Here is a 57,427-nt window from a genome sequence, read left to right on the forward strand (position 1 = left end):
CCTCGGGCGCGCTGCGGGCGATGGCCGACAGGAACACCCCGTTCCAGCCGGTCGCGCAGGCCCCGAGGGCGATCATCGTCGGGACCAGGACGACGACCGGGAGGATCGGCTGCCACCATAGCGCCAGCGACAGGGCCGCCCCGCCGAAGCCGAGTGCGGAGAGAACCCGGAATATCCCGACCTTGTCGGCGGCCAGACCCCACCCGACGCGTCCAATCGCGCCCGCGACCTGCAGGACCGCGCCCGCCAGACCGGCCTGCGGAACGCTCCACCCGATCTCGACCAGCGACACCACCGCGAATGCCGTGACGGTCAGCTGCATGGCCGAGTAGAGACAGCCGAGCGCGGCCAGGGTCCGCAAAGCCGGATCCACGAAGATCCGGCGCTGTTCGGTGAGCATGCGGGCGAGCACCCCCGATCCGCGGACGCGCTTGCGCCCGAGATCGGGGGTTCGGCCCATCGGCAGGAGAAGCAGGGCCAGGGGGAGAGCCATCAGGGACAGGAGGGCGGGGGCCCAGCCCCCGGTCATCTCGGCGACGATTGGAAGGCCCGCGCTGGCCAGCATCGCACCCAGCGGCACCCCGGCCTGCTTGAGCGAGAAGACGAGGCTGCGGTTGCGCGCGGTCACGACGCCCTGAAGGATCTCCGACGAGGCGGGATTGTTGATCCCGTATGCGAGGCCGAGGAGGACGGAGCCCACCACCATCGCCACCGGCACCGCGCTGACCAGAAGCGCAAGACCCGCAAGGATCAGGGCGAGCTCGGCCGAGATGATCCGCCCCGCGCTCCACCGCGCCGTAAGGCTTCCCGCCCCGAGGGAGGCGAAGAGCCCGGCGAAGTAGATGAAGCTGACCTGATATCCGATCCAGTGCGCCCCGACGCCGAGTGTCTGCGACGCGTCGGGTGCCAGCGCGGTCAGGCCGAGGATCGACGAGGTCGCGGCGATCTGCACCAGCAACATCCGGATAAGGACGTTCCACGTGCGCGGGCGGGCGACCCCGCCGGCTGGCATTGCCGCGTCTGGAAAATTATGTTCGGACAAGAGGGGGTCCTTCAGAGGTTTGCCCGTCGAACTAGACTTTATGTACGGACAACCTTCAAGGGAGGACGGTCGAGTGACCCGCCAGGCCGACAGATCGGTGCCGCTTTACCTGCAGATCGCGCACAAGCTCGAGCGGCGCATTCACGACGGAACCTATCCGGTCGGATCCCTGCTGCCCACGGAAAGCGATCTCTGCTCCGCGTTCGAGGTCTCGCGGCACACCATCCGGCAAGCGATCGAGCAGCTCAAGCGAACCGGCGTGCTGTCGGCGCGCAAGGGCGTCGGGACGCGTGTCGAGTCGCGTGGCGCGGATTGGCGCAACCGGTTCCGGAGCCATTACCGGCACGATCTTTTCGATTTCTCGCAGGAATCCGAGCTGCGCATCGACCGGTCGGGCGATGTCGTCCTGAGCGCGGCGCAGGCCCGGGAAATGGGCACGAGCAGCGGGAAGTCGTTCTTCTATGCCGCAGGGCCGAGATATTTCGCGGGGGAATCGGAGCCGTTCTGCTGGAACGAGGTGTTCCTCGACGAAAGCGTCGCCGAGATCCTCCGCGGGATTGACGTGTTGCGACAGGCGCTGTTCGAGATGGTCGAACGCTATACCGGCGAGCGGATCGCCTCGATCCAGCAGGACATCATGCCCGTCACGATTGACGAGGAGAAATGCCGCCTGCTGGGCGTCGAGCCGGGCGCGCTGGCCCTGCGAATGACGCGGAGATATCTGTCTTCGGGCGGGCGGCTTCTGGAATATGCGGTACAGACATTGCCGGCCGACCGATTCAGGTACCGCACCATCCTGTCGTCCGGACAACCGGATCGGAGCGATGCCGATGGGTCGTGACCTGCCGAAAGACACGGCAGAGAGGTGATCCGGCCGCTCAAAAGCAGGGCAAGCCTTCCGCATCGACGTATGTTCGGACAATAATCGGAAACACATCTTTTCAAGCGCCGACACGCCGGGGTCACATGTCCGTACAAACCATGCGACAGGGAGTACAGACATGGAAATGGGTGTGTTCATTCCGATCGGGAACAACGGCTGGCTGATCTCCGAGACCGCTCCGCAATACATGCCGAGCTTCGATCTGAACCGGAAGGTGGTTCAAAAGGCGGAGGGATACGGGCTCGAATTCGCGCTGTCGATGATCAAGCTGCGGGGCTTCGGCGGAAAGACCGAGTTCTGGGACCACAACCTCGAAAGCTTCACCTTGATGGCCGGTCTGGCCGCCGTCACGTCGCGCATCAAGCTTTTCGCCTCGACCGCGATCCTGACCCTGCCGCCGGCGCTGGTGGCGCGGATGGTGGCCACGATGGACAGCATCGCGCCCGGACGCTGCGGCGTCAACATCGTGACGGGGTGGGCCAAGAACGAATATACCCAGATGGATGTCTGGCCCGGTGACGAATATTTCGGCTACCGCTACCAGTACGCGAACGAATACGTGCAGGTGATGCGCGAATTGTGGGAAACCGGCAGCTCGGACTTCAAGGGCGAGCATTTCTCGATGGAGGATTGCAAGCTGAGCCCCCGGCCGACGGCTGCGAAGGTTGTGGCGGCCGGTCAATCGGCCAAGGGCCTGAAGTTCGCCGCCGAGCAGGCGGATTACAACTTCGTCATGGGCATCGGCATCAACACCCCGATGGCCGTGGCAGAGGGCGTCGGAAACCTGATGAGCGCCGCGCAGGAGGCCGGGCGGGACGTGGGGGCCTATGTCCTCTTCATGATCATCGCGGACGACACCGACGAGAAGGCGATGGCCCGATGGGAGGAATTGCGGTCCGGCGTCGATGCGGATGCATTGGCCTGGATGGCCGATCAGGGGTCGAAGGATACGACCGCCGACGACACCTCGACCGCGAGGCACATCAACCTTCCCGAGGGTGCGGTGAACTTCAACATGGGAACGCTGGTCGGATCGCACGAGAGCGTCGCGAGGATGCTCGAGGAGGTTGCGGGCATCGACGGTGTGAAGGGCATCATGATGACCTTCGACGATTTCCTGGTCGGACTCGATACGTTCGGACAAAAGATCCAGCCCCTGATGACCTGCCGCCAGGGCGCTCTGACCGCGGCGGCCTGACATGCCGGACGACGGACGCGACGGTGCCGCGACAGCACCGGCGCAGGGGATCGAGGCACTGCTCGCGGGGTACCGGAGCGGCGAGACCGACCCGGAACGGACGCTGGCGGCGATCCACGAGGCGGCCGGTATCGCGCCCGCGGGCGAAGCCGTGATCGATCTCCTGCCCTCCTCCGCTGCGGCCGCCGCCGACAGCGCCCGGCGTTGGCGGGAGGGGAGGGCGCGTCCCCTCGAAGGGGTGCCGTTCGGCGTCAAGGGCATCATCGACGTGGAGGGCGGGCTCGTGACCTGCGGCTCGTACCTGACGGGGGACCAGCCTGCGAAAGCCGATGCGCCGGTCGTCGCGAGATTGCGCGATGCCGGCGCGATCCCGGTCGCGATGCTTGCCACGACGGAATATGCAGCCGGATCGCCGTTCACGCCCCGGCACGGACCGGTTACGAACCCCTGGGACGCTGAGCGTTGGACCGGCGGATCCTCGACCGGGTCCGGGGCGGCCGTGGCCCGGCGGCTTCTTCCCCTCGCGCTCGGGACGGATACGGGCGGATCGATCCGCGTGCCGTCCTGCTGGTGCGGGATCACCGGCCTGAAGCCCACGCGGGGTCGCGTGCCGACGGATGGGGTGGCCGAGTTGAGTGCGACGCTCGATCATGTCGGCCCGATGGGGCTGTCCGCGCGCGATCTCGACCTCGCGATGGGGGCCCTTTGCGGGATGACGCCTGTACGGCCCCGATCGCTGCGGATCGGCGTTCTCGACGGCTGGTTCGAGGATATGGTGGACGACGCGGTGCTGGCCGCGCGGGATGCGGCGATCGCGACGTTCCGCGCGGCCGGCGCGGAGATCGAGAGGGTGTCGACCGGGGACCTTCTGGGCGAAATGGCCGACATCCACGATGCCGGTTGGACCATCCTGATGGCTGAACTGGCCGAGATCCAATCCGCGAACGCGCCGCACCGAGAGCGGCAGGACGAGGGCCTTCGCGCACGCATCGCGCGCGGGGAGGCGATTGTGACCGCCGACTACATCAAGGCGCTGAAGCTGCGGGCCACGGTGATCGAGCGGGCGGCCGCCCGGTGGGGGGTGAACCTGATGCTGACGCCGGGGCTCGGCGGGGAGGCGGGGTGCCTCGATACCCTCACGATCGATGTGAACGGCCGTCAGGAAGGCTTCGACATGATCTCGCGCAATACGATGATCTGGGACCTGACCGGGTTCCCGGCTCTGATGCTGCCGGCGGGTTTCGGACGGACGAACCTGCCCGTGGGGATCCAGATCGTCGGGCTGCCGGGTGAGGATGCGCTGTGTCTGGCGGCCGGTCGGATGTATCAGAACGCAACCAGGCATCATCTGTGTCGGCCATGAGGGATCCCGCGCGCCTGTCCGCCGGCGAGGTCGTCGCCGCGATCCGGAGCGGAGAGCTGACGGCGGTGGAAGTGACGCAGGCATGCCTGGCGCGCATCGCGGAACGGGACGGGGACGTCCGGGCGTGGCTGTCGCTCAACCCCGATGCCGAGGCGGAGGCCGCGAGGATCGGACCGGGTGATCCACGCCCCCTCGCGGGGCTTCCCGTTGGCATCAAGGACGTCTTCGATACGGTCGGCTTGCCGACGACGCATAACTCGCCGCTCTTTGCAGGGAACAGGCCGTCCTGCGATGCGGCGGCGGTCGCGCAGCTGAGGGCGGCTGGGGCTGTCGTCATCGGCAAGACGGATACGACGGAATTCGCGGCGGCCGGGCGGAACGCCGGAACATCGCATCCGATGGACCGGAGCCGGACACCGGGCGGGTCATCGGCGGGATCGGCGGCGGCGGTCGCGGATTGCCACGTGCCGCTGGCGCTTTCCACGCAGACCGGAGGATCCACGATCAGGCCCGCGAGCTTCTGCGGTATCGTCGGCATGAAGCCAAGCTACGGGCTTATCTCGACCGAGGGAATGAAGCGGTACGCGCCCAGTTTCGACACGGTGGGATTTCACGTACGCGATCCGCGCGACCTGGCGCTTTTGGCACGGGTCTTCGATCTGGGGGCCGCGTCGTCCCCTCCATCGCAGTTGAAGCTGGGGCTGTGCCTTACGCCTTACGCGGACAAGATCCTTGCCGAGATGGTTGCGGCGATGGAAACCATTGCCGAGCGGATCGCCGATATCGCGCGCTGCGTGACATTCGACTTGCCTGAGGGGGCGGAGGACCTGGATGAGCTGCATCGAACGGTGATGTTCGCCGAAGGCGCGGCGAGCTTTCTTCCGCTGGCGGGGCGGGCCGAGCTCCATTCCGACTTCCGAGAGCGTATCGCCTCGCGAACGTCCGAATCGGTTCGGGGGGTCTTCGGGGCCCGCGATCGTTTGACGGATCTGACGCGCAACTGCGAAACCATGATGGACGTCGAGGGCATCGATGCCATTCTCGCCCCCGCCGCACCGGGTCATGCGCCGGAGGGTCGGGGGCCGGGAGATCCGATCCTCAATTCTCTCTGGACGGCGATGCAGATGCCCTGCGTGGCGCTTCCGGTCGGCACGGCAGGCCTGCCGCTCGGGATACAGCTGATCGGTCGGCGCGGAACCGATGCGGATCTGATTGGCGCTGCGACGGCGATCGCACCGGCGCTGATCGGGGAACGTCACGCCGCCGCCTGACCCGTCCGATGCAAGCGCGCAGCCGATGTTTCGTTGATCACGGCGACGTCCGAAGTCTGGCCTTGAGGACTGGCAGATCGTTCTCGGCCACGTTGTCGGGATGCGTGAACCGTCCCGCGTCGGCGCAGGCGTATGCCGGTCACATCGGCCAGGTCTGCGCGAATGTCCTGCCGGAGGGCATCCAGAGAGGGCCGAGTTGATTGCGCGAGGAGTGGTGCGCGGAGGTGGACCGGGGGAACGGTCCTCGCTCGAAAAATTAACTCCGGTCGAGCCAGAATGTCATTTCGTCGCACCCTTCGTCGGGCCTGCGGAACGCGCAACTGCCCGCGAATTACGTATTGGACAGGAAAGATTATCCGCCCCGGCGAAGATAGACGCATTTTGAAAGATGAATTGAGGGTAAGATACGTCGTCTTACCAGTTCGCATGTAATACGATCATCCTCCGCCGGGGGCCTTGAACGAAGGAAACTCCGCAATGCTGAGAGATCAGAGTGCATTCGGTCCGATGGACTTCCTCACCGGCCGCGGCGAGATGGCCGGGCGGATCAGGGCTTTCGACTGGAGCAATCATCCCTTCGGCCCGCCCGAGACTTGGCCGCAATCGCTGCGCTCGGCGCTTTCGATCTGCCTCAACTCCGCCTTCCCGACGGCGATCTACTGGGGACCCGAGCTTCGGCTGCTCTATAACGACGCCTGGGCACCAGTGCCCGGGCCTCGGCATCCCGCCTCGCTCGGGGCCCGCGCGAAGGACGTCTGGAGCGACATCTGGCACATCATCCAGCCGCAGTTCGACAGGCTCATCCACGAGGGGGAGGGCCTCTTTCTGGAAGGCCAGATGCTTCCCATGCGACGGACCGGTTTCGAGGAGGAGACGTACTGGACTTACAGTTTGACGCCACTCCGGGCGGAGGACGGTGCGATCGCCGGCATCTTCAATTCCGGAAGCGAGATGACCGAGACCGTTCTGCAGAAACGAAACGCGGAATTCCTGATCACGCTGAACCGGGAGCTTAGGGTCTGCGAGACCGCCGATGACGCGCTTCATCTGGCGGTCACCCGGGTCGGCGAGCTTCTGGGGGCGGCCCGCGTGGGCATCCGGAAACACGCATCGCTGAACGGAAAGCCCGCCTTCGCGCTGACCTACGAATGGCGGGCCGATGGCGTCGCAGCGTCCGATCACCTGCTCGATCTGGCCTGTTCGATGCCCGAGAAGAGCGACGATCTGATGTCGGGACGTATCCTCAGCATGTCGCTGTCCGACCCCGGATTGCAGCCTGCCGGCCGGAGGTTCCTGGAAAAGGCGGGGGTGGCCAGCCTGCTGGCCATTCCATGGATCGAGGACCGCAAGGCCGTGTCGGTCATCTTCATCCACCATTGCGAAGAGCGGAGCTACAGCCCGCTCGACATCTCGGCCGCGGAGCGGGTGCTCGAGACCACGATGGGGTGGATCGAGCGTGAGCGCCACCGCGACCGGGAGCGGGTCATGGCGGCCGAGATCGACCACCGGGCGCGGAACCTGCTCGCCGTCATCCAGTCCATCACCCGCATCACAAAGGGGACCGACGCGGACGACGTGAAAGCGAAGCTCAGCGACCGCTTCGCCGCATTGTCGCGTGTGCATTCCCTGCTGGGGAGCAAGCGCTGGATCGACGTCGACTTCCGCGATCTGCTGGAGGACGAACTTGCCCCTTTGGGAACCGACATCTACGACCGCGTCAGCATCGAGGGCCCCCATGTGCCTCTTCCGGCGGCGGATGCGCAGCTGATCGCGATGATGCTGCACGAGCTGACGACGAATGCGCTTAAATACGGAAGCCTGCGGTGCGATAAAGGTCATCTGTCGGTGACATGGTCCATCGACGCGGAGCGCAACATGGCATTGCAGTGGATCGAGAGCGGCCTGCCGACGAATGTCGGATCCGGGGCCGACGATCACGAGGAGGGCTTCGGGTCGCTTCTCCTGTCCAACGTCGTCAGGAACCAGTTCAACGGAGAGGTCGAGAGAACGTGGCGGGAGGACGGTCTCGGCTACCGCTTCCAGCTTTCGCTGGATCGCGGGGCGTCCGGTCCGGTCCGGGATATGCCCGCCGACGCGCGGAAGACGGGCTCCGAACCTGCGGCCCCGTCCGTGATGGTTGTCGAGGACGACGGCATCATCGCCCTCGATCTGGCGGACATGCTGGAAAGCGAGGGCTACCACGTTCTGGGTCAGTTCGGCACAGTCGACACCGCGCTGGCAGCGCTCGGGAAATACGAGCCGGATATCGTGTTGCTCGATGCCGACCTGCGGGGTCGAAGCTCGGCCCCCGTGGCCGAAGTGCTGTCCGTCCGGTCCATTCCCTTCGTCGTGGTGAGCGGCCACGGCGATGCCTTCCCCGAGGACGATCCCCGATCCGGCGCACCGCGGCTCGAGAAACCCATATCACCTGCGGACCTGATTTCGACAGTACGCCGGGCGATCGGGTAAGCCCTCCCGATCAGGCGCGGTCCGGTTCGATCAGGGCGGGCGCTGACAATCGAAGGGACGAGCCCGTGCCGAACCCGGCGCGGACGGCCCACCGCTGACGATGGTGGCTGCTGATCCGCATTGTCGGAGATCCCCGCGCTTGCGGCAGGTCACCGAACCTTGCCGCGGAACAGGGAATACGAGCGGGCGCGTCGAGCAGTCGTGCTTCAGACGAACGAGATCCCGGCCAGCACGTCGTCGATGGAGTGCCACCCGACCAGTTCGATCGAGCCTCCCGATCCGCTCGAGAGGATGAGGTTGCCGGACTCGCCGAGAGCCGAGTAGGGGTTCCAGTCCTCGGGATCCGAACGCTCTCCCCATTGGTCGATCCCGAGTTCGAGCAGATCGCCGTCGACCGGATCGAAATCCGGGACGACGTCGTCTCCCGGTATTACGGACCCGGTGAAGACGAATGTATCGGCCCCCGCACCGCCATGGATCGTATCGTCGCCCGCACCGCCGGACAGTCGGTCCGATCCGCTTCCGCCGAACAGGAGGTCCGCGCCCCCGTCGCCCGAAAGCGTATCATCGCCTGCACCGCCGAACACCTCGTCCCGGCCCCAACCGGCCTGGACGAGATCGTCATCGGCGCCCGCGCCGATGCGGTCGTGGCCGGCTCCGCCCGAAATATGGTCGGACCCGCTCCCGCCCCAGATTTCGTCGTGACCGTCCGATCCGTCCAACCGGTCATCGCCAGTTCCGCCCCCGAGAATATCATGGCCAACTCCGCCTTCCAGACCGTCGTCCCCGGCGGCACCCCAGAGCGAATCCTGACCTTCTCCGCCGTAGAGCCCGTCGTCGCCGCGCCAACCGCCGATCAGATCGTCTCCCTCTCCGCCGTCGAGCACGTCGTTCCCGCCCGCGCCGAAAAGGGAATCGTGCCCGACCCCTCCGACGATCAGATCGTGGCCCCAGCCCCCGCCCAAGAGGTCGTTGCCGTCTTCGCCATGCAGGACGTCATGCAGATCGCCGCCGAAGATCCTGTCGCCGCCCACGCCCCCGAAGATCGTGTCCTGGCCCCATCCTCCCATCAGGAGGTCGTCGCCGCGATAGCCACCGACGAGATCGTCACCGGCCCCGGCCCGGATCGCGTCGCGAAGGGACGTTCCGGTGATCTGCGACGATTTACTGCCCCAATCCTGATCGACCCGCAGGGCGTTGTCGTCGAAGGACCATAGCAGAAGGTCGGGGCCACCGGGCGCTTGGCGATAGGGTTCGTTCCGACCGAAGACGTATTGCAGTGCATCGACGTCGAGCGGTCCCAGCGCCGGGCCGTCGTAATAGCTGTCATCGTAGGACATGACCGTGTTCGCCCGGATATCGAGATCGGGTCTCAGCTGCACCCATTCGTCGAAGGGATGCTGAAGCCCGACGGCATGGCCGATCTCGTGAAGGAACAGATCGAATGAGCTCACATTGCGGTCGATCATGATGTCGCCGCCGTAACCGGCATCCCAGGCGTAGTCGCGTTCGAGGGCTCGTGCCGGATAGTAGGCGGTCCCGGCATAATCCGCGAGATCGGGCACCGTCGAAAAGTCGTAGCTTCCGAACTGGATGTCGCCCTGACCGGCTCCCACCTCGACGAAGGTCACGCCGCTGACCGCGGCAATCGTGTCGAAGGCGTCCCAGGCCGAAATCTTCTGCATGACCGAGAGCGGCGAGAAGGAATCGACGAAGTTTCGATCCGCGATCTCGAAGAGATAACTCTCCGGTTTCGTCTCGAAGGAATAGGTGACGACCGTCGGGACGCCGGGCGTCGAGGTCCAGTAATCGCCGGACAGGAGGGCCGTATAATCAGCGACGAATGGCATGAGAAAGCTCCGCAGGCGGTCCAATGAATATCTCAGAACGTCCACCGTCCTTATCATTCATCCTGCTGGCTCACCAAGGATACTCTCAGCGGTTGTCCGTCGCCTTGTTCGGTCGCCCGTCTGAACGATGAGCCATGCGGTCGAAGGAACGGGGCAGGGTGCGTCACGACGATCCAGATGACGGGCCGAGAGCGACCGGTTGCTGCAAACTGCAGTGTGGGGTTGTCGAGCGGAGTCGGCGGTCCTTGGCGCATTCCAGCTCGACGCACCGGGTGCGGGCCGGGGTCATGTCTTTGACCGCCAGGCAGAGCCCGATCGCGTCGCCGCGGGGACGGTCCCGTGCTGATGTCATACGGTGCGATCGAGGCGATGGCCTCATCCCGCCGGACCGCTGCAAGAGGTGCCTGCCGAGCGCGCAACCGCAGACAGAACGAATGACGAGGTGTCGGAGGCCGGGACGGGGCCTGTCGCTCGCTGATCTGCCGATCTTCGACTGCGGAAACCTGCCGAACCATCTGCCGCGACGAGGCCGTTCGGCTTGCGCCGCCTTTCCCTATCGTGTTCATGTTATGTCCCCGCGCGGACCCTTCCCGTCCGCCAGTCGACGGACCGCCAGGAATGATCCGACTCCTCTTTTTCGTCGTGAAAGGTCTCTGGTGGATCGTGAGCGGCGTGCTGCGGATCATCGTTCGCGCGTTTGCGGGACGCGGACGGTCGCGGCGGGGGCGTGCGGCACCGGGACGCGTCGTCGTGGGGCGGGCCCGCGTGATCGACGGTGACACGCTCGATATTTCGGGGGTGCGCATCCGCCTGGCGGGGATCGATGCGCCGGAGATCTCGCACCGTCAGGGGCGGCGGGCCAAGCGCGTGCTGGCCCGCCTTTGCCGGAGAAAGACGATCACCGCGCGCTTCCTGCCGGGAAAGACCTATGGTCGGCGCGTGGCGACCTGTTACCTGCCCGATGGCCGTGACCTGAGCGCGGTGATGGTCCGACGGGGCATGGCGCTTGATTGGGAGAGCTATTCGGGAGGCACCTACCGGTCGTTCGAGCCCTGGTTCGCCCGCGTTTTCCTGTGGCGCGTCGCGCTCAAGCAGGGACGGCGCACGCGCGGCAAGTGATCCGCGCGCCCGCCATCCGGTCCGGCCGCCGCATCCGGCGACCGGGATACGCTCAGTCGGACTGGATCTCGGCGAAGTCCGACTTCCGGATCAGGCCGTGGATGCCCTTGGTCTTGTCGACGACCTGGCTGACCTCGAAATCCGTCGCCGCGCTCAGATAGGCCAGAGCGGTCGCGCGATCCATGTCGTACTGCGCGGTGAGCAGCCCGATGGCCTGGCGCACCGCCTCCTTCATCGCTTCGTCGAGATCTTCGTCGAGGCCGACCGGAATCCAGTATTCCTCGGTCTCTCCGATCGGGTTCGTCAGCCCGCCGGTGACGGGGATGTCGTCGCTGTCGGCCTTGAGCAGCGTGATGCGGAAGGTGGGGCGCATGGAATGTTCCAGCGCGGTCAGCGCGACCTCGCCGTCGCCCTGCGCGGCATGCGGGTCGCCGGTGTAGAACATCGCCCCCTCGACGTTGACGGGGTAATAGACCGTGGACCCGGCACCCAGCATGTTGATATCCATGTTGCCGCCATATTCCGCGGGCGGGACCGAAGGCACGGGGTCTGTCGTGTCGGCGGCGACGCCCATCAGGCCCATGAACGGGCGCAGCGGATATTCGACGAGCTCCTGACGGGTATTGTGCAGAAGCCCGTAGAGGGTTCCGTCACGCTCAGTGCTGGGCGAGAAGATGGAGACGTTGTGATAGGCCTCCGGGTTCTCGGCGCTCGCATCTTCGGCCGGGGGTTCGGTCTCGGGGAACTCGCCGGGAAGGGCGCCCTTTCCGTGCCGGTTCGAGATCACCCCGTAGCCGGTGCGCGGCGTGATCGAGAGCGTCTCGACCTTCAGCACGTCGCCGGGCTCCGCACCCTCGATCGCGATCGGTCCGGTCACGATATGCGGGCCGTCGGCGAAATCGTGCGCCATGTCCGATCCGGCGATCGCGATCGCGTCCTCGATCACGTGCTCTTCGGGGACGCCGAACCTGGCGAAATATTCCACCGGATCGCGCCCCTGATCCTCCAGCAGGCCCTCGTGGGATACGGTGTCGAAGGTGACGAGCGCCCCCGACGGCACCGTCAGGACCGGCTCGCTCTCGGCATTGGGCAGGAAGCCCCACATCACGGTGTCGACCGTCGAGGGAACGTAGTATCCCTGTCCCTCCGGCGTCTCGGCCTCGCCCGGTGCGTCCATCATCGGCTGGAGCGTATCGAACTCACCCTCGAACTGGACCGGGTCCACCGGCCCCTGCTGTACTTGCTGAGCGTGGGCGGTGCCCAGTCCCAGCGCCATGACGGCGGTCAGTCTCGCTGCGGTCTTCATGCGTGTATCCTCTCCGGGTGTCTGACCGGAAGAGCTAGGCGCATGGCGCGCAAGAGGACATGCCGACCGTCTGCGGTGCGGGCCATTCGTCGGCACGTCAGGAAGATCCGCCTAATCATTCATCATCATGCCGTCGAAAGCGGCGGAGCCTGCCTTGGGTCGCCGCATGGCCATCCATCCGCGTCCTGTTCCGGTGGCGGATGTGCCAGCTTTGCCGAGCCGATCTGAAAGGGTATGGCGACAGGCTCACCATCGGCCAAAGTCAGCCTGGAGGAAACGGGAAGGTCCGTCACGGTTTTTCCGGCATTTGCATGAACGGGGGGGATGCGATGAAAGCCGGTTCGGTATCTCGCAATCATTCGGATAGGCGTGCGGATGAAGCCAAACCCAAATTTAGTCTAAATCGAGTACACTTATTGCGGGAATGAAAGCTCACAACATTCGGATTAGGCGGGTATTTCCAGGCCGAAACGAAAGCAAAGATTGACCGCCTGTGGCTACGAACGTCGAATTCGCAAATCGAGAGCTTGGGCAGGTCGATGCCAGATTGGCATCGATGCCTGTAAGTCATCCGATTAACCAAGACCTAAACTTCGTAATCACGGTGTTACTGCCAAGTAAGTTGCAGTAAGGGGCAAAAATATTTATCTTTAATTTCAAATATTAACACTATTTAACGAACGGTGCGGCCTGACCGCGCTCCAATAAATTTCACTAGTTTGACAGTGGGGAAACCGAATGCGACTTACCTTGATCACCACGGCTATTCTGGGGGCGACCACCCTCACGGCGACCGCGGCAACCCTGTCCGGAAGCACCGGCTACGGTCTGCGCAACAACGGCATGGAACTCACGATCTTCGAAGATCTGGGAATGGCGTCGCAGGGGACGAACGTCACCCTTTCCGACAGGCTCAACGCGATCGCCTATCGCCCCGTCACGAGAGAGCTTTACGGCTATCAGGTCGGGACTGGCGGCGCAGCCGACCAGGTCTTCATCATCGATCCGATGACCGGCATGCTGACCAATACCGGCGCGACCTCGCCCGAAGGTGCCAAGCTTTCGCAGGGCAGCCGTGTCGGCTTCGACTTCAACAACGCGATCGACGCGGCCCGGGCCGTTTCGACCAGCGACGAGAACGTGGTCTTCTTCCCGTCGAGCTTCGGGGACGACCGGGCGAACTCCATCCTGCAGTTCACGGATCTTGCATACGCGGAAGGCGACGAGAACTTCGGCAGCAACCCGCGTATCTTCGCCAATGCCTACACCAACGCGATCGACGGCACGACCGCGAGCGAAACGCTCCAGTTCGCGCTGGATGCCAACTCGAACTCGCTCGTCACTCTGGCCAACAACGCAGGAACGCTGAACACGATCGCGCCGATCACGCTCAGCGGGCAGATGTTCGATTTCAACCAGAACGGCGGCTTCGAGATCCTCTCGGATTCCGAGGGCGACAACCTTGCCATCGCGCTGCTGACGGAAAGGGACACGGACAATACCGGTCTCTACACGATCGACCTCGCCACCGGTGCGGCGTCTTTCTTCGGTGAGGATCTTCGCGGTCAGTACCGGGGCTTTGCCGCGATGACCAACTCCACCGTGGCGGCTGTCCCGCTTCCTGCCGGTATTCCGCTCATCCTGACCGGTCTCGGCGCATTCGGTGCGATCCGCGCCGCACGCCGCAAGAAGGCCTGAAGCCTCGACGCGGTAACCATGCGTCGCCTCTGAGCTGGTGTCGTCTCGCTTGCAGCTGCCTTGCTGTTTAATTCACAGCATCGGCTGAAAAGCGATCATTCCCAGATCGGAAATGAAATTCCCGAATTCCGATTTTGTCGGAGTTCGGGGTTAGATCATTTATGCCGCTGCAGTCTTATCTTTTCCGACATTGTGCAAAGAGACATTAAACGCCTTCACGCGCTTTGAATTGATCTCGCTGCGCGATCGGCCGTTTTGGACGGCACCCGGATCTGCATCCCGCGTACCGAATGACAGCCCATCGTCGGGCGAAATAGACCAGAGGTTTCGCCGGGGCCGGATCTTGCGGCCCCGGCATTCGCGCTCGATCACCTGAGCGGTGCCGGCCGCGGATTTAAATGCCGACGAGATCCTCGATCCGGATCGGGAAGCGGCGGACGCGTTTGCCGGTCGCATGCCAGATGGCGTTGGCGATTGCACCCACCGTTCCGGTAATGCCGATTTCCCCCACACCCTTTATCCCCAGCTGGTTCACGTGCGGATCGTCCTCGTGCACGGTGATCACCTGCAATCCCTGCACGTCGGCGTTGACCGGGACCTTGTACTCGGCAAGATCGGCGTTGACGATCCGGCCGGTCCTCGGGTCATGCCGCGCCTCCTCAAGAAGGGCGAAGGACAGGCCCCAGATCATGCCGCCCATCAGCTGGCTTTCGGCGAGGCGGGGATTGATGATGCGCCCGGCGGCGAAGGCACCCACCAGACGCCGCACGCGGATCTGGCCCAGATCCGGATCGACGGCCACCTCGGCGAAGACCGCGCCGTGAGAGTTCATCGCATAGTCGCGGGTATCCGCTTCGGGCCGCGAGGCGCTGCCGGTTCCCTGCAGCTCGGAAAGGCCGGCGCGAGAGAGGATGTCCGCGAAGGCATCGCCACGCGTGTCGTCGCCTGCCACGTACAATCGGCCGTCGCGGGCTTCGAACTCGGAGTTTCCGGCCCCGAAGAGGGGTGATTCAGACTGCTCCGCGGCCAGTTCACCCAGCTTGTGCAATGCATCGCGCCCCGCGGCATGCAGTGCGCCCCCGGCTGTCGCGGTATGGCCCGAGCCCCCCGCGACGCCGCCGTCGGGCAGGGTGGAGATGCCGGACCGGAACTCGACCCGGTCGAGCGGGAGACCGAGGCCATCGGCGGCGATCTGCGCGAGGGCGGTCCATGCACCCTGTCCCATATCCGCGGCACCCGTCTCGACCACCGCGCTGCCATCGGCGCGCAGCGTCGACCGGGCCTCGGCGGCGAACATCGGAGAGGGGAAGAAGGCGGTGCCCATGCCCCAGCCGATCAGTTGGCCCCCGGAGCTGCGCATCGTGCCGGGTGCGCGGGGCCGATCTGCCCAGCCGAACGCCGTGGCCCCCCGTTCGTAACATTCGCGCAGCGCCTTGGAGGAGTATGGACGCCCGGTTCCCGGTTCGACCTCTGCGTAGTTGCGCAGCCGAAAGTCGAGCGGGTCCATGTTTGCCGCTTCGGCCAGTTCGTCGATCGCACATTCGAGCGCCGCGGACCCCGAGGCCTCTCCGGGGGCGCGCATCGGGCCCGGCGTGCCCACGTCGAGGCGCACACCACGATGGGCGGACCGGATCGCAGACGCGGTATAGAGCCCTTGGCTGGCATTCGAGGCCGATTCCAGGAATGTCTCGAACGTGGAGGTCGTGGCGAGCGTCTCGTGATCCAACGCAAGGATGTTGCCGTCCGCGTCGCATCCGAGGCGGAGTCGCTGGCGCGTTGCCCCCCTGTGACCGACGGGTCCGAACATCTGCTGTCGCGTCAGGGAGAGCTTGACCGGCCGGTTCGCCGCACGTGCCGCCAGCGTCGCGAGGACGAGAGGCCCGGTCGCGATGGCCTTGGAGCCGAATCCACCGCCGAGATACGGGCTGCGGAGCGTCACGTTCTCGGCCGGAATGCCGAAGAGATGGGCGTAGGCCGCGCATGTCATCCGCAACGCCTGGCTCGGCATGTCGAGGCTCAGCCGGTCGCCATCCCACTCTGCCACGACCGCATGAGGTTCCATGGCGTTGTGATACTGCGGCGGCGTCTCGTAGGTCGCGTCGATCGAGATGGTCGCATCGGCATGAGCGGCATCGATATCGCCCAGAACGGTGTCGCCCGGAGCCCCGAAGCCGGGCTCCTCCACCGCGAATGTCGCGTTGTCGTCCAGTCCGGTCCGCGGCGGCTGGGCCTCGTAACGAGGGGAGAGGAGCCTCGCGCCTTCGGTCGCGGCTTCCAGCGTCTCGCCGAGGACGATGGCGATGGGCTGGCCGGCATACCGGACGGTGTCGTCCTGCAGAACCTCGATCCGGAAGGAGAACCGGGTCGGCTTGTCGTCGGGATCGCCCGCCAGATCGGGGCGGTTCGCGGGCGTGAAGACATGCGTGACGCCGGGATGCGCCTCGGCGGCGGAAACGTCGAGGTCCGCGACCCGGCCCCGGGCGATGGCTGCGGGGACGTAGACAGCATGCAGAAGGCCGTCGGGATGGTTGTCTGCGGCAAAGGTCGCGGTGCCGGTGACCTTGGCGATCCCGTCGCGGCGGGTCACGGGCTGTCCGGAATTGGAGCCGAAGCGGGTGAAGGTGTCAGGCATGGGCGGGAGCCTCCGCTTGTCCGAAGGGTGAAGCAGGCAGGGCGGGCATCCGTTCGGGAGTCCCGGTCGCCGCAAGGCGAAGGGCGCGGGCCGCGGTCCGGCGCGCGAGGTCGATCTTCCAGCCGTTGCCGTTCGAGGGCACGGCGTCCTGCAGGGCGATCCCCGCCGCCCGGGCAAAGAGATCGTCGTCCGGCACCTCGCCCGACAGGAGATCCTCGGCGGCGGAGACCCGCCACGGCTTTGCGGCAACGGAGCCGAGGGCAAGGCGCGCCTCGGCGATGCGCCCGCCATCCATCCGGAATGCGGCAGCGGCCGAGACGAGCGCGAAGGCATAGGATGTGCGCTCGCGCACCTTGAGATACCGAGAGTTGCCGGCGAAGGCCCGCCCGGAGGCGGGAAGGCGCAGGGCGAGGATCAGTTCGCCCGGCTCGAGCGCAGTCTCCCGCACGGATTCGTCATCCGGAAGACGGTGGAAGTCGCGCAGGGGGATCTCGCGCGCGCCGTCCGGCCCCTGCACCTCGACGATCGCGTCGAGCACCGAGAGGGGGACGCAGAAATCCGACGGGTTCGTGGCGATGCAGCCCTCGCCATGGCCCAGGATCGCCGCGTTCTCCCAGGCACCGCCCTTTGCGTCGCAGCCTGCACCCGGATCGCGCCGGTTGCAGGCGTAGAGCGGGTCCATGAAGTACGGGCAACGGGTGCGCTGCATCAGGTTGCCGGCGAGCGTCGCGGCATTCCGGAGCTGTCCCGACGCGCCTGCCAGAAGTGCCTCGGACACCATCGGAAAATTCGCCAGCATTTCCCCATCGTGTGCGAGGTCGGAATTGCGGACCAATGCACCGAGCCGGAAACTGCCGTCCTCGCAGTGCTCGATCCGGTCGAGGCCGGACAGACGGGTGACGTCGATGACGCGTGTGGGTGCGAGGGCTCCGGTCTTCATCAGGTCGACGAGGTTGGTGCCTCCGCCGAGCCACGCCGCGCCCGGCTCCCAGGCCGCCAGTGCCTCGTCGACGGTGGTCGGTTGCACGAAGTCGAACGGTTTCATGCCGCGTCTCCCTTCCTGTCGTTGTCCATCCGGCGCAGGGCCTGCTGAACCGCGAGGGTGATGCCGTGATAGGCCGCGCAACGGCAGATATTGCCGCTCATCCCCTCGCGGATCCGTTCGGGATCGTCGCCTGTCGTGCCCTCGGCGATCAGGCCGACGGCGCTCATGATCTGGCCCGGCGTGCAGTAGCCGCACTGGAACCCGTCATTGTCGATGAAGGCCTGCTGGACGGGGTGCAGATCGTCTTCGCGTGCCAGCCCCTCGATGGTCGTGACATCGGCACCGTCCAGCGTGGCGGCGAGCGTCAGGCAGGAATTGACCCGTCTTCCGTCGACGAGGACCGTACAGGCGCCGCATTGCCCCCGGTCGCACCCCTTCTTGGTTCCTGCCAGGTCCAGACGCTCTCGCAGGAGGTCGAGAAGCGTGACGCGCGGATCGTCGAGTGCGACCTCGCGCTCCGTGCCGTTTAGTGTCAGGCTGATCGAAAGCGACATGCCTCTCCCTTTCTGGTTACTTGGCGTGCGTGGTTCTCGCGCCTTGCGACGCCGGGCTCTATGCTTGCGGCAATCGGACCGCGTGGGCGGTCCCTGTCAAAATATACGGAGGGTGCCTCCGGTTTCAAGGAAAGGATAAGTCGATCGAGGAAGATCGCAAGCGCAAGCCGCGTCGTGACGCCGTCGAAAACCGCACGCGTCTGATCGCCGCGGCGAAGGTGGTTCTCGGGGGTGGGGGGCCTTCGGCGAGCCTCGAAGCCGTCGCCCGGACGGCCGGCGTCGGCGTCGGCACGCTGTATCGCCACTTTCCGAACCGCGATGCCCTGTTTCATGCGGTCTTTCGCCAGGAGCTGGAACAGGTGGTCACCCGGGCCGAAGCGCTGGAGGCTGCCGGGAGCCCGCTCGAAGCCCTGCGGGAATGGCTGCACGCGAACGTTGATCTGGTGGAGACCAAGCGGGGGCTTCTCGGGGCGCTTTCGGTCGTGGTGACGGAGGAGGCGAAGGCGTCCTATTCGGAGCTGTCGGGGCGTCTCACGGTGGCCCTGAACACCCTTCTGCAGCGTGGAGCCGAGGCAGGACATCTTCGCGCGGACGTGACGGGCGAGGATCTGGTCGAGACCATGTATGCGCTCTGTTATGCCCATGAGCCGGGTCCCGCCTGGAAACGGCAGGTTCTGCGGCGTCTGGATATTTTCCTCGACGGTCTGCGGGTCCAGCCTCCGCCTTCTGAATGATTGCCCCGGTCGGATCGGTGGATCCAAGCAGATAAAGGGTGCAGCCGTTGCAGGTGTGTCGATGCATGGCCGGAAACTCCGGCTACACCTCCGCGCTGCGGTCCTGGATCTCGTGGTGGAGGATCCGGTCGTTCTCGGAATAGTCGACGGGACAGTCGATTACGTGCACACCGCCTTCCGCGAGACACCGTTCGAGCGTCGGGGCGAGCGCGTCGGCCGACGCGATGCGGTGTCCCTCGGCACCGTAGCTGCGGGCATAGGTCACGAAGTCGGGATTGTTGTAGCTCAGGCCGTAATCGCGGAATCCCATATCGGCCTGCTTCCAGCGGATCATGCCGTATGCCGCGTCGTTCAGGATCAGCAGCGTCAGGTCGAGGCCGAGCCGCACGGCCGTTTCGAGTTCCTGGCTGTTCATCATGAATCCGCCATCGCCCACCACGGCCAGCACGCGCCGGCCGGGATTGACCAGCGTGGCCGCCATCGCCGAGGGCAGACCCGCCCCCATCGACGCGAGCGCGTTATCGAGGATGACCGTATTCGGCCCGTGCGCGAGGTAGTTCCGGGCGAACCAGATCTTGTAGATGCCGTTGTCGAGACAGACGATGCCGTCCGACGGCAGGACCCGCCGGACATCGGCGACGAGCCGCTGGGGATAGACCGGGAACCGGTCATCGTCGGCCCCTTCCTCGAGATGGGCGTCGTGGTGGCGCTTGATCTCTCGCATCCGGGTGCAGTCGAAGACGGGATGGTCCGCCAGGCCCGTCTTGATCTGCCAGATCGCGTTGGCGATGTCGCCCACGACCTCGAGCTGCGGGAAGTAGACCGGATCGACCTCGGCGGAGCGGAAGTTGATATGCACCACCTCGGTGCCATCGGGCTTCATGAAGAAGGGGGGCTTCTCGATCACGTCGTGGCCGATATTGACGATGAGGTCGGCCGCGTCGATCGCGCGATGCACGAAATCGCCCGACGACAGTGCCGCACAGCCCATGAAATGCGGGCTTCGTTCGTCCACGACCCCCTTGCCGAGCTGCGTCGTGACGAAGGGGATGCCGAATGTATCGACCAGTTCGGTTAGCATCTTCGAGGTCAGCTTGCGGTTGGCCCCCGCCCCGATCACGAGGATGGGGGCCTTCGCGGCGCGGAGCTTCTCGACCGCAGCCCGAACGGCCTTCTCCTCCGGCACGGGGCGGCGCGTCTGGGACGGGTCGATCGGGATGCCGTCCACCTCTTCCTGGGCGATGTCCTCGGGCAGCTCCAGATGGGTGGCACCGGGCTTCTCCTCTTCGGCCAGGCGCACCGCCTCGCGCAGGCGGCTCGGGATGCCCGTGCCGGAAAGAAGCTGTCTGGAGGATTTGGTGACCGGCTGCATCATGTCCACGACGTCGAGGATCTGGAACCGGCCCTGCTTGGAGCTGCGGATCGGCTTCTGGCCGGTCAGCATCAGCATGGGCATGCCGCCGAGCGTTGCATAGGCGGCGGCCGTGACGAGGTTGGTGGCACCGGGTCCCAGCGTCGAGAGACAGACGCCGGCCTTCCCGGTGAAGCGGCCATAGGTCGCCGCCATGAAGCCCGCGGCCTGTTCGTGACGGGTGAGTACGAGCTTGATCCGAGAGCCGGCGAGGCTTTCGAGCAGGTCGAGATTTTCTTCGCCGGGAATGCCGAAGATGTACTCGACCCCTTCGTTCTCCAACGCAGCGACCAGAAGATCGGAAGCTTTCATGAGGGCTGGTCCTTGTTCAATTCGAAGGGGACGGCGACGACCTGGGTCGAACGCCGCTTCTGTGACCCGGTACGCAAGCAGGGCCGTCCACTGGCAGGCGAACATGTAAGTCGAGGATCGTGACGGGCCAGACTTGGCCCGATCCGTCGGAGAAGCGCATGGCGGCGAAGGAGTGTCAGCTTCAGGATGCCCCGAGCGGGTCGGATGCCCGTCCCGAACGCGGACATGGCCAACCGCCTGATCCCGCCCGCGCATTCTTCGGTGAGAGCCTGAGGCGTAGGCCACGTCCGGTGGTCAGAATATTTCAGGAGCCGGTGGGCCTGACTTCGTCTCGGTTCGATCTCTCGTCTCCCGCGATTTGGCGGCAGCCTGTCCACGGCCCGTGAGAGGCCGATCTGCGGCAGGAATTACTCGCTTGGTCGGCCGTGATGAGTTCGGGGGGCTCACCGATGTTCCGCCGGACCGAGACCCGTGAGAACCGAAACGGATGTCCAAGGCTTGCAGTCAGGCCGTGAAAACCTCTCAGCAAATGCTTCGCAACAATCTCCTTCCAGCGAAGAGTGGTCTGGAGCTATGATTTGCCATGCGGAGACCTCGACCCGTTCATGCACCTGTTCGCCGTCGGCGTGCGTCGCTCCTCTGGGGTGCCGCGGGTGCCGTGCTATTCGTGGCCGCGTTCCTCTCGGCCAACGCCCTTCTCGTGGAGCGCACGCGTGCCAACGCCCTGGCGCAACTTTCGCAGACGAACGAGACCATCGGCGGCTGGTTTCACCGCTACGAAACGCTGCCCGCGCTCTATGCGCGCAATCCGCGGGTCATTTCAGCGCTGGAGGACGGTGCCGGGCGGGACGAGCTCGATGCGCTGAACCGCGAACTCGCGGAGTGGAACCAAATCGCGGGAACTTCCGACACGTATCTCATCGCGAGGGACGGCACGACCGTCGCCGCGTCGAACTGGGACCTCATCACCACGTTCGTCGGCCGGAATTTTTCGTACCGACCGTATTTCGCCGATGCGATTTCCGGACGACCGGGCCATTTCTTCGGCCTCGGGACGACATCGGGGCAACGGGGATATTACCTGTCGGCACCGATCCAGCGCGGGGACGAGACCATCGGTGTCGTGGTGGTCAAGGTCTCTGCCGCTGCGCTCGAACGGACACTGGCCGAAGCGGCCTATCCGATCTTCATCACGGACAAGGCGGGCGTTGTGATCCTGTCGACCCTGCCTGCGCTCCGGCTGACCGCGCTCGAACCGCTCACGCCGTCCGCGAAGGCCGAGGTCGCGAGGGTCCGGTCCTACGACCCCGAAACCATCGGTCCCGCCCCGCTTTCCGCCCGGTCGCAGTTCCTCCGCGTGACAGGGGGCACGGCCCGGACGTACCTGCCCGTGGAGCGTGCGCTGGAGCGTGAGCGGTGGACGCTCCATCTGCTCTACGGCATCGCCGATCTGCGGCGTCAGCAATGGATGCTGGCCGTGGCGCTTGCCGCTGCCGGGATCGCCGCCGCGGCCCTGGCCCGGCTTTCGGTTCAGCGGCGTGACCGGCTCGCTCGCAAACTCGCGGACCGGGAACGGTATCGCCTGGAGCTCGAACGGCGCGTGGCGGACCGCACCGCCGATCTGACATCGACAAATGCACGGCTCGAGATCGAGGTGGCGGAACGACGGGCGGCCGAGGATGGATTGCGCCGCACGCAGGAGGAACTCGTGCAGGCCGGCAAGCTCGCTGCGCTGGGTCAGATGTCCGCGGCGCTCAGCCACGAATTCAATCAGCCGCTCATGGCGATCAGGACGTATTGCGGCAATGCGCGGGCCTTTCACCGTGCGGGACAGGTCGATCGGGCCGATGACACCCTCGCGCGTATCATGCGCCTGACAGAACGCATGGCGGCGCTGTCGAAGCACCTGACCCGGTTTGCCCGCAAATCCGACGGGACATCGGAGCCGGTCGATCTTGCGGTCATCGTGGACGAGGCGCTTGCCCTGATCGAGGGACGGTTGCAGGCCGCGCACGCGACGGTGGAGGTAACGGGCAAGGCGGGTGGCCCTGTCGTGGGCGGCATGATCCGGTTGCAGCACGTCGTGATGAACCTTGTCGTGAACGCGCTCGACGCGATGCCGGAGGGGCGGGAGCCGCATGTGCGGATCGCGATCATGCCGCAGGCCGAGACGGTGGATCTTGTCGTGGAAGATAACGGCACGGGCATTCCCGACGCGGTGCTGGACAAGATCTTCGATCCGTTCTTCACGACGAAGGAGGTCGGTCTGGGGCTGGGTCTCGGCCTCTCGATCTCCTTCAACATCGTGCGTGATTTCGGAGGAACGCTCACGGCGGGGAACGTGCCCGGCGGCGGCGCGCGGTTCGTCCTCTCGTTGCGCCGGGTCCTGGCTGCGGACGTGGCGGCATGACGGATGTGATCCTGGTCGACGACGAGGAGGATATCCGGATCTCGGTCGCCGAGTCGCTGGAGCTGAGCGGATACAAGGTCATGGCCTTCGCGCGGGCCGAGCGGGCGCTCGACCGCATCGGGCCGGGCTTCGGCGGCATCGTCGTGTCGGATATCCGAATGCCGCGCATGGACGGGCTGGCATTCCTGAAGGCGGCCCTCGCGCGCGACCCCGATGTGCCGGTGGTTCTCATGACGGGCTACGGCGATGTGCCGATGGCGGTGGAGGCGCTCGGTCAGGGGGCCTACGATTTCATTGAGAAGCCCTTCGCGATCGAACGGCTGGTCGGCGCAATCGAGCGTGGCCTCGAAAAGCGCCGCCTCAGAAGCGAGATCGAGGCGTTGCGGTCGACCGCCTTCCATTTGGGCGACGATCCGGTCGCGACGGCGATCCCGGGACAATCGCCGCAGATCGTGTCGCTGCGCGCCCGGGTGCGGGCCGTGGCGGCAAGCGCGCTCGACGCGCTCATCGTGGGTGAGACCGGCACGGGCAAGGAGCATGTCGCGCGCGTCATCCACGAATTGTCCTGCGGGGCCGGGAAGCCCTTCGTCGCGCTGAACCTCGCCGCTCTGCCGGCCGAACATCTCGAATCCGAATTGTTCGGCCATGTCGCGGGGGCCTTTCCCGGGGCGATGCGGACGCGGATCGGACGGCTTGAGCATGCGAGGGGCGGGACGGTCTATCTCGACCAGATCGAAGCGACATCGCTCGCCATCCAGCTCAAGCTTCTGCGGGTGATCGAGGAACGGCGGATCGTGCCGCTGGGCGCGACCGATCCGGTGGACCTCTCCGTACGGTTCGTCGCGTCGAGCAGGACCCCGCTCGAGCCGCTTGTGGCCGCCGGTACGTTCCGCGACGATCTGCTCTACCGGATCGCGCCGGTCACGCTGACCCTGCCACCGCTCGTCGCACGACCGGGCGACGTGCCGAAGCTCTACCAGACCTTTCTCATCGAGGCAGCCGAGAGGCTGTCCCGTCCTCTTCCGGAGGTCACGCCCGACCGGGCCATGGCGCTCCTGCGGCGGGAATGGCCTGGCAATCTGCGCGAATTGCAAAGCGCGGCGGAGTTGCATGTCCTTGGCCTCGACATCGAGGCCGATGCGGGAACCGAGACGAAGGGCACGCTGCACGAACGCGTCGACAGGTTCGAGCGGGACCTGATCGCGTCCACGCTCGCCTCGAATGGCGGCAGCCTGAAATCGACCTACGAATCGCTCGGGCTGGGCCGCAAGACGCTCTACGAGAAGATGCACAAACACGGCATCCGCCGCGAGGACTTCACCGACTGACCGGTTCCGCGTTTCGGTTTCGGACGCGTCGGATGGCCACCGATGGGTGGAACCCGAAACATCCCGCCGAATTGCCCGGGTCTTATTTCATGCATAGCCGCCTTGCGCTCTTCGCAAGGCTCGCGATCGGCGCGAACGATCCCGACCAGCCGACAGGAGCGCACGTGGCGCACCGGGTTTTCGGGAGGAACCCCAGATGAAGTTTCTGACCACCACCGCCATCGCACTCGTTCTCGCCGCGGGATGCGCATCCGCGCAGGAGGCAGGCGGCTGCGACGACGGCGAGACCGTCATCAAGTTCAGCCATATCACCAATACCGACAAGCATCCAAAGGGTATCGCCGCCGAGCTGCTGAAGGAGCGCGTCAATGCCGAGATGGACGGCAAGGTCTGCATGGAGGTCTACGCCAACTCGGTCCTCTACGACGACGACAAGGTGCTCGAGGCGATGCTGCAGGGCGATGTCCAGCTCGCCGCGCCGTCGCTGTCGAAATTCGAGACCTTCACCAAGGTGTTCCAGATCTACGACCTGCCGTTCATGTTCGCCAACATGGAGGCCGTCGATGAATTCCAGGCCTCCGAGACCGGGCAGGACATGCTTTCGTCGATGGAACGCCGCGGTCTGTCGGGCCTCGCCTACTGGCACAACGGCCTGAAGCAGTTCTCGGCCGACAAGCCGCTCCTCGTGCCGGCCGACGCGAAGGGCCTGAAGTTCCGCGTGCAGCCGTCCGACGTTCTCGTGGCCCAGATGCAGGCGCTCGGGGCCACCGCCGAGCCTCTGGCCTTCTCGGAAACCTACGGCGCACTTCAGCAGGGCGTCGTCGACGGGCAGGAGAATACCTGGTCGAACATCTACGGCCAGAAGTTCTTCGAGGTGCAGGACGGCACGACCGAGACGAATCACGGCGTTCTGGATTACGTGGTCGTGGCCTCCGTCGACTGGCTCGACGGCCTCGAGCCGGATGTGCGCGACCAGTTCATGACGATCCTGGACGAAGTGACGGCCGAGCGGAACGCTGCGGTGACCCAGGTGGACGCCGAGGCCCGGCAGGCGATCATCGACGCGGGCGGCGTGGTCCGCGAGCTTACCCCCGAGCAGCGTCAGGAATGGGTCGATGCCATGAAGCCCGTCTGGTCGCAGTTCGAGGACGGCATCGGGGCCGACACCATCTCGGCCGCGCAGGCGATCAACCAGCGCGTCGCCTCGGGCTCCTGAGGGGTCCGGCGGCCCCGGCAGGACCGGGGCCGCCACATTCTTTTCCATCTTCATCCCGGGAGGGGACAATGTCTGCCAAGCCATCCGGTTACACCGGCTGGTCACGGGCGGTCGACGAATTCGAGCGGACGGCCATCGCCGTCCTTCTCGGCCTCATGACCCTAGTGACCTTCGTCAACGTCATCCTGCGCTATGTCTTCAACGCATCGCTGATTTGGGGTCTCGAGGCGACGCTCGTCCTCTTCGCGTGGCTGATCCTGTTCGGCATCAGCTACTGCGTGAAGATCACCGCGCATCTCGGGGTGGACGCCGTCCTCAACATCGTCTCCGGCCGGCAGAAGCGCTGGATGGGCATCGCCGCGGGCATCTGCTGCCTCGTTTACGCGTTCCTCCTGATGAAGGGCTCGTGGGATTACTGGGCACCCTACGCCGCCCTTGATCGCACCGCGGGACGCTGGTTCCCCCTCGGGTTCGAGGAAACGCGCGATCAGGCATGGTACGTCACCGACCAGATTCCGATGCTGCCGTTCCTGCGCTGGCTCGAGCCGCTCATCAACATGGGCGAGACCTACGAGAAACTTCCCCGCGTCGTCGGCTACACGATGCTTCCGGTCGGCGTGGCCCTCTATTCGTTCCGCCTCGTCCAGGCCTTCGTCGGCGTCTGGCAAGGCACCCGCGCCAGCTTCATCGTCAGCCACGAAGCCGAAGACGACGTCGCCGAGGTGCAGGCGAAACTTCGGGCAGAGGAGGCCTGATTCATGGATGTCGTTCTCCTGTTTCTCATGACGATCGGCTTCCTGCTGATCGGCGTGCCCATCGCGGTCTCTCTGGGTCTTGCCTCGACCCTGTTCCTGCTGTGGTTCTCGGATACGTCTCTCGCCTCCATCGCGCAGCAATTCTACAACGCGATGGCCGGCCACTACACGCTTCTCGCGATCCCGTTCTTCGTCCTCGCCTCGTGCTTCATGTCGACGGGCGGGGTGGCCAAGCGGATCATCCGCTTCGCCATCGCGCTGACCGGGCATCTTCCGGGCGGCCTCGCCATCGCCGGCGTCTTTGCCTGCATGATGTTCGCGGCCCTTTCCGGATCGTCGCCCGCCACCGTGGTCGCCATCGGCTCCATCGTCATCGCGGCGATGCGGCAGACCGGCTATTCCAAGGAGTTCGCGGCAGGCGTCATCTGCAATGCCGGTACGCTCGGCATCCTGATCCCGCCCTCGATCGTCATGGTGGTCTACGCCTCGGCCACGGACGTCTCGGTCGGGCGAATGTTCCTCGCGGGCGTGATCCCGGGCCTTCTCGCGGGCATCATGCTGATGACCACGATCTACGTGGTCGCCAAGGTCAAGCACCTGCCGCAGGGCGAGTGGAAGGGCTGGGGCGAGGTCTGGGCATCGGGCAAGGATGCCGCCTGGGGCCTTTTCCTGATCGTGATCATCCTCGGCGGCATCTACGGCGGTATCTTCACGCCGACCGAAGCGGCGGCCGTGGCGTCGGTCTATGCCTTCTTCATCGCCTGTTTCGTCTACCGCGACATGGGGCCGCTCGCCACCGGCGGCAGGACCCCGAAGCCCGCCATGAGCGCCATCCTGGGCGAGCCCGGCCCGAGGTCCCTCTCGGCGGCGGCCGCTCCGGCGATGGACGAGAAGTCGACCCTTCTCGAGAAACCCTGGGCCATCGTCACGGCATTCTTCCACCGCGATACCCGCGAGACCCTCTTCGAGGCGGGCAAGCTGACTATCGTGCTGATGTTCATCATCGCCAATGCGCTGATCCTGAAGCACGTCCTGACCGACGAGCAGATCCCGCAGCATATCGCGGGTGCCATGCTGAGCGCCGGGTTCGGGCCGATCATGTTCCTCGTGATCGTGAACGTGATCCTCCTGATCGGCGGCCAGTTCATGGAGCCCTCCGGCCTCATCGTGATCGTCGCACCGCTCGTGTTTCCCATCGCCATCCAGCTCGGGATCGATCCGATCCACCTGGGCATCATCATGGTGGTGAACATGGAGATCGGGATGATCACACCGCCCGTGGGCCTCAACCTCTTCGTGACCTCGGGCGTGGCCAACATGTCGGTGATGGGCGTTGTCCGCGCCGCCCTGCCGTTCCTGGCGGTGCTCTTTGTGTTCCTGATCCTCGTGACATACGTGCCGTTCCTTTCGACCTGGTTGCCGACGGCATTCATGGGGCCGGAAATCGTGACGAACTGACCCCGCAACCGAGATGGTCACCGGCGGACACGTTCCGCCGGTGATCCTGGTCCGAATATGCGGATCCTGAGAAGGGTCGAACCGGACGGACCGCAAGACGCCAAGCAGGCGAGCGCGCCGTTCACTTCGATCGAGCGTCGACCGCCACAGGTTCGGCGCTTGCATCGGGGCGAGGGTGTTCCAGAGCTGCCCGGCAGGTGTTACCGGGTTGTTTGGCGAGCGAGGCCACACGTCCAGACGCGATCCAAGGCGAAGGATACGTGCGGTTCAGGCTTCCTTGCCAGCCGCCGCAACCGGAAACGGACGTCATCTATCGCACGTGCGCCGGGTCGACCGCGTCACCGACAGCCAATCCATCACGGGTGATCTTCCCGTCCGCGTGGCTCAGACCCCCAGCACGGCGCGGGCGACCAGGAAATAGATCAGAAGCCCGGAGGCATCGACGACCGTCGTGACGAAGGGGGCGCTGAAGACCGCGGGGTCGATGGAAAGCACCCGGGCGATGACAGGCATCAGCGATCCCACCAGGGCGGCGAGCGTGCAGATGAATATCAGCGTCAACGCCACGACGAGCGCGATCGAGAGGTCGAACAGAAATGAGAGCAGCACGAACGCGAAGACGGAGATGACGAGGCCCATGACAAAGCCGGTTCGGGTTTCGCGCCAGGCGATGCGCAGGGCGTCCCGCGGTGCGACGTCACCGATCGCGAGCGCACGGACGATGGTGGTGGCCGACTGCGCGCCTGCATTTCCCCCGATGCCGATCAGCAACGGAATGAACAGGGCGAGGGTCACGACACTTTCCAGTGTCGCCTCGAATGCGTTGAGCACGTTCACGGTCAGGCTGGCGGCGACCGCAAGCACCGACAGCCAGACGATCCGCGACTGGACAAGGCGCAGGACGGGGACGGACAGGTAGGGGCGGCCGACCGGTTCGGCAGCTCCGGAGCGGGCGAAATCCTCGCCTTCCTCGAATTCCAGAACCTCCATGGCATCGTCGAATGTGATGATGCCGACCAGTCGGTCCTGCGTCTCGACGACCGGTACGATCATCAGATCCGCCGATTTCATCAGTCGTGCGACCTCTTCCTGATCGTCCATGACCGAAACCGCGGGCACGTTCCGCTCTGCCAGATCGGCGATCCTCATATCCGGCGACGCGAGAACGATCTGGGCGAGATCGACGGTGCCGAGCAGCCGCATGTCGTCATTCGCGACCGGCATCACGAACACGGTCTCGGCGCGTTTCTGGCCAGCCCGGATGGCGACAAGGGCGTCGGACACGCTCATCTCGGGGGTCAGGCGCATGAATTCGGGGCTCATGATCCGGCCGGCGCTGTGTCTGGGATAGCCGAGCACCGTTCGCGTGGTCGCCCGCTCGTCCGGCGTGAGCTGTTGCAGAAGCGCCTCGGCATCATCGTCCGACAAAAAGCTCAGCATTCGAGCCCGGTCGTCGGGCTCCATCTCGTGGAGCAGCCGCCGTCGCTCGTTCTCGTCGGCCGATTGCAGCACGTCGAGCTGGTTCGTCGGCTCGAGAAGGCCGAAGACCCAAACCGCCTTGTCGTTCGGCAAGGCCCGCATCGCACGGGTTCGGTCCGCGGAGGGGGCACGGTTCAGCACACGGGCCAGGGCGTGCGGTTCGGCCTCCGACAGTCGGTCTTCTACCCCGGGCGCATCGTCGGAGATCCTCATCCCTTGCATGTCGTCTCCTTCGTTCCGTGCGTGGTCGCGACATGATCCGCGTGCGAAGTTTCCCCACGGGCGCGATACGTTGAACACTTGGGAACTGAACTTGTCCCCCGTGCCGGTGCAAGCCGGGCAGGTCGGGTCCCGGCCTTCCGGGCACGCGGTATGCAACTTGCGAGGGTTCCGAAAGGAGCGATGGGCCAGTCGGGCCCGGGGAGAGGGCCTTTGCCGTTCAATCTTGCGTCATGGCGGCAGGGGCCTGACGGAGAGGGTGCTAGGATCCGGACCCGCCGGAGGTCGCCGCGGTCTTCACGGAATTCCAGAGCATGTTCTTGAGGTTCACCATGGGCGGGTTCGCCAGCTTCGGCGGTGGTTGGTGCCCGGTCTCTCCCGGCGCCGCGATGACGGAAACCTCGATCTCGCCATCCGTGTAGTACCGATCACCCCCGCCGTTGCGGCCGTTCAGCGTCGGACCGACACCGGTCACCTCGTAGGTCTCGGTGATCAGTCCGGTCGCGGCAAGATCGACACTCAGCTGATCGCGCATCGCGTCGATATCGGGGGAAATGTCGTGCGTGACGGCTCCGGTATAATGGCTGAGGCCGACGCCGGTATCGAAGGATGCAGAGCCGAGCCAGACCGGCCGCCCTTCCTGTCCCGAAGGGAGGACCTTCCAGAAGCGCACGTGCTGGCGTCGGTCGGCGCTGCGCCCGACTGCCTTCTCGAAGGCAAGGTCCTGCCTGCGCCCTTGATAGAACAGGGGACTGACCGGGGCATCACGATCGGATCTGTCGAGGACGACGCTGCCGACGATCCCGATGCTCGTGCGCAAGGTGACGGGATCGGCCGGCACCCAGTCCGCCTTCGTCAGTGCCGAGACGAGCTCGGCCTGCGATCCGACGAGCCCCACGTTCAACGGATCGCCGGCGAGACCGTCCGCGGTATGGGTCACCATCTCGAGACCCTCGAGGCCGGGCTGGTGATCGTAATGGCGCAGGGCGTTCGGAAGGACGAAATAGGCCATGCCGATCCAGACGGCAGCAATCAGGCCGAAGACGAGGGCGGCGCGGCGGACGAGAGCACGTCCCTTTCGTGGCCCCCTGACCGGGGCCTTTCCTTTGGAGGACCTCGTCATTTCACGCTTTGCCGGGCCGGCCGCCGAAGAAGAAGGGCCACCAGCGCCGTCCATCCGGTCTGATGGGAGGCACCGAGGCCGAGGCCCGTTTCGCCATGGAAGAATTCGTTGAACTGGAGGAGTTCTTCCCCGTCCAGACCGCCACGCGGTGCCTTGCCGCCAGTCGAGGGCCGCAAACCTTCCGCGTCTTTGAGAAAGAGAGCTTCGAGGCGGCGCGAAAGTTCGTCGGCCACGCCTCCGAGGTCAACATTTCGCCCCGATCCAGAGGGGCATTCGACCTTGATCTCGTCGCCGTAGAATCGCGCGAACTCACGCAGCGCATCGATCAGCATGAAGTTGAGCGGCATCCATACGGGACCGCGCCAATTGGAATTTCCGCCGAACAGGCCGCTCTGCGAGGCACCGGGCTCGTACCCTACCGAGAAACTCCGATCCCCGATCGCGATCTCGAACGGACCGGTGCCATGTGCCTTCGACACGGAGCGAACCCCGTGCGGCGACAGGAATTCGGTTTCGTCCAGCATCCGCCCGAGCACGGCCGTCATGCGGTGTCTTCGCAGGAGGGACAGAAGGAGGCGGTCGTTCTGCCCCGGCTCCGCATATCGCGAGACCTGATCCGTCAGGTCGGGGCGGTGCCGCAGCATCCAGTCGAGACGACGGGCGAATGCAGGATGGCGCTGCGCAAGATCGCGGTCGAGCACTTCGACAGCGCAGAGCGGGATCAGCCCCACCAGAGACCGCACGCGAAGGGTCGTGGTCGACCCATCCGGCAGGACCAGCACGTCGTAGAAGAAGCCGTCGGCCTCGTTCCACAGACCGTCGCCTTCCTCGCCCGTGTCCTTTTCGGCCTCGGATCGGCCGAGATGGGTCATGGCCGACGCGATGGTCAGGAAATGTTCGAAGAACTTCGTCGCGATGTCCTCGTAGGCGGGATTGTCCTCGGCCAGCTCCAGCGCCATTCGCATCATGTTGAGCGCATACATCGCCATCCAGGCCGTCGCGTCGGCTTGTTCGAGGGTGCCGCCGCCCGGAACGGGGGCCGAACGATCGAATACCCCGATATTGTCGAGCCCGAGAAAACCTCCCTGAAACAGATTTCGCCCGGACACGTCCTTCCGGTTCACCCACCAGGTGAAGTTCACGATCAGCTTGTGGAAGATCCGTTCGAGGAAGGCGCGGTCGGGCCGGCCGGTGAGTTCCGCGTCCGCGCGATAGACCCGCAGGGCCGCATATGCGTGGATCGGCGGGTTGGCGTCGGAGAACGACCATTCGTAGGCCGGGAGCTGACCGCTCGGGTGCATGTACCATTCGCGTGTCAGAAGCAGGAGCTGATCCTTGGCGAAGGCCGGATCGACGCATGCGGCCGCCATCGCGTGGAACGCCAGATCCCACGAGGCGTACCAGGGATATTCCCAGGTATCCGGCATGAGGATCACCTCGGAATTGTTGAGATGCGTCCAGTCCGAATTGCGCCCGCGCCGTCGCTCGGCAGGTGGAACGGGACCGGCCGGATCACCTTCGAGCCAGCGCTTCACGTCGTACCGATAGACCTGCTTGGACCACAGGAGGCCGGCGAGCGCCCGTCTCTGGACCAGCCGTTCGTCCGGTTCGGTCATCTCCTGCTGGAGCGCGCCGTAGAACGCATCCGCTTCGGCGGCGCGGTCGCGCAGGATGCCGTCGAACGCCGTGGCATCCAGCGCGTCGGCCGATGCCGGGGCAAGGCGGTACCGCAGGGTTACGGATGCCCCCGCCTCGATCTCGTGCTCGGACAGTGCCGCGCATTTCGTCCCGGATCCGGGCAGCTCGACCGCGCCGCCGACAAGATGGTCGTTGATCGCATCCTTGAAGGGGCCGTCCGGGCCGATCCCGTAAAGGCGGTGCTTGTTGGTTTCGTTCTCGCAAAACAGCCAGCGGACGTCCTGCAGCGCCTCGAGGCGCAACGGCGTCTTGCCCGGTTGGCTGGCCAGAACGCTGCCCGGCCCATCAGGCGCGATGGTCGGTTTTTCGCTGTTGCCGCCCCAGCTCCAGGTGTTGCGGGCGACGAGCTGCGGCAAGACGTGGATGCGGGCCTTCTGCGGACCGCGATTGAGGACGGTGACGCGCATGAGCACGTCGTCGGGGCCGGCCTTGGCATACGCGACCTCGACGTCGAAGAATCTGTCGTCCGACAGGATGCCGGTATCTTCCAGCTTGTATTCTGGGGCGTCGGTCCCCCGCCGTCGCGCGTTTTCCGCCACGAGGTCGGCATAGGGAAAGGCACGCTGCGGATAACGGTAGAGCATGCGCTGCCAGGCGTGGCTCGGCACGGCGTCGAGGTGCCACCAGAGCTCTTTGACATCCTCGCCGTGGTTGCCTTCCGCGTTCGTCAACCCGAAGAGGCGTTCCTTCACGATCGGATCGGCACCGTTCCAGAGACCGAGCGACAGGCACCATGTCTGCCCCTCGTCGCAGAAACCCGCGATGCCGTCCTCGCCCCAGCGATAGGCCCGCGAGCGGGCATGGTCATGCGGAAAGGCGGACCACGCATCGCCGTCGGCGCTGTAATCCTCGCGCACCGTTCCCCATTGACGCTCGGCCAGGTAGGGGCCCCAACGCCGCCATCCGTCCGTATCCGCGTTTTGGATGCGGTGCCCTTCGGCGGTGTCGAAGATCGGCGCGCCCGGCCCCGGATCGCCTACCACGTTTCGGCGCGGGCATTGTGCCCGGAAAGCTCAAGGGATATCGGCCCGCCGACCATGCGCCGGTTATCGGCTCGGCCGTTCAAGACGGCTCATCCGATGGCGCGACGGACTTCAGCGGCGTCCACGTCCAGTCGTCCGGCCCGTCTCCTCCCGCCTCGTAGAAGGCCGGCACCGCGTCCTGCGCGTGGTTCAGGACCGGGTCGACGATGCGCCACGCCGCCTCGATCGTGTCGGCTCTCTGGAACAGCGTCGCGTCGCCGAGCATGCAATCGTAGAGCAGCGCCTCGTAGCCGACGGTCGGCGATCGATCGAACCCCTTGTCGAACGAGAACCACGTCGCCGCGGGCGCGAGCGTCACGTCCGGGCCCGGTTGCTTGACGTCGAACGCGATCTCGATCCCGTGTTTCGGGTCGATCGAGAAGATGATCCGGCTCGCGCTGTCGGTTCTCTGCGGTGTGTTCGGGAAGAGGGCGAATGGCGCGGGCCGCAGATGCACGACGATCTCCGTCCGCCTCGCGGCGAGCCGTTTGCCGGTTCGCAGCAGGAACGGCGTACCCGCCCAACGCCAGTTGTTGATCATCAACCGCGCCGCGACATAGGTTTCGGTCCGGCTGTCCGCGGCCACGTCCGCCTCGTCGCGATAGCCCGGCACCGCCTTGCCGTCGACCGTGCCCGCCTCGTACTGGCCGAAGACGACATCGTCCTTGCCGAGGGGGGCCACGGCGGACAGCAGCCGCGTCTTTTCGCTGCGAACGGCGTCGGGGTCGAGAGACGAGGGCGGGTCCATCGCCGCCATGCAGAGCAGCTGGAAGAGATGGTTCGGCACCATGTCCCGCAATGCGCCGGTCGCCTCGTAGAAGTGCCCGCGGCTTTCGATGCCGATCGTCTCGGCGGCCGTGATCTCCACACGTTCGATGTGCTCGGACCGCCAGATCGGCTCGAAGAGACGGTTGGCGAAGCGCATCGCGAGGATGCTCTGGACCGGCTCCTTCCCCATGAAATGGTCGATGCGAAATACCTGGGCTTCCTGCGCGACGGACAGGATCTTCGTGTTGAGCTCGCGCGCCGATGCGAGGTCGTGGCCGAACGGCTTTTCGATCACCAGTCGCCGGAACGCCCCGTCCGGCTCTTCCAGAAGGCCCGCCGCACCGAGCCGTTCGATGATGGGCCAGAAGAACCGCGACGACACGGCAAGATAGAAGATCGCTGACCGGTCCTTCAGCCGTTCGGCCAAGGCATCGAATGTCTTCGCATCGGTGACATCGCCACGCTGGTAGGTGGCGCGCGACATCAACCAGTCCCACGCGTCGGAATCGATGTGATCGGGATGGAATTCGGCATCCGGATCATCGGCGAACGAGTCGATCGTGTCGCCGAGGCCCTTGCGCCAAGCGGCGTCGTCGCTCTCGGCGATATCGATGCCCTCGACTTTGAAGTCCTCGTCGAGCAGGCTCATCTCCACAAGGTTGTAGAGGGAGGGGAACAGCAGCCGCTTGGTCAGGTCCCCCCTCGCTCCGAAGATCACCATCGTGCAGGCGGGTGCCGTGGCATGACCCGGCTTGGACCTGTGTGACGAACCGTTCGTCGGCATGAGACATCCTCTCAGATAAGCCTGCAGTCACCGCCGGAACGAGACCGTTGGAAACGATTTCGGCAGCATACGTCATCGGTATAATCCGATGGATTTTTCCGGCAAGGTGCCGCGATGCGGGCAATCCGAGGTGGAACGCCCGGCTTTCAAGACCTGACGAGCATTTGCCGTCCTCGATCGGGCTTTCCGCACGACCCGCCAAGGCCGGTGGCGGGTGGGAAATTCTCAAGAACAGGCCGCGAAATAACCGGGCAGGTCAGCGCTTCCGAAATTTCTGGCCACCAGTCTTTCGGAGACGCGACGCAGGCCTCACATGGCTCGACGCGCTTTCAGCCAAGGCGGAAGAGTATGGTTCAAGGCAACCGGCTTCGGTGGATCTGGCTACTTAGTTCCTATCATGTGCTGCTTTGCGGAAGGGTCCGACCCCTATCCGCCCGCTGTCGTCCAAGGAATCCCTCAAGGCGACCGAAATCATGGGGCTGCCTGGCCGGGGAGGGTAAGGATCGTCGCGCCGCGCTTCAGAGCGACGATGGTGTGTTCGTATTGCACGACCGGGGCGGGCGGATCGCTGTAGAGCGTCCAGCCGTCGAGGCCGTCGGTCGCGGCGATGCCGCCCGTCGACAGGAAGGGTTCGATCGTGAAGACGAGGCCTTTGGTGATGCGCCGCGTGTCGCGTCGGTCGGGCCAGGTTGCGATCTCGCCGGGATATTCGTGTAGCGAGCGGCCGACGCCGTGGCTCGCGAGGTTGCGGATGAGCGTATAGCCGCGCCCCGAGGCGAACCGGCCGATCGCGGTGCCGATACCGGCGAGGGGCTTGCCGGCCGCGACCTGCGAGATGCCGATCTGCATGGCGCGACGGCCATCTCGGCAGAGCCGGTCGCGCGCTGCATCCGACGGCGGGACGACGACGCTTGCGCCCGTATCGGCGAAATAGCCGTCCTTCGAGGCCGAGACGTCGATATTGACCATATCCCCCGGCGCGATCACGCGGGGTCCGGGAATGCCGTGGGCGATCTCCTCGTTGACGCTGATGCAGGTGGTGCCCGGAAAGCCGTAGGTCGCGCTCGGGGCTGGGATCGCCCCCTCGCGGTCGAGATGCGCGCGACCGATCTCGTCGAGTTCGGCGGTCGTCATGCCGGGCTCAAGGGCTGCGGTCATGTCGCGCAGCGTGTTGGCGACGATCCGGCCGATGATCTTCAGCCCGTCGAGTTCCGCCTGGTTCGTGATCGTCATTCGGGTCGCTCTCGTATCCTGAATTGCGAGGATAGCCGGATTCGTGAGGTCTGTCGCGTTGGAAGGGACTCTGGCCCCGACGGTCACCAGCTTGATCGGGAGCCGGCATTGGCATATATCGCCAATGAGGAGGCGACGGACATGGTCACACGCAATGTCGTCCTGACGGACATGCAGGATCAGCTGGTGCAATCGCTGGTTGCGTCCGGGCGGTTCCAGAATGCCAGCGAGGCGCTTCGCGCGGGTCTGCGGCTGCTCGAACGCGAGGAGGCGGAGCTGTCGGCCATCCGTCGCGGCATTGAGGAAGGGCTCGCGCAGGTGCGGGACGGCGATCTTGCACAGGGCACGGGCGAAGATGCGATCCGCCGGGCCTTTGCCGCGGCGCGCGCCGCATCGTGAACCGTTCGCTGAGGCTCACCCGCCGAGCGGAGGAGAGCCTCGCCCAGATCGCACGCTGGACGATCGAGAGTTTCGGCACGGCGCAGGCCGATCGCTATGAGATGGATCTGCTGGATCGCTGCCGCGAGATTTGCGAGGGCAGGGCGCTCAGCCGAAGTTGTGCGGTACTGGCCGAGGATGCCGCCGATCTGCGGTTCACCCGGGCGGGAGAGCACTTCCTTGTCTTCCTCGACGATCCGGAGGAGGTCGTTATCGTCGATATTCTTCATTCCCGGAGCGACCTGCCACGGCATGTCGCGGCGCTCGGGCAGGCGAAGGGTGTTCGCGGGAATTAGTCCCAACCTTTCCAGCCATCCGCACCGAGGATGGGGGCGGCCCGTTCCAAGGACAGCTCGCTTCGCGAAAAGCCGATCGGCGTGCGTACCCCCTGAAGCCCTTCGGGCGAGATCACCATGCCGCGCGCGGCGACCTGCGGGTCCGAAAGTGCCTCGGCCACGGAATTGATCGGTCCGCAGGGCACACCGGCACCCCCCAGATCCGCGATGAGCGCGTCGCGCAGACGGCGACGGGTCGCGTCCTCGATCATCGGGGCGAGGGTCTCGCGATTGGCGACACGCGCGCCGTTGGTCGCGAAGCGCGGATCCGAGGCGAGGCCGCCCAAGCCCAGCACGTCGGCCAGTGCGGCGAATTGACGGTCGTTGCCGCAGGCGACGATGAGGTGGCCGTCGGAGGTCGCGAAGACCTGATAGGGCACGATGTTCGGATGTGCGTTGCCGAGCCGCGTGGGCGCGGTCCCTCCGAGGAGGTGGTTCGTCGCCTGGTTCGCAAGCACGGCAACCCCTGTATCGAGCAGCGACAGATCGACGTGCTGCCCCATCCCCGAGCGCGCGCGTTCGGCAAGCGCGGCCTGGATGCCGATCACGCCGTAGAGCCCGGTGAAGACGTCGATCCAGGCGACGCCGACCTTCTGCGGCTGGCCGTCGGGCTCGCCCGTCAGGTCCATGATGCCCGAAAGGCCCTGGATCATGAAATCGTATCCCGGCTGCGCGGCGCGTGGTCCGTCCTGTCCGAAACCGGTGACGGAGGCATAGACGAGACCGGAATTGTCAGCCGAGAGCGTAGGGTAATCGAGGCCCCACCTGGCGAGGCCGCCGAGCTTGAAATTCTCGATCAGCACGTCCGCGCCCGCGATCAGGTCCTTGAGCCGCGCGAGATCCTCCGGATCGGCGAAGTCGCACCGCACGGAACGCTTTCCGCGATTGGCCGCGTGGAAATAGGCGGCGACCGTCTCGGTGCCGCCATGGCCGTCGTCGCGCTCGACGAAGGGAGGGCCCCAGCGGCGGGTATCGTCGCCCTCGGGGGCCTCGACCTTGATGACCTCGGCCCCGAGATCAGCCAGCGTCTGGCCGATCCACGGCCCGGCGAGGATGCGGGCGAGCTCGACCACGCGCAGGCCCGCGAGCGGTGCGTCGCCCATCAGAAGAACGCTTGGTGCCCGGTCTGCGCGCGGCCGAGGATCAACGCATGGACGTCATGGGTGCCCTCGTAGGTGTTGACCGTCTCGAGGTTCTGGGCGTGGCGCATCACATGGTACTCGATCTGGATGCCGTTGCCGCCATGCATGTCGCGGGCCTGCCGTGCGATGTCGAGCGCCTTGCCGCAATTGTTGCGCTTGATGAGCGAGATCATCTCGGGGGCGAAGCGGCCCTCGTCCATCAGGCGACCGACGCGCAGGGCGGCTTGCAGACCCAGCGAAATCTCGGTCTGCATGTCGGCGAGTTTCTTCTGGAAGAGCTGCGTGGCGGCGAGGGGACGGCCGAACTGCTTGCGGTCGAGCCCGTATTGCCGGGAGCGGTGCCAGCAATCCTCGGCCGCGCCCATGGTACCCCATGCGATGCCATAGCGCGCGCGGTTCAGGCAACCGAAGGGACCGCCGAGCCCCTCGACATTCGGCAGGAGCGCGTCCTCGCCGACCTCGACATCCTCCATCACGATCTCGCCGGTGATCGAGGCACGCAGGGAGAGCTTGCCGCCGATCTTGGGGGCCGACAGGCCCTTCGTGCCCTTGTCGAGAACGAAGCCGCGGATCTTGCCGTCATGCGCCTCGGAGGCGGCCCAGACCACGAAGACGTCGGCGATGGGCGCGTTCGAGATCCACATCTTGGAGCCGTTGAGGACGTAGCCGCCCTCGGTCTTCTTCGCGTTGGTCTTCATGCTGCCAGGATCGCTGCCCGCATCGGGTTCGGTCAGCCCGAAGCAGCCGATCCATTCGCCGCTGGCAAGTTTCGGCAGGTATTTGCGGCGCTGTTCCTCGCTTCCGTAGGTGAGGATCGGATACATCACGAGGCTCGACTGCACCGACATCATCGAGCGATAGCCGGAATCGACGCGCTCGACCTCGCGCGCGACGAGGCCGTAGGCCACGTAGCCTGCATCGGCCCCGCCGTATTCCTCGGGGATGTTGACGCCGAGGAGTCCGGCCTCGCCCATCTCGGGGAAGATCGCGGGGTCGGTCGTCTCGTTCATGTAGGCGTCCTCCACGCGTGGCAGGAGGGAGCCTTGGGCGAAGGCGCGCGCGGTGTCGGAGATCAGGCGCTCTTCCTCGCTCAGCTGGTCCTCGAGAAGCAGCGGATCGGCCCATTGGAACGACTGACCCTTGTGATCCATATCCTTCATGGCGCGTCCCTCTCCCTCCATGACACCGACCGGCCCCGTGCGACGGGGCGGTCTTCCACCCGAGTCTAGGACATGGCGGGCCGGTTTGCCATCGTGGAAGCCCGGCCCGGGCGGATCGGCGGAAGCGGTCAGGATCCCGGCATCGTATCGGGCGTCTCGTCTTCCTCGTCTTCTTCCGGATCTTCCTCGTCGCCCTGTTCGGCCGCCTGTTCGGCCGCCCAGCTGCCTGCCGCCTCGACCGCGACGGACGATGCCGTCGGCACGACGCCGAGATAGCTGTCGCTCGTGCTCATGGCCGGGCGGACATTCTGCGTCATCCGGTAGAGCGCATAGAGCGCGATCAGCGTGAAGGTCGATCCGAGCACGAGCCAGAAGGCGTAGGGATCGACGTGCTGCATCGCCCAGCCGGTGACGAGCGGGCCGATAATTGCCCCGATCCCGAAGGTGAGCACCAGCCCGCCCGAGGCGGCCGGCATGTCCTCGACCGAAAGGGCGTCGTTCGTATAGGCGAGGAAGAGCGCATAGAGCGGCGTCGTCACCCCGCCCGCGAGAAAGGCCGCCCCCATCAGGAACCAGAGCCCGTCGCCCGCCATCCAGCCGGCCGCGCAGGAGGCGGCTCCGAGCGCCGAGGTCCAGAGGATTAGCCGCCGACGGTCCAGCCGGTCCGACAGCCAGCCGATCGGATATTGCAGCACCAGCGCCCCGCCGAAGAGCATGGCCACGAAGAGCGAGATCTGCGGTGCGGTCATCGCGATCTGCGTGCCGAAGACCGCGGCCATGCCCGATTGCGTGGCATAGGCCGCCCCCAGCAGGAAGATCCCGACCGTGCCAAGGGGAGAGCCCGAGAAGAGCCGCCAGAGCGACATGGGCCGCGTGACCGCTGCGGCGGGAACGGGAGAGATCGACAGCAGGATCGGCGCGAAGGAGATCGAGACGAGGATCGACGCCCCGATGAAGAGCACCGAGGTGCCCGCATCCCCCAGCGTCAGCAATCCCTGCGCGCCGATGATTCCGAGGGTCTGCGCGATCATGTAGGCGGCGAGGACCTTGCCGCGCGTCTCGTTTGTGGCGGCATCGTTGAGCCAGCTCTCGGCGGTGACGTAGATGCCCGACATGCAGAATCCGAGCAACAGCCGCAGGAGGGTCCAGGCGATCGGATCGGCGAGAAGCGGAAACGCGATGAGCCCCGCCGACACGAAGCTGCCGAGCGCCGCGAAGACGCGGACATGGCCCACGCGCCGGATCATCACGGGGGCATAACGCGCACCTGCGAGAAAACCCGCGAAATAGGCCGAGGTGACGATGGCGAGTTCGGCGGCAGAAAACCCCTCGATCCCGCCCCTGATGCCAATCAGGGTGAACTGCATCCCGTTGCCGAGCATGATCAGCACGATTCCGAGAAGCAGCGCCCAGATGGCGGAGAGGACTTGGATCATGAACGCTCCGCTCGGGGCCGGTGGCATCGTCTTCCCTGTCGGGAACGGCTAACGCCCAACCTAACCGCGTCGCGGAGGGCCTGTCCATGGCCGCAGGGACGCGCGGCCCCGCGGCCATGGAAGATTGACGCGGAAAAAGGCTCCGCGCCGCTGTCTTGATCAGTAACGCGGACGGCGGCAGATGCCCGCATCGTCGCAGAAGACGCCGGCGAGGCCGCCCACGATCGCGCCGCGATCGCCGTTCCCGTCGACGGCCCGCGCGGCACCGTAGCCGAGCGCCGCGCCGACGAGGCCGCGTTCCATGTCAGTGTCGATGGCGGCACCCGGGGCGCAGGCCGAGAGAAGGGCGGTCGCCGCGACGAGCGGAAGGATGAATTTCATGGTGGTCTCCTCGAGGGGCCGCGCGGATGTCGGCGGCGTTGCACATGTCGGAGACCCTGCGGGAGAGACGATACCTCTCCGGGTCCCCGCCGATGCGCCGGCAGATATGTCGCCAGGGTTCGGTCATGCGATCACGGACCTGCATATCCACGCCGCTATCCGATAGCAGTTGGCTGTTATCCCATGTTTTCAGGGTGCTGGCCCAAATCCGTCCGGGCCACCCATGGATCGCGGGACCCAACGAAAAACGCCCCCGCAGAACCTGCGGGGGCGCGATCGCCGCACGGTGCGGCGTCATTGGCGACGGGAATCAGTCGTCCCAGGTCGGAAGCTGCTCGACCTCGTCGGCGGTCATCTCGGTCGTGTACTGGTCGCCGTCCCAGGTCAGGTCGTCGACATTCATCACGACTTCGGTATCGCCCAGGTCGAGGAAGCCGTCATCGACCTCGACCACGAAGGCGACGGGCTGGCCGGAACCGTCGACAAGGACGGTTTCGATTTCGCCGACCTCGTCGTTGTCGGCACCCATGATCTCGAGCCCGTCGACATCGGTATAGCTCGAGACATCGGCAGACTGCGCGAGGGCGGCACCGGCGAGGGGCAGCGTAAGAGCGGCAATCATCAGACTTTTCATAGCGTTACCTTTCGAAGTTTGAATCTGCCGGTCAACACGGAGACCGCTTTCAGGTTCCGCCCGATGCGAGAAATCGGGTTTCTGCCGGCTTCGGGGCGATCCGGGAGCGGTGCAGGAGGGTCGAGAACGTCCCGCGGCCCCGGTGGCACCGAGATGCCTAATCCTTCCTTCATCATTTCGCGGTGAAAGTTTCATAGGCACATTTTCAGTGGGAATGCGGGAAGGCGATGTTGGAAGGTATCGAAGGGAGGTTCGAGGATGACACGAACGACCGATCCGGTAGCCTGACGGCGCGGATGGACCCATTGGCGCGCGCGACGACCCGGGATGGTCGCGTTGCGGGGCGGTCGCTCAGGATCCTCGTGGTCGAGGACAACCGGACGAACCAACTCGTCATGCGGCACCTGCTGAAATCGGTGGAGGGCGAGGTCGCGCTGGCCGAGAACGGACGGGAAGCCGTCGAACTGGCGATGTCCGCGCATTACGACGTGATCCTGATGGACATTCAGATGCCGCTTCTCGACGGGGTCGAGGCCGCGCGCCAGATCCGCGCGATCGAGCGGGCCGACCCGATCCGGAGCCGCGCCGTGATCCTTGCGACGACGGCCAACACGATGACCGACCAGATCGCCGAATACGGCAGGGCCGGGATGGACGGATGGCTCGCCAAGCCGATCGCGAAGGATCGCCTGCTGACCGCAATAACCGAACGCCTGAACTGACCGCCAACCTCAGAGAAAAGACAGAGACGCCGATGGACGATCCCCGTGAAGCCGGCCCCGTGACCCCGAGCCTGCAATCCTATCCGATCCCGGCGAACGATCGTGCGCGGGTCGAGATCATCAATGCGATGATGATCGAACGCCGGCGGAAAGATCCGTTCTTCGAGCATGTCACCGAGGCCGCCAAGACCGTCTTCGGCACGCCGATCGCGTATGTCTCGCTCATGCAACGCGAAACGCAGCGGCTTCTGCATTGCAACGGGGCCGATGTGGAGGGAACGCCACGCGAGGCCTCGCTCTGCGCGTTCACGGTCGCGGCGAAACAGACGATCGTGATCCACGACACCTGGCAGGATGCGCGCAGCGTCGATCATCCGGCGGTCGTCGACAACAATCGGCTGCGCTTCTCGGCTTCGGCACCCGTGATCCTGTCGTCGGGATTCTGCGTCGGGACGCTCTGCGCTGTCGATCTCGTTCCCCACGAGGCACCCGATGCGGGTCAGATCGCCGTGCTCGAGCACCTGGCCGCGATGATCGCGCGGTTCTACGAGGCACCGGCGGAACCCGACCCCGCGCGGCTGGCCGAGATCGGCCGGATTGCCCACGAGGCGCAGGAGGAGTTCCTCGCGCTGATCGGTCACGAGTTGCGCACGCCGCTGAATGGGATCTGCGGGCTTCTTCCGCTACTCGAACCGGCGAACGCGGAGGAAGCCGAGATCCGCGACGCGATCGACGGGTCGGCGGATCTGCTCACGCGGGTGGTCAACAGCATCCTCTTCTACACCGAGCTGTCGTCGGCCGATATCGAGATCGAGGAGAGCGCGATCGACCTGGCCGAGCTTCTGCGCAGGACCACGGCCGGGCATCAGGCTCTGATGCGGATCGGCGACAAGACCTGCGACATGACCGGCATCCCGGAATGCCTGCCTTACAGCGGCGACCGGGAAAAGCTCGAACTGGCATTCTCGTGCCTGCTGGCCAATGTCGTCGTGCATGGCGGGCGCAACGCGCGGGTAAGCCTGGGCGTGGACGAGAACGGCATCGTCGAGATCGCGATCGGCGATGACGGCCCCGGGATCACGGCCGAACGCGAAAGCCGGATCTGGCATGCCTTCGGAACCGGTGAGGCGGTCCGCACGCGCCGCGCCGACGGTATCGGGCTCGGCCTGCCGCTGACGCGCCGGTTGATCGAACTGCACGGAGGCGACGTCACGCTCGACCAGACGGGCGGGGGGCTTGCCGTCCGGATCCGTCTGCCGGCCTGGCGGATGAGGGTGGCCGAAGTGGCCGCCTGAGACCGCTCAGGGGCGCATTCCGGCGAGCGTATCACGCAGTCCCGCCATGCCGCGGGGCGTCCAGCCAAGCGCGCGTAGGCGGGTGGTTTCCATCTCGCGGACGGAAGACGCATCTGCGCGCCGGGGGAGTGGCCCTGCGATCCCGTGGATCGCACCCCATGTCCCGAGAAGGTCGCACCGGTCGAGCACGATGTCGGAGACGTTGAGGATCTGCGGTTGCTCGAGATCGAGCGCAAGCGCGACCGCCGTGGCGAGGTCGTCCACGTGCAGCTCGGTCGCGACGCGGGGGGCGATGGGGCGGCCGGCGCTGAAATCGGCGAAGAGGTCGGCCCATTTATGCGCCTTTCCCGGTCGCGGGGGGCCGTAGAGGCCCGTGGCCCTGAGCGAGACGCCGCCGCGATCGGTGACGGCGATCTCGACCTCGCGCTTCATCTTTCCGTAGAGCGTGTCGGGGGCGGGCTCCCGCGTCTCGGGGAGGGAGGTTCCGGGCGGCGGGCTGCCATAGACGGCACGCGAGGACAGGAACACGATGCGACGGCCCCGCACGGCATCGAAAAGTCGCAGCGTGCCATCGCGGTTCCGTGCGATAAACCCGGGCGCATCGTCGCCCTCCCCACCGCGATAGCGGCCCGGCACGTGGTCGAAGGCTGCATGGACCAGCGCATCGGCGAAGCCCAGATCGGGGCAGGGGCCGCCGAGCTGCCAGTCGAGATGCGGCAGGCCGAGCACCGAGGGCCGCCGTCCGAGTGTCGTCACCTCGTGGCCCATCCGGGAAAGGTGGCGTGCGGCGGGGTGGCCCGCCCGACCCGTGGCGCCGGTCAGGACGATGCGCATGGGCCAGGCAAAGCAGAAAGGTCCGGGGCGCGACCTGCCGCGAAATCTTGCCACAGGTCGATCAGCGGACGGAGACTTTCGGCTTTGTCATGGGCCATCCACGGCTTTTCGTACTGGTAGTGCAGGACGTGGATCGCGTCCCACGACCAGAGGTCGGGGAGGTTCAGCCAGACATATTGCAGCATATTCATCGTCACCGGCAGGCCGTGCCAGTCGGGAAAGAAATCCTGCAGGAAGGTCTGGTCCGTGCGTCGCCAGAACGCGCCCGGAGCGTCGAGCCGGGCAAGCATCCGTTCGAATGTCGCGGGATCGGGCCGGGCTGTGAAGACGCCGGAATTGAGCCTGTGGAAATCACCGAGGCTCTCGTAGACGTTCGGGGCGGCGCAGAATTCGGGATAGTCGAAAAGCCGGTCGATGTTGCGCAGGACGAGCGTGTCGGCATCGAGGAACACGACGCGATCATACTCAAGCTGCCAGAGCCTGAGCTTGGCGAAATTGTCGAGCGGCGTGTGGAAGACGGGTTTCTCGCCCTTCGTAAAGGGGGCTGCGCCGTGCAGACGGTCGCGCGCATGCAGAGCGTTGAATTCGGGCGCGGTCGGCAGCAGTTCGACCGGGATCAGCCGCGCACCCAGTTCGGCGAGAGGGGCCAAGGCGCTATCGGGGGTGCCGGCCGTGTGCATCACCACGCGATCCGCGCAGCTGCCGCTTGCCGCGATGGAATTCAGGAGCGCGCCGGCCCCGCGCGCGAAATCGGCATTCGTGACCAGCGTGACGTAGGCGTCCGACATCGGTTCAGGACGCGGATCTGAGGCTCTTGCCCTCCGGGTCGCGGTCGACCTTTGCGCCCAGTTCGCGCGTCCAGCCCGAGACGGCCGGTACGCGGGTGCGGTCGATGCGATGGGCGAACTTGCGCGCGACATCGACGACCTCGGACATGAGGCCCTCGGCCAGCGTCGTCGGCTCGAGCCCGAGGGCAAGGAATTGGTCGTTCCTGACGATGAGGTCGTTCTCGGCGGCTTCCTTGCGCGGATTGGGCAGGTAGGCCACGCGCGCGCCGGTCTGACCCGCGATCATCTCGGCCAGGTCGCGGACGCGGTGCGTCTCGGTCATCTGGTTGAAGATCTTGACGCGGTCGCCAGATTTCGGCGCGTCGCCGAGCGCAAGCTCGATGCAGCGGACACTGTCGCGGATATGGATGAAGGCGCGGGTCTGGCCGCCCGATCCGTGGACCGTCAACGGATAGCCGATCGCGGCCTGGATGAGGAAACGGTTGAGGACGGTCCCGTAATCGCCGTCGTAGTCGAAGCGATTGACGAGCTGCGGGTCGCGCAGCGTCTGGTCGGTATTGGTCCCCCAGACGATCCCCTGATGCAGGTCGGTGATCCGAAGGCCGTCATTCTGGGCGTAGAACTGAAACAGGATCTGATCGAGCGACTTGGTCATGTGATAGACCGAGCCGGGCCGCGTGGGATAGAGGATCTCCTGCGCCTTCTTGCCCGAAGGGGTATCGATCTCGACGTCGAGATACCCTTCGGGGATGGGCGCGCCGACGGAGGAATAACCGTAGACGCCCATCGTGCCGAGATGGACGAGATGCGCGTCGATCCCGGTCTCGACCATCGCGGCGAGCAGGTTGTGCGTCGCGTTCGTGTTGTTGCGGACAGTGTAGACCTTGTGACGGTCGGTCTTCATCGAATAGGGCGCGGCACGCTGTTCGGCTAGGTGCACGATCGCGTCGGGGCGATGTTCAGAGAGCCAAGATTTCAGCCGCTCGTATTCGTCTGCGAGGTCGAGCAGGTGGAAATGGATCGTCCGGCCCGTCGTCTCGCGCCAGATGCGGCAGCGCTCCTGAATGGAATCCATCGGCGTGAGGGATTGCACGCCGAGCTCGGTGTCGATCCAGCGTCGCGAGAGGTTGTCGAGGATGTGGACCTCGTGTCCCGCATCGCTCAGATGGAGGGTCGTCGGCCATCCGCAGAAGCCGTCGCCGCCGAGTATCGCCACCTTCATGGACCAATCCTTTCTGGCATCGTCCGTTGCCCGATTGGTAAGCATGGCGAGGCCGCGATGGCAAGTCCGGGCGGGACGCGTCCCGCCCGAGGTCCTTTCGTCAGAGCTGGACGCCCCTGGTCAGCGCCCCGTCCACGACGAGGTTCGTCCCCGTCGTGAAGCTCGAGGCGGGGCTCGCGAGGAAGACGATGGCGCGGGCGACCTCCTCGGGGCGGGCCATGCGGCCCGTGGGGTTGAGCGACAGCGCCTCGGCGAAGAGGTCGGGATTGCCGGTCTCGATCCCCTCCCAGATGCCGCCGGGGAAGTAGGTATTGCCCGGAGAGACGGTGTTTGCGCGAATGCCCTGCGCGGCGAGACGGTAGGCCAATCCTTGCGCGTAATGGACCAGCGCGGCCTTGAAGGCACCGTAGGCGGGGCCGGTGAAGTCGATCTCGCGTCCCGACACGGAGGAGACGAAGGTGATCGAGGCCGCGTCGCTCTTTTCCAGCCAGGGCATCGCGGCATTTACCAGCCGGACCGAATGCATCATGTCGGTATCGAAGCCTGCCTGCCAGGCCTCCTCGTCATCCGAGACGGCGAGGGCGGAGACATTGCCGACCACGATGTCGATGCCGCCGAGTTCCTCGGCCGAGGAGGTCACCCAGCCGTCGAGCGCGTCGCGCTGAGAGACGTCGACGGCCGAACCGGTGATCGTCGCGCCCTGGTCCGAGAGGCGCGAGACAACCGCCTCGACGCCCTCGGCATTGCGCGCGCAGATAGAGACGGCCGCCCCTTCGGCCGCGAAGATCTCGGCGCAGGCGAGGCCGATCCCCTTGCTGCCGCCGGTGACGAGAACGCGCTTGCCCTTCAATCCCAGATCCATGTCTTGATCCTCCTATGCGCCGATCAGGTCAGGTACTTCTTCTCGATGGCCGCGCCGATCGAGTATTTCGGATCGACCATGTTGCCGAGGCGGACCTTGCCGCACATCGTGAGCAGCATGTAGGCGTCGGCCTCGCTCTGGCCCGTCTCGGCCGCGACCCAGCGGACGAGCTCGCGATAGGCGATGCGGGCGGCGTCCTCCATCGGGCGGGCGGAGCCGATGAACATCATCCGGTCCTCGGTCTCGAGCTGCGGCCAGGAATTGCCGTGTCCCTTGATGAGATCGACCTGGAGCTCGACGGTCGCGGGCATCTCGAGCGCCACGCCGCAGAGCTCTCCGTCGCCCTGGATCGCATGACAATCGCCGAGATAGAGAAAGCCGCCCTCGGTCTGCACGGGGAGGTAGATGATCGAGCCGGGGGCCACGTCGGGCAGGTCCATGTTGCCGCCGTAGTAATCGGGCTGCAGAGAGGAGATCGCCTCGATCTGGGGCGCGGTGCCGATCGTGCCGATGAAGGGCTCGTAGGGAAGCGTCACCGTGTCGGACCAGTAGACGCCGTTCTCGTCCACGCGGATCTTCTTGACCTTCTCGGGCAAGGGAGGGTTCAGGAGCGCGGTGTCACCGGTCGCCACGAGGCCGCCGAATTCGGTCAGCAGGCAGGTCGTGCCGACGGGCTGAGGGCCGCGCGGCTTGATCGAGATGATCCGCACGGCGAGCGCGTCGCCCTTTTCGGCACCCTTGACGTAGATCGGGCCGGTCTGGGGGTTGAGGAAGGGGAAGTTCAGATGCTCGGACGGGTTCGAAACCTCTTCCTTGATCTTGCCCTCGAAGGCGTCGTGGGTCTCGACGGTGACGACGGCACCGGGCTCGACCTCGAGCACGGGATCGACATAGGGGCCGTAGACGTAGTGGAACGTGCCCTGATCCTCGATCGTGATCTTGTGGCGCGCGCCTTCGACCCCTTTCGCGACGCCCTTGCGATTCATGATGGATGTTTCAAACCAGCTCATTTTCGGTCTTCCTCCGTTCAGGTCTGTCGTCGGTTCGGCTCTGGCCCAAAGGGTCAGATCGTCAGGTGCTTGCGGACGCTCGCGCGGTCGCGGATCGCCTCGCCGTCGAGTTCAGCGACGACGCGGCCCTTTTCCATCACGTATCCACGGTCGGCCAACGTCACGATGAGGTCGAGGTTCTGCTCGACCAGAAGCACGGCCACGCCGGTCTCGGCATTGAGCGCACGCATGTTGCGGGCGATGTCCTTGATGATCGAGGGCTGGATGCCCTCCGAGGGCTCGTCGAGCAGCATGAGCTTCGGATCGCCCATCATCGCGCGAGCGATGGCGAGCTGCTGCTGCTGGCCGCCCGACAGCGTACCCGCGCGCTGCCGCGCGCGTTCCTTCAGGATCGGGAAGGATTTGTAGACGCGATCGTAATCGGGCCTGGCGCGGCCGCGACCCGCCGTCTCGCCCACGACGAGGTTCTCGCGGATCGTGAGCTCGGGAAACACCTCGCGTCCCTGGGGAATGTACCCGATCCCGGCCCGCGCGCGGCTATCGGCCCCGTCGCCGCTCACGTCACGCCCGTCGAGCTGGATCGTGCCCGATCGCACCTTGAGAAGGCCCGTCAGGGTCTTCATCAGCGTGCTCTTGCCGACGCCGTTGCGGCCGATCACGGCGACCAGTTCGCCCGGCCCGATCTCGAGATCGACGCCCTGCAGCACCGTCTCGCTGCCATAACCCGAAGTGAGGCCGCCGACCTTCAGAAGCGGTGTGTCAGACATCGGCGGTCCCCAGATAGATTTCCTGCACGCCCGGATGGGCGACGATCTCGGCGATGGTCCCTTCGGCGAAGATCGACCCGAAATGCAGAACCGTCACCCGCCGCGAGATCTGCTCGACGAAGGCCATGTCATGCTCGACCGCGAGGATGGTGATGCCGCGTTCGTTGAGATCGTGAAGCATCTCCCCGGTCTTGCGGGTCTCGTCCGGCGACATGCCGGCGGTCGGCTCGTCAAGGAGGAGGAGCTGAGGCTCGACCCCCACCGCCATCGCGATCTCCAGCCATTGCTGCTGCCCGTGCGAAAGGACGCCAGCCGGCAGGTCGGCCTCGCGTTCCAGCCCGGCGAAGTCGAGCATCGCGCGCACGGTCGCCGCAAGGCTTTGTCCGTGGAGGTGATGCTGGAACGCAACCTCGAGGTTCTGGCGCACGGAAAGCGCCTTGAAGATGCCCGGCACCTGGAACTTGACCGAGATGCCCCGTCGGATGCGCTGGAACGGGCGGAGCGCGGTGATGTCGTCCCCCGCGAAGACGATCCGTCCCGCATCGGGGGCGTGCTCGCCCAGGATCAGGCGGAAGAAGCTCGACTTCCCGGCACCGTTCGGGCCGATCAGGCAATGCATGGCGCCCCGTTCGAGCGCGAAGTCGATCCCGTCGGCGACGGTGACGCCGCCGAAGGACTTCCTGAGACCAGCGACTTCGAGAATGGCGGTCATCGGCGCGCCCTCCGCCACAAGGATCGGGCACCGGTCATCGCCGCGACGATCAGGCCCTCGGGCGCGGCCAGCACGGTCAGAAGGAGCAGGGACCCCATGACGACGAGGGCGTACTGGCTTCCGTAGATCGTGAGCGACTGGAACCCCGCGAGGACGAGGATCGTCCCCAGAAGCGTTGCCGTGATGTCGCGACGTCCGCCGACGGCGACCCAGACGATAGGAAGCGCGGCCGCGGTGAGCCCCATGCTCGACGGCGTGATGTACTGACCCCAGGCCGTGTAGAGCGCGCCCGAAAGACCCGCGAGCGCCCCCCCGAGCCCGAACGCGAGGGTCTGGTAGAGACGGATGTCGTAGCCCAGCATCTCCGCGCGGTGGGGATTCTCGCGGATCGCGACGAGCACGTTGCCGAACCGTGCGTTGAGAAGCATCCTGAGGCCAAGATAGCAGGCGACGACGAGGGCCAGCAGCACGTAGTAGAACCCGCGCCCGGGAAAGAGGACGAGATCGCCGCCCGGCCATGGGATCGTCAGCGGCGGCATCCCCGACATGCCGTTGAAGCCGTTGAGCCGTGCCTCGCCGATGCGCCATTGCGGACCGGCGGTCTGCGCCATGAACGTCTCGAGCACGAGCGTCACCGACAGGGTGACGATGCCCACGAACACACCGCGAATGCGACCGTAGAACATGAAGTAACCGATCAGCAGCGCGAAGAGCCCCGCGAGCGCGATCGACAGGATCACGGCGAGGATCGTGAAGCCGTAGGCCGTTCCGATGTTGATGGTGAGGACGCCGTAGGCATAGCCCGCCAGCCCGAAGAACGCGGTCTGCCCGAAGCTGAGCGCGCCGGCATAGCCCCAGACGACCCCGAGCCCCATCGCCATGAAGGTCCAGACCATAAAGTAGGCGGCATTGCCGACGGTCCAGGCATCCGCAAAGAGCGGATAGATCGCGGCGGCCACGATCGCCAGTGCCACGAGACCCCAGAAGACCGGACCGCGGCCCATCGTCTGCGGCCCCTCGAGATGGGCGATGGCCCTTCGGAGCCCGCTTTCCCCGCGAAGGGGCACGTCGTTGGATTGCACGCTCATCGGGACCCTCCCTTGAGCCAGCCGGAGAGCCCTCCGGGTAGGATGCGGATGACGACGATCACCGCGACGAGCAGGCCGATCTGGCCGAAGAGCTGCCCGTACCAGGCGGTGAGCGTCGCGCGGATGAGGGCAAGGATCGCGGCGGCAGGAGCCGCGCCCACGAAGATGTCGGCCCCGCCGACCACCACGGTCACGAAGCTTTCGACGATGAAGGTTGCGCCCATCGTCGGCACCATCGTCATGGTCGGCGCGTAGAGCCCGCCCGCGAGGCCCGCGAGCGCGGCCCCGAGGCCGAAGGTCAGGCCGTACATCCGGCCCGTATCGACGCCGAGGGCGCGGGCCATGTCGGGTTTCTGGATCGTCGCGCGGGCGACGACGCCGAACCGCGTGCGGTAGAACAGGACGTAGAGCGCCGCGAGGAGTGCGATCGCGGCGGCCATCAGCACCAGCCGGTAGGCCGAATAGCTGTCGCCGCCGATCGTGACCGCGCCGAGTGGCGTGCCGATCCCGGCCATGGTGGAACCCAGCACGATGAGCACGCCCTGCGTGGCGATCAGGCTGATCCCCCATGTGGCGATGATGGAATCGAGCGGCCGGTGATAGAGGTGCCGGATGACGAGGCGTTCGATCACCATCCCGACCAGCCCCGCGACCAGCGCCCCCGCGAGGATCGCCGCCACCAGCGGCAGGCCCGCGCGGGCCGTCGCGGCGGTCACGTAGGCCCCGCACATGATGAATTCGCCATGAGCGAGATTGATCACGCCCATCATCCCGAAGATGACGGCGAGCCCCGCGCAGGAGATGACCAGAAAGGCGAATGCGTCGCCGAACTGGTAGAGCATCGCGAAGGCTGTCTGGAACAGCGCCATCTCGGTCTCCTCTTTCGTGTCTGATCCGGTTGAGCGACCCCGCCGGCCCGGTCTCGCCGGCGGGGTCATGGGCGATCGGCGCTTACTGGCCCGGCGGGTTCGAAGGCGTGTATTGGGCGCTCGGGTCGTTCTGCGTCAGGTCGCAGCCCTCGTCGCCCAGCCAGTAGGGTGCGATGTTCTCCCAGGTCTGGGGGAAGTCGATCGAATGATCCTCGTTCACGTGGGCGAGGTAGATCGTGTGCGACATGTGCTGGCTCTGCGGGTCGAGGCAGACATTGCCAGACGGTCCGTCGAAGCAGACGTCGCCCTCGGCGATGACCTCTCGAACGGCGTCGTGATCGGTCGTGCCCGCGCGTTCGACCAGCTGCTTGTAGAGGTTCATCGCGATGTAGGAATTCGCGGCCTCCTGATTGATGTAGGGCTCGTCGGGGAACATCGTGCGGAAGCGGTCGACGAAGTCGTTCGAGGCGGGGGTGTCGATCTCCTCGATGTAGTTCGTGGTCACGTACATGTCGGCGAGGCTCGGGGGCGTGAAGCGCTTGTGCTCGTAGCCCTGTCCCACGTTCACCGAGGAGGCCATCGGCAGGTTCACGTCGCTCGCATTGGCCTGTTCGTAGTAGGAGGCCTGTGCCGCCCCCACGAGGAGGGTCACGACGAAGTCGGCCTCCGAGGCCTGGATGTTCTGGATCGTCTGGGAGAATTGCGAGACGCCCAGCGGGATGAACTCCTCGCCGACCATGGTGCCGCCCTGCTCCTCGACGATCTGGCGGACCCATTCGGCGGAGATCTGTCCGAAATTGTAGTCGGCGGCGATCGTGTAGACGTTGGGGCCGTATTGCTCCATCATCCACGGGATGAGCGTCGAGAACTGCTGCTCGGGCACGGCCCCGGTGACGATCATGTTCGCATCGCAGACGCCGCCCTCGTACTGGTTGTTGTAGAAGGCGAGCCCGTCGAACTGGTTGACGATCGGCCGGTATGCCTCGCGCGAGGCGGATGAGAACCCGGCAAAGACCACGTCGACCTGATCGGATTGCAGAACCCGGCGCATGAATTCCTGATAACGGCGATTGTCGGACTGGGTGTCGTAGATGACGAGCTCGACCGGGCGTCCGTCGATGCCGCCGGCCTCGTTGATCTCGCTTGCGGCGAGCTCGATCGCATGGACCTTGACGTTGGTCGCGGCGGCGAAGTCGCCTGACTGGTCCTCGAGGACGCCGATCTTGATCGGTTCGCCCTCCTGCGCGAGCGACGGGGCGGCCGTGACGGCCAGGCACAGGCCGGCAAGCGTGCCCGCACGGCGCAGAATTCTCGTGGTCGGGGTCATTCCTGGTCTCCTCTGATGGACAGCCCCATGACGGGGCCCTTCGTGATGCCGCCGGTTGCGTCCGGCAGTCGGTCTATCGGGTCGGCGTCGCCCTCGGCCGGGTCGAGCACGGCGCGAGCGACCTCCTCGATGGTGAGGCGCTTCTCCATGGCTTCGCGGCGAAGGCGGCCATAGGCTTCCTGATCGTCGATGCCCCAGCGGGTCATCATCGTGAGGATCGCGCGGACGAGCGTTCTGCGCCCGGCGAGGCGACGTCGCAGCGTGGCCTCCTCCTTCGCGATCTCGGTACGTCGCACGCTCTCGTTCGCGGCGAGGAACAGGGCGGTGAACACACCCGAGCTGCGGACAGGTTTCTGGATATGGCTGGTGATCCGCGCCTTGACCGCCTTGCCGAGCCTGGAGGGCGTCTCGCTCCCCACGAGAGCGATCACGGGAGTGCCGCCAGCGGCGGCGGCATCGAACGCGCCGGCCTCTGCATCGTCGAGATCGATGAAGGCGATGTCTGCCCCGGTGAAATCCGCGGCCCCCGCCATTCTTGGCGGGGCAAGACGGACCTCGAGCCCCAGATTGGCGAGCGTTCGCGCGAGACCGGTGCGTCCGGGCGTGTCGTCCTGCAAGATCAGGGCCGTCCAGCCGCGGAAGTTCTTGAGGACCGCGCCGCTCATGGCACCACCTTCAGATGCGTCGCGGCGGCAATGCGGAACTCGCTGTCCTGCGTCCAGGTAAGATATGGGTCCGGCGCGACGGGCTGTTTGCTTTCCCAGGCGATGTCGAAGGTCCCGTCGTCGCGCGAGATCCCGATCCGGGGGCGCAGGCTGCAATGCAGGTTCATCGGGTCAACCTCGATCTCGCCCTGAGGGGCGGCGAAGCGGATGCCACGCGCGGCCTCCCGCACCGCCTCGAACCCGTCGCTGCCCGCCCGTTCGATCGCGCGGGCGAGGAGATGCACGGCAACATAGGTGGCTTCGGCATCGGCCGATGCGTGGCCGAGGTCCGAAAAGCGGGCGTTCCACGCCTCGGTGAAGCGCTGATTCTCGGGCGTGTCGACGGTCGAGAAGTAGACGGAGGAGGAGAGATGGCCCGCGGCTGCGCGACCGATCAGCGGCAGTTCCGCCTCGGACAGGCTGCAGCTCGCAACCGGGATGTCGGCCGACTGGTCGAGCCCCGCCGCACCGGCCAGATCGCGCAGGTCGTCGAGAAACGCGAACAGCGACGAACCGATCAGCGTGGTGAAGACGAAATCGGGCCGGTCGCAGACGATCTGGCGTGCGATGTCGCGCAGATCGGTCTCGCCCACGGGGACGTAACGCTCGCCCATGACGGTTCCGCCGGCGATCCCCAGCGCCTCGCGCAGGATGCGGTTGTTCTCCCATGCCCAGACGTAGTTGGAGCCGACGAGCCAGCCGCGATGGCGCGACTGGCCGAGAAGGTACTTCGCGAGCGGGATGACGTGCTGGTTCGGGGCGGCCCCTGAATAGACGACGTTCTCGGAGGTCTCGAACCCCTCGTAATGCGACGGATACCAGAGAAGGGCGTCGCGTTTCTCGAGGACCGGCAGGATCTCCTTTCGGCTCGATGAGGTATAGCACCCGACGAGATGCGTGATCGCGGGATCTGCGAGGAGGTCGGTCGTCGCGGTCACGTAGGCACCGAGACATCCGCCGGGATCGACGGTAACGGAATCGAGCACGAGTCGTCCGGAGGCATTGATCTCGTCGATGGCAAGATCCGCGGCTGCGCGCATCGACCGGCAGACCCCGGCATAGGAGCCGGTTTCCGAAAAGATGAGCCCGATCCTGGTCCCGCTTCCGCTCACGCGCGCCCCCAAACGAAAAAAGCCCCTGCAGATCCTGCCGGATCGTCGCAGAGGCTTCGTTGCCCGGCCAATCATGTGGCCAATCTGTAGATCGTCGGCGGTGGTCTCGACCCTGAGCCCATGACCGCCTTTGCTCACTGGAGCTTCTTCACGCTGGCGCGATCAAGGCTCGTTGGCAACAAAAATCGTGCGCTACCGGGAACGACCGCTTTTTGTGCAGCCTACGGCGCAAATGATCGTTTCGAGCGTCATGGCGGGATCCCGGCACTCGGTCTGGCAAGACCGCTGCCGGCGTCGTGCACTCCGTCGATGACCGGGCATACCGGTCCCCGGCTGGGGTCGAAGCCTGAGCCCTGCTGTGTCTGCTTCCCTTGCGATATTGGTCAGACGGCGACCGCGCGGAGGAACAGGTCGAGCCCCGTTTCGAATCGCCGCAGCGGGTCGCGGACGTCATGCGTTCGATGGGGATCGAAAAGCGCATCCGCGATCGACGGTCGCACCATCGCCGACAGGATCGCCGCCGCCTGATCGGTATCGTCGAGTTGCGCCTCGCCCCGCGCCACGGCGCGGTCGAGCTCGGCGCGGATGAGTGCGCGGTCGCGCGAGATGAACCCGGCGAGACAGGTCCGAGTGGATTCGGAGAGGCCTTCGCATCCAGATGCCGTCATCCGCAGGATTGCGATCGGCAGGCCATTATGGCGCGAGCAGGGTGCCGGCATCAGCAGGCGTCGAAGACGTTCGGCCAACGGCAATTCGTGTTCCTCGGGCGTCAGTTCGCGAATGAACTCGCTTCGGAGGCGTTCCATGTAGGCCACGAAGAGCGCGTCGCGATCCGGCACCGCAGCATAGAGCGTGCGCTTGGACATTCCGGCCTCGGAGGCGATCGCGGACATCGTCGTCCCGGCAAGGCCCTGCCGCTCGAATACGGTGCCGAGCGCGTGCAATATCTGATCCATCCGGTCGTCGGCGGACATCACCGGCGGGCGCCCCCGCGCGCGTTCGCCCTCGGCAATCGTTCGTGCGTCGCCGCACATTTCCCCTCCGTCATGCCGCACTTGCAAGATCCTCCGCCCCGGATTAGGAAACCTGCACGTTTCCTATTTCCGGGCGCGCCGGACATCAAGTCCGCCCGCGCTGCGTCACAGAAAGCTCGCCATGACCAGGTTTCACGCGATCGCGGTCTTCGCCGCTCTCTCGGGGTTCGTTCTCATCAGTGCCGCAAGCGCGCAGGAGCCGCCTCCGCCCGCCGTCACCGTGGTGACGCTCGAACCGGAATCCGTGACGCTGAGCTCGACCCTGCCGGGCCGGGTTCGTGCCTCGTCCGAGGCGGAGGTCCGCCCGCAGGTCAGCGGCATCGTCACCGAGCGGCTCTTCGAGGAGGGCGGCGACGTCGAGGCGGGGGAGGTGCTCTACCGGATCGAACCCAGCAGCTACGAGGCAGCCGTGGCGCAGGCGCGGGCCGCCGTGGCACAGGCAGAGGCGCAGCTTCGGGCCGCGACCAGCGATGCGGACCGGGTCCAGAGCCTCAGCGACCGGGGCATTTCCGCGGCCGCGACCGAGGATAACGCCATCTCGACGCGCGACGCCGCGTCCGCAGCCCTCGACGCGGCTCGGGCGCAACTGCAAGCCTCCGAGATCGAGCTCGACCATACCGCCATCCGGGCCCGGCTGTCCGGCCGGATCGGTTTTTCGGAGGCGAGCGCCGGTGCCCTCGTCACGGCGAGCCAGGCGACACCGCTCGCCGTGATCCGGACGCTCGATCCCGTCTACGTGGATGTGACGCAATCGGCGGCCGACCTGCTCAGCTGGCGGCGCGGAGGCGGCGCGCCGAGCGACGAGGACATGCCCACCGAGGTGAGCCTGCAACTCGCCGATGGCACGACCTACGACCAGACCGGTCGGCTGAGCGCCGCCGAGCCGCATGTGGACGAACAGACGGGCGTGGTCCTCCTCAGGATGGCGTTCGACAATCCCGACGGGCTTCTCCTGCCGGGCATGTATGTCCAGGTCGAGATGCCGACGCGCACGGCGGAAAACGTGTTCCTCGTACCGCAGGAGGGGGTCTCGCGCGATCGGCGCGGGAATCCGACGGCCCTTGTCGTCAACGCCGACAACGTGGTCGAGAGCCGCGAGTTGACGATCCTGCAGGATCGCGGGGCGGACTGGATCGTGGAAGCGGGGCTCGAGGCCGGCGACCGCGTGATTGTCGCGGGATTGCAGAAGGCCGCGCCCGGCGCGACCGTCACCCCCGAAGAGAGATCGGAGGCCC

48 protein-coding genes (2 of these 48 cut by a window edge) are annotated in these 57,427 nt (G+C 65.8%); 18 read left to right on the forward strand and 30 right to left on the reverse strand.

Going from position 1 to position 57,427, the window contains the following annotated elements; translation table 11 throughout:
- Positions 1 to 1,042, reverse strand: the 5' portion of a protein-coding gene (locus tag RVY76_RS16890) for an MFS transporter (protein WP_317377218.1). The gene continues 182 nt to the left of window position 1, outside the view; 1,042 of the gene's 1,224 nt are visible here — the first part of the coding sequence; it begins with the start codon at positions 1,040 to 1,042; the stop codon falls past the left edge of the window.
- A 73-nt stretch (positions 1,043 to 1,115) separates the two neighbouring features.
- Here RVY76_RS16890 and RVY76_RS16895 point away from each other — a divergent pair, with 73 nt between their 5' ends.
- From RVY76_RS16895 to RVY76_RS16915, 5 genes are all read left to right on the forward strand, one after another.
- Entirely contained in the window at positions 1,116 to 1,883 is a 768-nt protein-coding gene (locus RVY76_RS16895; protein ID WP_317377220.1) for a GntR family transcriptional regulator, read from the forward strand.
- 160 nt (positions 1,884 to 2,043) lie between these two features.
- The gene (rutA, locus tag RVY76_RS16900) at positions 2,044 to 3,123 is read left to right on the forward strand and encodes a pyrimidine utilization protein A (RefSeq protein WP_317377222.1); all 1,080 of its coding nucleotides are present in this window, start codon (positions 2,044 to 2,046) and stop codon (positions 3,121 to 3,123) included.
- 1 nt (position 3,124) lies between these two features.
- Positions 3,125 to 4,486: an amidase gene (locus RVY76_RS16905; RefSeq protein WP_317377224.1), complete on the forward strand. Its 1,362-nt coding sequence runs from the start codon at positions 3,125 to 3,127 to the stop codon at positions 4,484 to 4,486.
- Positions 4,483 to 5,757 carry an amidase gene (locus tag RVY76_RS16910; protein WP_317377226.1) on the forward strand — a complete coding sequence of 425 codons (1,275 nt, stop codon included), beginning with the start codon at positions 4,483 to 4,485 and terminating at the stop codon, positions 5,755 to 5,757. The genes RVY76_RS16905 and RVY76_RS16910 overlap by 4 nt, the downstream gene beginning before the upstream one ends.
- A gap of 477 nt (positions 5,758 to 6,234) precedes the next feature.
- Entirely contained in the window at positions 6,235 to 8,226 is a 1,992-nt protein-coding gene (locus RVY76_RS16915; RefSeq protein WP_317377228.1) for an HWE histidine kinase domain-containing protein, read from the forward strand.
- A 206-nt stretch (positions 8,227 to 8,432) separates the two neighbouring features.
- On the opposite strand, the gene RVY76_RS16920 is transcribed toward RVY76_RS16915, so the two are convergent.
- The gene (locus tag RVY76_RS16920; protein ID WP_317377230.1) at positions 8,433 to 10,076 is read right to left on the reverse strand and encodes a matrixin family metalloprotease; all 1,644 of its coding nucleotides are present in this window, start codon (positions 10,074 to 10,076) and stop codon (positions 8,433 to 8,435) included.
- A 618-nt stretch (positions 10,077 to 10,694) separates the two neighbouring features.
- Between RVY76_RS16920 and RVY76_RS16925 the strand changes: the two genes are divergently transcribed.
- On the forward strand, positions 10,695 to 11,195 hold the full coding sequence (locus RVY76_RS16925) for a thermonuclease family protein (RefSeq protein WP_317377232.1): 501 nt from the start codon (positions 10,695 to 10,697) through the stop codon (positions 11,193 to 11,195).
- Between the two features lie 52 nt (positions 11,196 to 11,247).
- Here RVY76_RS16925 and RVY76_RS16930 read toward each other — a convergent pair whose 3' ends face one another.
- Positions 11,248 to 12,501, reverse strand: coding sequence for an acetamidase/formamidase family protein (locus tag RVY76_RS16930; protein WP_317377234.1), 1,254 nt, complete (start codon positions 12,499 to 12,501; stop codon positions 11,248 to 11,250).
- A gap of 738 nt (positions 12,502 to 13,239) precedes the next feature.
- On the opposite strand from RVY76_RS16930, the gene RVY76_RS16935 reads away from it, so the two are divergent.
- Positions 13,240 to 14,199 (forward strand): DUF4394 domain-containing protein, encoded by a 960-nt coding sequence (locus RVY76_RS16935; protein ID WP_317377236.1) that lies wholly within the window; start codon positions 13,240 to 13,242, stop codon positions 14,197 to 14,199.
- Positions 14,200 to 14,593: 394 nt separating this feature from the next.
- On the opposite strand, the gene RVY76_RS16940 is transcribed toward RVY76_RS16935, so the two are convergent.
- From RVY76_RS16940 to RVY76_RS16950, 3 genes are read right to left on the reverse strand one after another with little or no spacing between them, the layout of a single operon-like run.
- Positions 14,594 to 16,831 (reverse strand): xanthine dehydrogenase family protein molybdopterin-binding subunit, encoded by a 2,238-nt coding sequence (locus RVY76_RS16940; protein ID WP_317377238.1) that lies wholly within the window; start codon positions 16,829 to 16,831, stop codon positions 14,594 to 14,596.
- Positions 16,824 to 17,876: a xanthine dehydrogenase family protein subunit M gene (locus RVY76_RS16945; RefSeq protein WP_317377240.1), complete on the reverse strand. Its 1,053-nt coding sequence runs from the start codon at positions 17,874 to 17,876 to the stop codon at positions 16,824 to 16,826. The genes RVY76_RS16940 and RVY76_RS16945 overlap by 8 nt, the downstream gene beginning before the upstream one ends.
- Positions 17,873 to 18,370, reverse strand: a complete 498-nt coding sequence (locus tag RVY76_RS16950; RefSeq protein WP_317377242.1) for a (2Fe-2S)-binding protein — start codon at positions 18,368 to 18,370, stop codon at positions 17,873 to 17,875. Before RVY76_RS16950 ends, RVY76_RS16945 begins: the two co-directional genes overlap by 4 nt.
- A gap of 218 nt (positions 18,371 to 18,588) precedes the next feature.
- Here RVY76_RS16950 and RVY76_RS16955 point away from each other — a divergent pair, with 218 nt between their 5' ends.
- Complete coding sequence (locus tag RVY76_RS16955; protein ID WP_317377244.1) at positions 18,589 to 19,104, forward strand: TetR/AcrR family transcriptional regulator; 516 nt, start codon at positions 18,589 to 18,591, stop codon at positions 19,102 to 19,104.
- 82 nt (positions 19,105 to 19,186) lie between these two features.
- On the opposite strand, the gene RVY76_RS16960 is transcribed toward RVY76_RS16955, so the two are convergent.
- The gene (locus RVY76_RS16960; RefSeq protein ID WP_317377245.1) at positions 19,187 to 20,827 is read right to left on the reverse strand and encodes an acetolactate synthase large subunit; all 1,641 of its coding nucleotides are present in this window, start codon (positions 20,825 to 20,827) and stop codon (positions 19,187 to 19,189) included.
- A gap of 658 nt (positions 20,828 to 21,485) precedes the next feature.
- Here RVY76_RS16960 and RVY76_RS16965 point away from each other — a divergent pair.
- From RVY76_RS16965 to RVY76_RS16985, 5 genes are all read left to right on the forward strand, one after another.
- On the forward strand, positions 21,486 to 23,237 hold the full coding sequence (locus tag RVY76_RS16965) for an ATP-binding protein (RefSeq protein ID WP_317377247.1): 1,752 nt from the start codon (positions 21,486 to 21,488) through the stop codon (positions 23,235 to 23,237).
- A complete protein-coding gene (locus tag RVY76_RS16970; RefSeq protein WP_317377249.1) occupies positions 23,234 to 24,565 on the forward strand; it encodes a sigma-54 dependent transcriptional regulator in 1,332 nt (443 codons plus the stop codon). Before RVY76_RS16965 ends, RVY76_RS16970 begins: the two co-directional genes overlap by 4 nt.
- A gap of 196 nt (positions 24,566 to 24,761) precedes the next feature.
- The gene (locus tag RVY76_RS16975; protein ID WP_317377251.1) at positions 24,762 to 25,781 is read left to right on the forward strand and encodes a DctP family TRAP transporter solute-binding subunit; all 1,020 of its coding nucleotides are present in this window, start codon (positions 24,762 to 24,764) and stop codon (positions 25,779 to 25,781) included.
- Between the two features lie 68 nt (positions 25,782 to 25,849).
- Positions 25,850 to 26,536: a TRAP transporter small permease gene (locus RVY76_RS16980; RefSeq protein ID WP_317377253.1), complete on the forward strand. Its 687-nt coding sequence runs from the start codon at positions 25,850 to 25,852 to the stop codon at positions 26,534 to 26,536.
- A 3-nt stretch (positions 26,537 to 26,539) separates the two neighbouring features.
- Positions 26,540 to 27,994, forward strand: coding sequence for a TRAP transporter large permease (locus RVY76_RS16985; RefSeq protein WP_317377255.1), 1,455 nt, complete (start codon positions 26,540 to 26,542; stop codon positions 27,992 to 27,994).
- A 384-nt stretch (positions 27,995 to 28,378) separates the two neighbouring features.
- On the opposite strand, the gene mgtE is transcribed toward RVY76_RS16985, so the two are convergent.
- The 5 genes from mgtE to map all read right to left on the reverse strand — a co-directional run bounded on the left by mgtE (position 28,379) and on the right by map (position 36,320).
- Positions 28,379 to 29,695: a magnesium transporter gene (gene mgtE / locus RVY76_RS16990; protein WP_317377257.1), complete on the reverse strand. Its 1,317-nt coding sequence runs from the start codon at positions 29,693 to 29,695 to the stop codon at positions 28,379 to 28,381.
- A gap of 259 nt (positions 29,696 to 29,954) precedes the next feature.
- The gene (locus RVY76_RS16995; protein ID WP_317377258.1) at positions 29,955 to 30,815 is read right to left on the reverse strand and encodes an LssY C-terminal domain-containing protein; all 861 of its coding nucleotides are present in this window, start codon (positions 30,813 to 30,815) and stop codon (positions 29,955 to 29,957) included.
- Entirely contained in the window at positions 30,812 to 33,496 is a 2,685-nt protein-coding gene (locus RVY76_RS17000) for an MGH1-like glycoside hydrolase domain-containing protein (RefSeq protein ID WP_317377260.1), read from the reverse strand. Before RVY76_RS17000 ends, RVY76_RS16995 begins: the two co-directional genes overlap by 4 nt.
- Before the next feature lie 79 nt (positions 33,497 to 33,575).
- Positions 33,576 to 35,087 carry a glucose-6-phosphate dehydrogenase gene (gene zwf / locus RVY76_RS17005; protein WP_317377261.1) on the reverse strand — a complete coding sequence of 504 codons (1,512 nt, stop codon included), beginning with the start codon at positions 35,085 to 35,087 and terminating at the stop codon, positions 33,576 to 33,578.
- Between the two features lie 471 nt (positions 35,088 to 35,558).
- On the reverse strand, positions 35,559 to 36,320 hold the full coding sequence (gene map, locus RVY76_RS17010) for a type I methionyl aminopeptidase (protein ID WP_317377263.1): 762 nt from the start codon (positions 36,318 to 36,320) through the stop codon (positions 35,559 to 35,561).
- A 141-nt stretch (positions 36,321 to 36,461) separates the two neighbouring features.
- Here map and RVY76_RS17015 point away from each other — a divergent pair, with 141 nt between their 5' ends.
- Positions 36,462 to 36,719, forward strand: a complete 258-nt coding sequence (locus RVY76_RS17015; RefSeq protein ID WP_317377265.1) for a type II toxin-antitoxin system ParD family antitoxin — start codon at positions 36,462 to 36,464, stop codon at positions 36,717 to 36,719.
- Complete coding sequence (locus RVY76_RS17020) at positions 36,716 to 37,054, forward strand: type II toxin-antitoxin system RelE/ParE family toxin (protein ID WP_317377267.1); 339 nt, start codon at positions 36,716 to 36,718, stop codon at positions 37,052 to 37,054. Before RVY76_RS17015 ends, RVY76_RS17020 begins: the two co-directional genes overlap by 4 nt.
- Here the strand turns inward: RVY76_RS17020 and RVY76_RS17025 are convergent.
- The 5 genes from RVY76_RS17025 to RVY76_RS17045 all read right to left on the reverse strand — a co-directional run bounded on the left by RVY76_RS17025 (position 37,051) and on the right by RVY76_RS17045 (position 41,846).
- On the reverse strand, positions 37,051 to 38,196 hold the full coding sequence (locus tag RVY76_RS17025; RefSeq protein WP_317377269.1) for a CaiB/BaiF CoA-transferase family protein: 1,146 nt from the start codon (positions 38,194 to 38,196) through the stop codon (positions 37,051 to 37,053). The two genes, RVY76_RS17020 and RVY76_RS17025, sit on opposite strands and share 4 nt — an antisense overlap.
- Positions 38,196 to 39,395 (reverse strand): acyl-CoA dehydrogenase, encoded by a 1,200-nt coding sequence (locus tag RVY76_RS17030; RefSeq protein WP_317377271.1) that lies wholly within the window; start codon positions 39,393 to 39,395, stop codon positions 38,196 to 38,198. Before RVY76_RS17030 ends, RVY76_RS17025 begins: the two co-directional genes overlap by 1 nt.
- Before the next feature lie 128 nt (positions 39,396 to 39,523).
- Positions 39,524 to 40,831, reverse strand: coding sequence for an MFS transporter (locus tag RVY76_RS17035; protein ID WP_317377273.1), 1,308 nt, complete (start codon positions 40,829 to 40,831; stop codon positions 39,524 to 39,526).
- Positions 40,832 to 40,990: 159 nt separating this feature from the next.
- Entirely contained in the window at positions 40,991 to 41,212 is a 222-nt protein-coding gene (locus RVY76_RS17040; protein ID WP_317377275.1) for a hypothetical protein, read from the reverse strand.
- 310 nt (positions 41,213 to 41,522) lie between these two features.
- Positions 41,523 to 41,846, reverse strand: coding sequence for a PRC-barrel domain-containing protein (locus RVY76_RS17045; protein ID WP_317377276.1), 324 nt, complete (start codon positions 41,844 to 41,846; stop codon positions 41,523 to 41,525).
- Between the two features lie 227 nt (positions 41,847 to 42,073).
- On the opposite strand from RVY76_RS17045, the gene RVY76_RS17050 reads away from it, so the two are divergent.
- Positions 42,074 to 42,568 (forward strand): response regulator, encoded by a 495-nt coding sequence (locus RVY76_RS17050; RefSeq protein WP_317377279.1) that lies wholly within the window; start codon positions 42,074 to 42,076, stop codon positions 42,566 to 42,568.
- Between the two features lie 32 nt (positions 42,569 to 42,600).
- Positions 42,601 to 43,863 carry a HAMP domain-containing sensor histidine kinase gene (locus tag RVY76_RS17055; protein WP_317377281.1) on the forward strand — a complete coding sequence of 421 codons (1,263 nt, stop codon included), beginning with the start codon at positions 42,601 to 42,603 and terminating at the stop codon, positions 43,861 to 43,863.
- A gap of 6 nt (positions 43,864 to 43,869) precedes the next feature.
- Here RVY76_RS17055 and RVY76_RS17060 read toward each other — a convergent pair whose 3' ends face one another.
- The 13 genes from RVY76_RS17060 to RVY76_RS17120 all read right to left on the reverse strand — a co-directional run bounded on the left by RVY76_RS17060 (position 43,870) and on the right by RVY76_RS17120 (position 56,192).
- On the reverse strand, positions 43,870 to 44,697 hold the full coding sequence (locus RVY76_RS17060; RefSeq protein ID WP_317377282.1) for an NAD(P)-dependent oxidoreductase: 828 nt from the start codon (positions 44,695 to 44,697) through the stop codon (positions 43,870 to 43,872).
- Entirely contained in the window at positions 44,682 to 45,485 is an 804-nt protein-coding gene (locus RVY76_RS17065) for a glycosyltransferase family 8 protein (RefSeq protein WP_317377284.1), read from the reverse strand. Before RVY76_RS17065 ends, RVY76_RS17060 begins: the two co-directional genes overlap by 16 nt.
- Positions 45,486 to 45,489: 4 nt before the next feature.
- Positions 45,490 to 46,707: an NAD-dependent epimerase/dehydratase family protein gene (locus RVY76_RS17070; RefSeq protein ID WP_317377285.1), complete on the reverse strand. Its 1,218-nt coding sequence runs from the start codon at positions 46,705 to 46,707 to the stop codon at positions 45,490 to 45,492.
- Positions 46,708 to 46,807: 100 nt separating this feature from the next.
- Positions 46,808 to 47,569: an SDR family NAD(P)-dependent oxidoreductase gene (locus RVY76_RS17075; RefSeq protein WP_317377287.1), complete on the reverse strand. Its 762-nt coding sequence runs from the start codon at positions 47,567 to 47,569 to the stop codon at positions 46,808 to 46,810.
- A 23-nt stretch (positions 47,570 to 47,592) separates the two neighbouring features.
- Positions 47,593 to 48,579 carry an acetamidase/formamidase family protein gene (locus RVY76_RS17080; RefSeq protein ID WP_317377289.1) on the reverse strand — a complete coding sequence of 329 codons (987 nt, stop codon included), beginning with the start codon at positions 48,577 to 48,579 and terminating at the stop codon, positions 47,593 to 47,595.
- A gap of 53 nt (positions 48,580 to 48,632) precedes the next feature.
- Positions 48,633 to 49,346, reverse strand: a complete 714-nt coding sequence (locus RVY76_RS17085) for an ABC transporter ATP-binding protein (RefSeq protein ID WP_317377290.1) — start codon at positions 49,344 to 49,346, stop codon at positions 48,633 to 48,635.
- Positions 49,339 to 50,058, reverse strand: a complete 720-nt coding sequence (locus RVY76_RS17090; protein WP_317377292.1) for an ABC transporter ATP-binding protein — start codon at positions 50,056 to 50,058, stop codon at positions 49,339 to 49,341. The genes RVY76_RS17085 and RVY76_RS17090 overlap by 8 nt, the downstream gene beginning before the upstream one ends.
- Entirely contained in the window at positions 50,055 to 51,146 is a 1,092-nt protein-coding gene (locus RVY76_RS17095; protein ID WP_410796052.1) for an ABC transporter permease subunit, read from the reverse strand. Before RVY76_RS17095 ends, RVY76_RS17090 begins: the two co-directional genes overlap by 4 nt.
- Entirely contained in the window at positions 51,143 to 52,015 is an 873-nt protein-coding gene (locus tag RVY76_RS17100) for an ABC transporter permease subunit (protein WP_317377294.1), read from the reverse strand. The genes RVY76_RS17095 and RVY76_RS17100 overlap by 4 nt, the downstream gene beginning before the upstream one ends.
- Positions 52,016 to 52,097: 82 nt before the next feature.
- A complete protein-coding gene (locus tag RVY76_RS17105; protein ID WP_317377296.1) occupies positions 52,098 to 53,342 on the reverse strand; it encodes an urea ABC transporter substrate-binding protein in 1,245 nt (414 codons plus the stop codon).
- Complete coding sequence (locus RVY76_RS17110; protein ID WP_317377297.1) at positions 53,339 to 54,007, reverse strand: ANTAR domain-containing response regulator; 669 nt, start codon at positions 54,005 to 54,007, stop codon at positions 53,339 to 53,341. The genes RVY76_RS17105 and RVY76_RS17110 overlap by 4 nt, the downstream gene beginning before the upstream one ends.
- A complete protein-coding gene (locus RVY76_RS17115; RefSeq protein WP_317377299.1) occupies positions 54,004 to 55,158 on the reverse strand; it encodes a transporter substrate-binding domain-containing protein in 1,155 nt (384 codons plus the stop codon). The genes RVY76_RS17110 and RVY76_RS17115 overlap by 4 nt, the downstream gene beginning before the upstream one ends.
- A gap of 383 nt (positions 55,159 to 55,541) precedes the next feature.
- Complete coding sequence (locus tag RVY76_RS17120; protein ID WP_317377301.1) at positions 55,542 to 56,192, reverse strand: TetR/AcrR family transcriptional regulator; 651 nt, start codon at positions 56,190 to 56,192, stop codon at positions 55,542 to 55,544.
- Positions 56,193 to 56,313: 121 nt separating this feature from the next.
- Here RVY76_RS17120 and RVY76_RS17125 point away from each other — a divergent pair, with 121 nt between their 5' ends.
- On the forward strand, positions 56,314 to 57,427 hold the 5' portion of the coding sequence (locus tag RVY76_RS17125; RefSeq protein ID WP_317377303.1) for an efflux RND transporter periplasmic adaptor subunit. The gene runs 92 nt beyond the window's last position; only the first 1,114 of its 1,206 coding nucleotides appear in the window; it begins with the start codon at positions 56,314 to 56,316; the stop codon falls past the right edge of the window.

Origin of the sequence: Palleronia sp. LCG004 (genome assembly GCF_032931615.1) — a bacterium.
Classification (GTDB): domain Bacteria; phylum Pseudomonadota; class Alphaproteobacteria; order Rhodobacterales; family Rhodobacteraceae; genus Palleronia.

What these genes read in the sequence shown, in the direction of transcription:
- RVY76_RS16945 (WP_317377240.1), bottom strand. Translation starts at nt 17,876, where the DNA reads ATGAAACCGTTCGACTTCGTGCAACCGACCACCGTCGACGAGGCACTG.
- RVY76_RS17085 (WP_317377290.1), bottom strand. Translation starts at nt 49,346, where the DNA reads ATGTCTGACACACCGCTTCTGAAGGTCGGCGGCCTCACTTCGGGTTAT.
- RVY76_RS16940 (WP_317377238.1), bottom strand. Translation starts at nt 16,831, where the DNA reads ATGCCTGACACCTTCACCCGCTTCGGCTCCAATTCCGGACAGCCCGTG.
- RVY76_RS17055 (WP_317377281.1), top strand. Translation starts at nt 42,601, where the DNA reads ATGGACGATCCCCGTGAAGCCGGCCCCGTGACCCCGAGCCTGCAATCC.
- mgtE (WP_317377257.1), bottom strand. Translation starts at nt 29,695, where the DNA reads ATGCAAGGGATGAGGATCTCCGACGATGCGCCCGGGGTAGAAGACCGA.
- rutA (WP_317377222.1), top strand. Translation starts at nt 2,044, where the DNA reads ATGGAAATGGGTGTGTTCATTCCGATCGGGAACAACGGCTGGCTGATC.
- RVY76_RS16980 (WP_317377253.1), top strand. Translation starts at nt 25,850, where the DNA reads ATGTCTGCCAAGCCATCCGGTTACACCGGCTGGTCACGGGCGGTCGAC.
- RVY76_RS17100 (WP_317377294.1), bottom strand. Translation starts at nt 52,015, where the DNA reads ATGGCGCTGTTCCAGACAGCCTTCGCGATGCTCTACCAGTTCGGCGAC.
- RVY76_RS17030 (WP_317377271.1), bottom strand. Translation starts at nt 39,395, where the DNA reads ATGAAGGATATGGATCACAAGGGTCAGTCGTTCCAATGGGCCGATCCG.
- RVY76_RS17110 (WP_317377297.1), bottom strand. Translation starts at nt 54,007, where the DNA reads ATGAGCGGCGCGGTCCTCAAGAACTTCCGCGGCTGGACGGCCCTGATC.
- RVY76_RS17080 (WP_317377289.1), bottom strand. Translation starts at nt 48,579, where the DNA reads ATGAGCTGGTTTGAAACATCCATCATGAATCGCAAGGGCGTCGCGAAA.
- map (WP_317377263.1), bottom strand. Translation starts at nt 36,320, where the DNA reads ATGACGATCACGAACCAGGCGGAACTCGACGGGCTGAAGATCATCGGC.
- RVY76_RS16910 (WP_317377226.1), top strand. Translation starts at nt 4,483, where the DNA reads ATGAGGGATCCCGCGCGCCTGTCCGCCGGCGAGGTCGTCGCCGCGATC.
- RVY76_RS16915 (WP_317377228.1), top strand. Translation starts at nt 6,235, where the DNA reads ATGCTGAGAGATCAGAGTGCATTCGGTCCGATGGACTTCCTCACCGGC.
- RVY76_RS17050 (WP_317377279.1), top strand. Translation starts at nt 42,074, where the DNA reads ATGTTGGAAGGTATCGAAGGGAGGTTCGAGGATGACACGAACGACCGA.
- RVY76_RS17025 (WP_317377269.1), bottom strand. Translation starts at nt 38,196, where the DNA reads ATGGGCGACGCACCGCTCGCGGGCCTGCGCGTGGTCGAGCTCGCCCGC.
- RVY76_RS16970 (WP_317377249.1), top strand. Translation starts at nt 23,234, where the DNA reads ATGACGGATGTGATCCTGGTCGACGACGAGGAGGATATCCGGATCTCG.
- RVY76_RS17120 (WP_317377301.1), bottom strand. Translation starts at nt 56,192, where the DNA reads ATGTGCGGCGACGCACGAACGATTGCCGAGGGCGAACGCGCGCGGGGG.
- RVY76_RS16950 (WP_317377242.1), bottom strand. Translation starts at nt 18,370, where the DNA reads ATGTCGCTTTCGATCAGCCTGACACTAAACGGCACGGAGCGCGAGGTC.
- RVY76_RS17105 (WP_317377296.1), bottom strand. Translation starts at nt 53,342, where the DNA reads ATGACCCCGACCACGAGAATTCTGCGCCGTGCGGGCACGCTTGCCGGC.
- RVY76_RS16920 (WP_317377230.1), bottom strand. Translation starts at nt 10,076, where the DNA reads ATGCCATTCGTCGCTGATTATACGGCCCTCCTGTCCGGCGATTACTGG.
- RVY76_RS17075 (WP_317377287.1), bottom strand. Translation starts at nt 47,569, where the DNA reads ATGGATCTGGGATTGAAGGGCAAGCGCGTTCTCGTCACCGGCGGCAGC.
- RVY76_RS17035 (WP_317377273.1), bottom strand. Translation starts at nt 40,831, where the DNA reads ATGATCCAAGTCCTCTCCGCCATCTGGGCGCTGCTTCTCGGAATCGTG.
- RVY76_RS16930 (WP_317377234.1), bottom strand. Translation starts at nt 12,501, where the DNA reads ATGAAGACCGCAGCGAGACTGACCGCCGTCATGGCGCTGGGACTGGGC.
- RVY76_RS16985 (WP_317377255.1), top strand. Translation starts at nt 26,540, where the DNA reads ATGGATGTCGTTCTCCTGTTTCTCATGACGATCGGCTTCCTGCTGATC.
- RVY76_RS16935 (WP_317377236.1), top strand. Translation starts at nt 13,240, where the DNA reads ATGCGACTTACCTTGATCACCACGGCTATTCTGGGGGCGACCACCCTC.
- zwf (WP_317377261.1), bottom strand. Translation starts at nt 35,087, where the DNA reads ATGCCGACGAACGGTTCGTCACACAGGTCCAAGCCGGGTCATGCCACG.
- RVY76_RS17095 (WP_410796052.1), bottom strand. Translation starts at nt 51,146, where the DNA reads ATGAGCGTGCAATCCAACGACGTGCCCCTTCGCGGGGAAAGCGGGCTC.
- RVY76_RS17060 (WP_317377282.1), bottom strand. Translation starts at nt 44,697, where the DNA reads ATGCGCATCGTCCTGACCGGCGCCACGGGTCGGGCGGGCCACCCCGCC.
- RVY76_RS16960 (WP_317377245.1), bottom strand. Translation starts at nt 20,827, where the DNA reads ATGAAAGCTTCCGATCTTCTGGTCGCTGCGTTGGAGAACGAAGGGGTC.
- RVY76_RS16995 (WP_317377258.1), bottom strand. Translation starts at nt 30,815, where the DNA reads ATGACGAGGTCCTCCAAAGGAAAGGCCCCGGTCAGGGGGCCACGAAAG.
- RVY76_RS17040 (WP_317377275.1), bottom strand. Translation starts at nt 41,212, where the DNA reads ATGAAATTCATCCTTCCGCTCGTCGCGGCGACCGCCCTTCTCTCGGCC.
- RVY76_RS17045 (WP_317377276.1), bottom strand. Translation starts at nt 41,846, where the DNA reads ATGAAAAGTCTGATGATTGCCGCTCTTACGCTGCCCCTCGCCGGTGCC.
- RVY76_RS16975 (WP_317377251.1), top strand. Translation starts at nt 24,762, where the DNA reads ATGAAGTTTCTGACCACCACCGCCATCGCACTCGTTCTCGCCGCGGGA.
- RVY76_RS16905 (WP_317377224.1), top strand. Translation starts at nt 3,125, where the DNA reads ATGCCGGACGACGGACGCGACGGTGCCGCGACAGCACCGGCGCAGGGG.
- RVY76_RS17070 (WP_317377285.1), bottom strand. Translation starts at nt 46,707, where the DNA reads ATGAAGGTGGCGATACTCGGCGGCGACGGCTTCTGCGGATGGCCGACG.
- RVY76_RS17015 (WP_317377265.1), top strand. Translation starts at nt 36,462, where the DNA reads ATGGTCACACGCAATGTCGTCCTGACGGACATGCAGGATCAGCTGGTG.
- RVY76_RS17090 (WP_317377292.1), bottom strand. Translation starts at nt 50,058, where the DNA reads ATGACCGCCATTCTCGAAGTCGCTGGTCTCAGGAAGTCCTTCGGCGGC.
- RVY76_RS16925 (WP_317377232.1), top strand. Translation starts at nt 10,695, where the DNA reads ATGATCCGACTCCTCTTTTTCGTCGTGAAAGGTCTCTGGTGGATCGTG.
- RVY76_RS17065 (WP_317377284.1), bottom strand. Translation starts at nt 45,485, where the DNA reads ATGTCGGACGCCTACGTCACGCTGGTCACGAATGCCGATTTCGCGCGC.